At 64.8% G+C, this 54,584-nt stretch carries 55 protein-coding genes, 1 other RNA gene and 1 riboswitch (1 of these 57 running past the window's edge); of the genes, 30 read left to right on the top strand and 26 right to left on the bottom strand.

Features of this window, described 5'->3' with window-relative positions; genetic code table 11:
- Both JQ635_RS22640 and JQ635_RS22645 read right to left on the bottom strand, forming a co-directional pair.
- A protein-coding gene (locus JQ635_RS22640) for an RNA polymerase sigma factor (RefSeq protein ID WP_211411976.1) crosses the window boundary here: on the bottom strand, positions 1-1,213 show its 5' portion. The gene continues 20 nt to the left of window position 1, outside the view; the window shows 1,213 of its 1,233 coding nt (coding positions 1-1,213); it begins with the start codon at positions 1,211-1,213; its stop codon lies beyond the left edge, outside the window.
- Positions 1,214-1,235: 22 nt separating this feature from the next.
- The gene (locus JQ635_RS22645; RefSeq protein WP_211411977.1) at positions 1,236-1,589 is read right to left on the bottom strand and encodes a YciI family protein; all 354 of its coding nucleotides are present in this window, start codon (positions 1,587-1,589) and stop codon (positions 1,236-1,238) included.
- Positions 1,590-1,739: 150 nt separating this feature from the next.
- Between JQ635_RS22645 and rnpB the strand changes: the two genes are divergently transcribed.
- Positions 1,740-2,165, top strand: an RNA gene (gene rnpB, locus JQ635_RS22650) — RNase P RNA component class A.
- 188 nt (positions 2,166-2,353) lie between these two features.
- Here rnpB and JQ635_RS22655 read toward each other — a convergent pair.
- Positions 2,354-3,067, bottom strand: coding sequence for an alpha/beta fold hydrolase (locus tag JQ635_RS22655; RefSeq protein WP_211411978.1), 714 nt, complete (start codon positions 3,065-3,067; stop codon positions 2,354-2,356).
- Positions 3,068-3,140: 73 nt separating this feature from the next.
- A complete protein-coding gene (locus JQ635_RS22660) occupies positions 3,141-3,569 on the bottom strand; it encodes a DUF983 domain-containing protein (protein ID WP_246583693.1) in 429 nt (142 codons plus the stop codon).
- Between the two features lie 78 nt (positions 3,570-3,647).
- Here JQ635_RS22660 and JQ635_RS22665 point away from each other — a divergent pair, with 78 nt between their 5' ends.
- Complete coding sequence (locus JQ635_RS22665) at positions 3,648-5,018, top strand: PLP-dependent aminotransferase family protein (RefSeq protein ID WP_211411980.1); 1,371 nt, start codon at positions 3,648-3,650, stop codon at positions 5,016-5,018.
- A gap of 10 nt (positions 5,019-5,028) precedes the next feature.
- On the opposite strand, the gene JQ635_RS22670 is transcribed toward JQ635_RS22665, so the two are convergent.
- Complete coding sequence (locus tag JQ635_RS22670) at positions 5,029-5,289, bottom strand: hypothetical protein (RefSeq protein WP_211412082.1); 261 nt, start codon at positions 5,287-5,289, stop codon at positions 5,029-5,031.
- A gap of 231 nt (positions 5,290-5,520) precedes the next feature.
- Between JQ635_RS22670 and JQ635_RS22675 the strand changes: the two genes are divergently transcribed.
- A complete protein-coding gene (locus JQ635_RS22675; RefSeq protein ID WP_211411981.1) occupies positions 5,521-6,264 on the top strand; it encodes a sulfite exporter TauE/SafE family protein in 744 nt (247 codons plus the stop codon).
- Between the two features lie 30 nt (positions 6,265-6,294).
- Here the strand turns inward: JQ635_RS22675 and JQ635_RS22680 are convergent, their stop codons facing one another.
- From JQ635_RS22680 to JQ635_RS22695, 4 genes are all read right to left on the bottom strand, one after another.
- Positions 6,295-7,701, bottom strand: coding sequence for an MATE family efflux transporter (locus JQ635_RS22680; RefSeq protein ID WP_211411982.1), 1,407 nt, complete (start codon positions 7,699-7,701; stop codon positions 6,295-6,297).
- Positions 7,702-7,767: 66 nt separating this feature from the next.
- A complete protein-coding gene (locus tag JQ635_RS22685) occupies positions 7,768-9,567 on the bottom strand; it encodes an ABC transporter ATP-binding protein (protein WP_211411983.1) in 1,800 nt (599 codons plus the stop codon).
- A gap of 486 nt (positions 9,568-10,053) precedes the next feature.
- A complete protein-coding gene (locus JQ635_RS22690) occupies positions 10,054-11,637 on the bottom strand; it encodes a DHA2 family efflux MFS transporter permease subunit (RefSeq protein ID WP_211411984.1) in 1,584 nt (527 codons plus the stop codon).
- A 30-nt stretch (positions 11,638-11,667) separates the two neighbouring features.
- Positions 11,668-12,978 (bottom strand): HlyD family secretion protein, encoded by a 1,311-nt coding sequence (locus JQ635_RS22695; protein WP_211411985.1) that lies wholly within the window; start codon positions 12,976-12,978, stop codon positions 11,668-11,670.
- A 196-nt stretch (positions 12,979-13,174) separates the two neighbouring features.
- Here JQ635_RS22695 and JQ635_RS22700 point away from each other — a divergent pair, with 196 nt between their 5' ends.
- Entirely contained in the window at positions 13,175-13,810 is a 636-nt protein-coding gene (locus tag JQ635_RS22700) for a TetR/AcrR family transcriptional regulator (protein ID WP_211411986.1), read from the top strand.
- A 54-nt stretch (positions 13,811-13,864) separates the two neighbouring features.
- Entirely contained in the window at positions 13,865-14,218 is a 354-nt protein-coding gene (locus tag JQ635_RS22705) for a DUF6665 family protein (protein ID WP_211411987.1), read from the top strand.
- Between the two features lie 143 nt (positions 14,219-14,361).
- Here the strand turns inward: JQ635_RS22705 and JQ635_RS22710 are convergent, their stop codons facing one another.
- Positions 14,362-15,570, bottom strand: coding sequence for an extensin family protein (locus JQ635_RS22710; protein ID WP_211411988.1), 1,209 nt, complete (start codon positions 15,568-15,570; stop codon positions 14,362-14,364).
- A 334-nt stretch (positions 15,571-15,904) separates the two neighbouring features.
- Positions 15,905-16,792 carry a DUF2147 domain-containing protein gene (locus JQ635_RS22715; RefSeq protein WP_211411989.1) on the bottom strand — a complete coding sequence of 296 codons (888 nt, stop codon included), beginning with the start codon at positions 16,790-16,792 and terminating at the stop codon, positions 15,905-15,907.
- Between the two features lie 195 nt (positions 16,793-16,987).
- On the opposite strand from JQ635_RS22715, the gene JQ635_RS22720 reads away from it, so the two are divergent.
- Positions 16,988-17,767, top strand: a complete 780-nt coding sequence (locus JQ635_RS22720) for a DUF2147 domain-containing protein (RefSeq protein WP_211411990.1) — start codon at positions 16,988-16,990, stop codon at positions 17,765-17,767.
- Positions 17,768-18,041: 274 nt separating this feature from the next.
- Entirely contained in the window at positions 18,042-19,433 is a 1,392-nt protein-coding gene (locus JQ635_RS22725; RefSeq protein ID WP_211412083.1) for a FecR domain-containing protein, read from the top strand.
- 198 nt (positions 19,434-19,631) lie between these two features.
- Here JQ635_RS22725 and JQ635_RS22730 read toward each other — a convergent pair whose 3' ends face one another.
- Positions 19,632-20,195: an NUDIX hydrolase gene (locus JQ635_RS22730; protein WP_211411991.1), complete on the bottom strand. Its 564-nt coding sequence runs from the start codon at positions 20,193-20,195 to the stop codon at positions 19,632-19,634.
- Positions 20,196-20,259: 64 nt separating this feature from the next.
- A complete protein-coding gene (asd, locus tag JQ635_RS22735) occupies positions 20,260-21,123 on the bottom strand; it encodes an archaetidylserine decarboxylase (protein WP_211411992.1) in 864 nt (287 codons plus the stop codon).
- A gap of 35 nt (positions 21,124-21,158) precedes the next feature.
- Between asd and JQ635_RS22740 the strand changes: the two genes are divergently transcribed.
- Positions 21,159-22,823 carry an aminotransferase class III-fold pyridoxal phosphate-dependent enzyme gene (locus JQ635_RS22740; RefSeq protein ID WP_211411993.1) on the top strand — a complete coding sequence of 555 codons (1,665 nt, stop codon included), beginning with the start codon at positions 21,159-21,161 and terminating at the stop codon, positions 22,821-22,823.
- Positions 22,824-23,146: 323 nt separating this feature from the next.
- On the opposite strand, the gene JQ635_RS22745 is transcribed toward JQ635_RS22740, so the two are convergent.
- The 3 genes from JQ635_RS22745 to JQ635_RS22755 form a co-directional block, all read right to left on the bottom strand.
- Positions 23,147-23,806, bottom strand: coding sequence for a hypothetical protein (locus JQ635_RS22745; protein ID WP_211411994.1), 660 nt, complete (start codon positions 23,804-23,806; stop codon positions 23,147-23,149).
- A 152-nt stretch (positions 23,807-23,958) separates the two neighbouring features.
- Positions 23,959-24,648: a class I SAM-dependent methyltransferase gene (locus JQ635_RS22750; RefSeq protein ID WP_211411995.1), complete on the bottom strand. Its 690-nt coding sequence runs from the start codon at positions 24,646-24,648 to the stop codon at positions 23,959-23,961.
- A 33-nt stretch (positions 24,649-24,681) separates the two neighbouring features.
- Positions 24,682-25,734, bottom strand: a complete 1,053-nt coding sequence (locus JQ635_RS22755) for a glycosyltransferase family 4 protein (RefSeq protein ID WP_211411996.1) — start codon at positions 25,732-25,734, stop codon at positions 24,682-24,684.
- Between the two features lie 274 nt (positions 25,735-26,008).
- Between JQ635_RS22755 and JQ635_RS22760 the strand changes: the two genes are divergently transcribed.
- Both JQ635_RS22760 and JQ635_RS22765 read left to right on the top strand, forming a co-directional pair.
- Positions 26,009-26,716, top strand: a complete 708-nt coding sequence (locus tag JQ635_RS22760) for a L,D-transpeptidase (protein WP_211411997.1) — start codon at positions 26,009-26,011, stop codon at positions 26,714-26,716.
- 112 nt (positions 26,717-26,828) lie between these two features.
- Complete coding sequence (locus JQ635_RS22765) at positions 26,829-27,242, top strand: c-type cytochrome (protein WP_246583694.1); 414 nt, start codon at positions 26,829-26,831, stop codon at positions 27,240-27,242.
- A gap of 12 nt (positions 27,243-27,254) precedes the next feature.
- Here JQ635_RS22765 and JQ635_RS22770 read toward each other — a convergent pair whose 3' ends face one another.
- Positions 27,255-27,650, bottom strand: coding sequence for a nuclear transport factor 2 family protein (locus JQ635_RS22770; protein WP_211411999.1), 396 nt, complete (start codon positions 27,648-27,650; stop codon positions 27,255-27,257).
- A 132-nt stretch (positions 27,651-27,782) separates the two neighbouring features.
- Between JQ635_RS22770 and JQ635_RS22775 the strand changes: the two genes are divergently transcribed.
- Entirely contained in the window at positions 27,783-28,268 is a 486-nt protein-coding gene (locus JQ635_RS22775) for an Lrp/AsnC family transcriptional regulator (protein WP_211412000.1), read from the top strand.
- Positions 28,265-28,774, top strand: coding sequence for a GNAT family N-acetyltransferase (locus JQ635_RS22780; RefSeq protein WP_211412001.1), 510 nt, complete (start codon positions 28,265-28,267; stop codon positions 28,772-28,774). Before JQ635_RS22775 ends, JQ635_RS22780 begins: the two co-directional genes overlap by 4 nt.
- Before the next feature lie 13 nt (positions 28,775-28,787).
- On the opposite strand, the gene JQ635_RS22785 is transcribed toward JQ635_RS22780, so the two are convergent.
- Complete coding sequence (locus tag JQ635_RS22785; RefSeq protein ID WP_211412002.1) at positions 28,788-29,066, bottom strand: hypothetical protein; 279 nt, start codon at positions 29,064-29,066, stop codon at positions 28,788-28,790.
- The gene (locus JQ635_RS22790) at positions 29,059-29,853 is read right to left on the bottom strand and encodes a DUF899 domain-containing protein (RefSeq protein WP_211412003.1); all 795 of its coding nucleotides are present in this window, start codon (positions 29,851-29,853) and stop codon (positions 29,059-29,061) included. Before JQ635_RS22790 ends, JQ635_RS22785 begins: the two co-directional genes overlap by 8 nt.
- Before the next feature lie 90 nt (positions 29,854-29,943).
- On the opposite strand from JQ635_RS22790, the gene JQ635_RS22795 reads away from it, so the two are divergent.
- The 8 genes from JQ635_RS22795 to JQ635_RS22830 all read left to right on the top strand — a co-directional run bounded on the left by JQ635_RS22795 (position 29,944) and on the right by JQ635_RS22830 (position 39,446).
- Positions 29,944-31,164 (top strand): helix-turn-helix domain-containing protein, encoded by a 1,221-nt coding sequence (locus JQ635_RS22795; RefSeq protein WP_211412004.1) that lies wholly within the window; start codon positions 29,944-29,946, stop codon positions 31,162-31,164.
- A gap of 28 nt (positions 31,165-31,192) precedes the next feature.
- Positions 31,193-31,831 carry a Vgb family protein gene (locus JQ635_RS22800; protein WP_211412005.1) on the top strand — a complete coding sequence of 213 codons (639 nt, stop codon included), beginning with the start codon at positions 31,193-31,195 and terminating at the stop codon, positions 31,829-31,831.
- A gap of 130 nt (positions 31,832-31,961) precedes the next feature.
- On the top strand, positions 31,962-33,530 hold the full coding sequence (locus JQ635_RS22805; protein ID WP_211412006.1) for a DUF4403 family protein: 1,569 nt from the start codon (positions 31,962-31,964) through the stop codon (positions 33,528-33,530).
- An 87-nt stretch (positions 33,531-33,617) separates the two neighbouring features.
- A complete protein-coding gene (locus JQ635_RS22810) occupies positions 33,618-34,727 on the top strand; it encodes an ABC transporter ATP-binding protein (RefSeq protein ID WP_211412007.1) in 1,110 nt (369 codons plus the stop codon).
- A 42-nt stretch (positions 34,728-34,769) separates the two neighbouring features.
- On the top strand, positions 34,770-35,828 hold the full coding sequence (locus JQ635_RS22815) for an ABC transporter substrate-binding protein (protein ID WP_211412008.1): 1,059 nt from the start codon (positions 34,770-34,772) through the stop codon (positions 35,826-35,828).
- Between the two features lie 22 nt (positions 35,829-35,850).
- Positions 35,851-37,113, top strand: coding sequence for an ABC transporter permease (locus JQ635_RS22820; RefSeq protein ID WP_211412009.1), 1,263 nt, complete (start codon positions 35,851-35,853; stop codon positions 37,111-37,113).
- Positions 37,110-37,940: an ABC transporter permease gene (locus JQ635_RS22825; protein ID WP_211412010.1), complete on the top strand. Its 831-nt coding sequence runs from the start codon at positions 37,110-37,112 to the stop codon at positions 37,938-37,940. The genes JQ635_RS22820 and JQ635_RS22825 overlap by 4 nt, the downstream gene beginning before the upstream one ends.
- 294 nt (positions 37,941-38,234) lie before the next feature.
- A complete protein-coding gene (locus JQ635_RS22830) occupies positions 38,235-39,446 on the top strand; it encodes an ABC transporter substrate-binding protein (RefSeq protein ID WP_211412011.1) in 1,212 nt (403 codons plus the stop codon).
- Positions 39,447-39,552: 106 nt separating this feature from the next.
- Here the strand turns inward: JQ635_RS22830 and JQ635_RS22835 are convergent, their stop codons facing one another.
- Both JQ635_RS22835 and JQ635_RS22840 read right to left on the bottom strand, forming a co-directional pair.
- Positions 39,553-40,083 carry a PRC-barrel domain-containing protein gene (locus JQ635_RS22835; protein WP_211412012.1) on the bottom strand — a complete coding sequence of 177 codons (531 nt, stop codon included), beginning with the start codon at positions 40,081-40,083 and terminating at the stop codon, positions 39,553-39,555.
- Positions 40,084-40,321: 238 nt separating this feature from the next.
- Positions 40,322-40,885 (bottom strand): hypothetical protein, encoded by a 564-nt coding sequence (locus JQ635_RS22840; RefSeq protein ID WP_211412013.1) that lies wholly within the window; start codon positions 40,883-40,885, stop codon positions 40,322-40,324.
- Positions 40,886-41,065: 180 nt separating this feature from the next.
- Between JQ635_RS22840 and JQ635_RS22845 the strand changes: the two genes are divergently transcribed.
- Complete coding sequence (locus tag JQ635_RS22845; RefSeq protein WP_211412014.1) at positions 41,066-41,806, top strand: response regulator; 741 nt, start codon at positions 41,066-41,068, stop codon at positions 41,804-41,806.
- A gap of 13 nt (positions 41,807-41,819) precedes the next feature.
- Entirely contained in the window at positions 41,820-43,148 is a 1,329-nt protein-coding gene (locus JQ635_RS22850; RefSeq protein WP_211412015.1) for an ATP-binding protein, read from the top strand.
- A gap of 89 nt (positions 43,149-43,237) precedes the next feature.
- Here JQ635_RS22850 and JQ635_RS22855 read toward each other — a convergent pair whose 3' ends face one another.
- Entirely contained in the window at positions 43,238-43,438 is a 201-nt protein-coding gene (locus tag JQ635_RS22855) for a hypothetical protein (RefSeq protein ID WP_211412016.1), read from the bottom strand.
- Between the two features lie 230 nt (positions 43,439-43,668).
- On the opposite strand from JQ635_RS22855, the gene JQ635_RS22860 reads away from it, so the two are divergent.
- From JQ635_RS22860 to thiC, 6 genes are all read left to right on the top strand, one after another.
- Positions 43,669-44,199: a lytic transglycosylase domain-containing protein gene (locus JQ635_RS22860; protein ID WP_211412017.1), complete on the top strand. Its 531-nt coding sequence runs from the start codon at positions 43,669-43,671 to the stop codon at positions 44,197-44,199.
- A 199-nt stretch (positions 44,200-44,398) separates the two neighbouring features.
- Positions 44,399-44,527, top strand: a riboswitch (TPP riboswitch).
- On the top strand, positions 44,515-45,540 hold the full coding sequence (locus JQ635_RS22865) for an FAD-dependent oxidoreductase (protein WP_211412019.1): 1,026 nt from the start codon (positions 44,515-44,517) through the stop codon (positions 45,538-45,540). (Overlaps the previous riboswitch by 13 nt.)
- On the top strand, positions 45,531-45,728 hold the full coding sequence (gene thiS / locus JQ635_RS22870; protein WP_211412020.1) for a sulfur carrier protein ThiS: 198 nt from the start codon (positions 45,531-45,533) through the stop codon (positions 45,726-45,728). The genes JQ635_RS22865 and thiS overlap by 10 nt, the downstream gene beginning before the upstream one ends.
- A gap of 166 nt (positions 45,729-45,894) precedes the next feature.
- Positions 45,895-46,677, top strand: coding sequence for a thiazole synthase (locus JQ635_RS22875; protein WP_211412022.1), 783 nt, complete (start codon positions 45,895-45,897; stop codon positions 46,675-46,677).
- Entirely contained in the window at positions 46,664-47,272 is a 609-nt protein-coding gene (locus JQ635_RS22880) for a thiamine phosphate synthase (RefSeq protein ID WP_211412024.1), read from the top strand. Before JQ635_RS22875 ends, JQ635_RS22880 begins: the two co-directional genes overlap by 14 nt.
- Before the next feature lie 234 nt (positions 47,273-47,506).
- Positions 47,507-49,405, top strand: coding sequence for a phosphomethylpyrimidine synthase ThiC (gene thiC, locus JQ635_RS22885; protein WP_211412026.1), 1,899 nt, complete (start codon positions 47,507-47,509; stop codon positions 49,403-49,405).
- Positions 49,406-49,469: 64 nt separating this feature from the next.
- Here thiC and JQ635_RS22890 read toward each other — a convergent pair whose 3' ends face one another.
- Both JQ635_RS22890 and JQ635_RS22895 read right to left on the bottom strand, forming a co-directional pair.
- Positions 49,470-49,994 carry a hypothetical protein gene (locus JQ635_RS22890; protein WP_211412028.1) on the bottom strand — a complete coding sequence of 175 codons (525 nt, stop codon included), beginning with the start codon at positions 49,992-49,994 and terminating at the stop codon, positions 49,470-49,472.
- 35 nt (positions 49,995-50,029) lie between these two features.
- Positions 50,030-51,901 carry an SIR2 family protein gene (locus JQ635_RS22895; RefSeq protein ID WP_211412029.1) on the bottom strand — a complete coding sequence of 624 codons (1,872 nt, stop codon included), beginning with the start codon at positions 51,899-51,901 and terminating at the stop codon, positions 50,030-50,032.
- 206 nt (positions 51,902-52,107) lie between these two features.
- Here JQ635_RS22895 and JQ635_RS22900 point away from each other — a divergent pair, with 206 nt between their 5' ends.
- A complete protein-coding gene (locus tag JQ635_RS22900; protein WP_211412031.1) occupies positions 52,108-52,620 on the top strand; it encodes a mismatch-specific DNA-glycosylase in 513 nt (170 codons plus the stop codon).
- Positions 52,621-52,804: 184 nt separating this feature from the next.
- Here the strand turns inward: JQ635_RS22900 and JQ635_RS22905 are convergent, their stop codons facing one another.
- Positions 52,805-53,242, bottom strand: coding sequence for a VOC family protein (locus JQ635_RS22905; protein ID WP_211412032.1), 438 nt, complete (start codon positions 53,240-53,242; stop codon positions 52,805-52,807).
- A 261-nt stretch (positions 53,243-53,503) separates the two neighbouring features.
- On the opposite strand from JQ635_RS22905, the gene JQ635_RS22910 reads away from it, so the two are divergent.
- A complete protein-coding gene (locus JQ635_RS22910; RefSeq protein ID WP_211412033.1) occupies positions 53,504-54,154 on the top strand; it encodes a glutathione S-transferase family protein in 651 nt (216 codons plus the stop codon).
- A gap of 145 nt (positions 54,155-54,299) precedes the next feature.
- Here the strand turns inward: JQ635_RS22910 and JQ635_RS22915 are convergent, their stop codons facing one another.
- Positions 54,300-54,524 carry a DUF6429 family protein gene (locus JQ635_RS22915; RefSeq protein WP_211412035.1) on the bottom strand — a complete coding sequence of 75 codons (225 nt, stop codon included), beginning with the start codon at positions 54,522-54,524 and terminating at the stop codon, positions 54,300-54,302.
- Between the last annotated feature and the right edge of the window lie 60 nt (positions 54,525-54,584).

Consider the following 54,584-nt stretch of genomic DNA (forward strand, 5'->3'; position numbering starts at 1 on the left):
TTCGCGCGTAGAGCCGTCGCAACGGCTCGAGCTGCGTCGCGTCCGTTGCCGCGCGATACGCCTCGCGCGCCTCGTCCTTCCGCCCCAATCGACGCAACAGATCTGCGCGTACCGCGGGCAGCAGCTCATAGCCATCGAGTCCACCGCGCGCTGCGGTCGCATCGACGAGATCGAGCGCACGCGCCGGACCGTCGACCATCGACACCGCCGCGGCGTGATTGAGCTCGATCACCGGCGACGGGCTGATGCGCAGCAGCACCTCGTACAGCCCGGCAATCTGCGGCCAATCGGTCGCCTCGAAGCTCTGAGCGCGTGCATGCAGCGCAGCGATCGCGGCCTGCACCGCATAGGCTTGCGGCCGGCCGGGTATGAGCAGCGCCTCGTCAACCAGACGCAAGCCCTCCTCGATCTGCGCGCGATCCCACAGCGTGCGGTCCTGCTCTTCCAGCAGCACGATGTCGCCGGCCGATGTCTCGCGCCCGGCGCGACGCGCATCGTGCAGCAGCATCAGGGCCAGGAGGCCCTTGACGCCACTGCGATCAGGCATCAGCCGGTCGAGCAAGCGGCCGAGCCGGATGGCCTCGGTCGCGAGATCCGGCCGCATCAGATCCGCGCCTGAGGTCGCGACATAGCCTTCGGTGAAGACGAGATAGATCACGGCGAGCACGCCATCGAGGCGCGGCGCCAGCGCCTCGCGCTCCGGCACCTCGTAGGGAATGCCGGCAAGCCTGATCTTCTGCTTGGCGCGGACCAGCCGCTGCGCCATCGCCTCCTCGCTGACGAGGAAAGCGCGTGCGACCTGCGCCGTCGACAGCCCACACACGGTGCGCAGCGTCAGCGCGACCTGGACCTCGGGTGCGAAGGCGGGATGGCAGCAGGTGAAGATCAGCCGCAGCATGTCGTCGTCAAGCGTTGCCGGCGGCTCGTCGGGACGCATCGCGTTCAGCTCGAGCTCATGCACCAGCGCCTGCTGCTTGCCGCGAAAGACGGCCTGGCGGCGGATGCGGTCGATCACCTTGTGCTTGGCGACATTGACCAGCCAGGCGCGCGGATTGTCGGGCACCTCGCACACCGCCCAGCGATCCAGCGCGATCGCAAACGCGTCCTGCAGCGCGTCCTCGGCAAGATCGAAATCGCCGACGAGGCGGATCAGCGTGGCCAGCGCCCGCCCCGCCTCGTCGCGGAAGATGGTTTCGATCTCGCTCGGGGTCATGCGCCGACGCGCAGCTTCGCCGTCACTTGTCGTACACCCAGATCGGCCGCACCTCGATCGATCCAATGCGTGCGCTGGGAATCCGCGCCGCGATCTCGATCGCCGCATCGAGGTCCTTCGCCTCGATCAGGTAATAGCCGCCGAGTTGCTCGCGCGTCTCCGCGAACGGGCCGTCGGTCGTCAGCGTCTTACCTTCGCGCACGCGGACGGTCGTGGCGGTGGTTGTCGGCCGAAGCCGGTCGCCGGCCTTGAAATTGCCGTTCCGGATGATGGATTGCGTAAAGGCCTCATACTCCGCCGACATCTTCTGGGTGGTTCCCGTGTCAACCTTCGCGTACTCGACCTCGTTCTGGTAGATCATCAGCAGATACTGCATCGCTTCACTCCTGTTGTTCGGCTGTGTCGCCGACATCCAGTCGAACGGGGCACGCTCCAAACGACATCTTCAGGATAAATTATTTGCAGGTCGCGTGCGCGGCGATCTCGGCTTGACGGAACCGTCACAAATGCCCCATGCGTAATCCCGTCAGTCGGCCGGACGGCCGCTCCGGCAGGGGCCGAAAGGCCGCCGGGGAGGAAAGTCCGGGCTCCCTTGACATGCGGTGCCGGATAACATCCGGCGGGGGCAACCCCAGGGAAAGTGCCACAGAGAACGAACCGCCCCGCCTCGCCTTCGGCTTTGCGGGGTAAGGGTGAAAAGGTGCGGTAAGAGCGCACCGCGGCGCCGGCAACGGGGCCGGCATGGTAAACCCCACCGGGAGCAAAACCGAATAGGGACGGCGTAGCGGGCTGTTCGCGAAAGCGATAACGCCGCGGGGCGATGTCAGGCCCGCCGTCCGGGTAGGTTGCTCGAGGCCATGTGCAAACATGGTCCCAGAGGAATGGCCGTCACGCATCGTTCGCGCAAGCGGGCGGTGCCCTACAGAACCCGGCTTACAGGCCGGCTGATATCTTGCAACGAGGGGTTCGATGCTGACCGCATCGGACCCCTCACCAATTTGGCCCGGCTGTCATTCCGGGGCTCGCGAAGCGAGAACCCGGAATCCATCGGGCGGCAGAGACGGAGGAGAAATGGATTCTCAGATGCGCAATTGCGCATCGTAGTTCGTGCTGCGCACGCCCCGGAATGACGGCTGTGGGTCAGGCCACGATCTCGTTCAACACCTCCATCAACGCCTCCGGCGCCGTTACATTCGGCGCGTGACTCGCATCGAGCTCGAAACAGCGCCAGCCCTCCTCGTTCTTCGTGCGCTGCGCAAACTGCCCGAACACGTCACCCGGCGGAATGCGCGTGCAATAGATGTAGCTGCGCGGCATCGCCGGCTCGCCATGTTCGAGCTTCAACTTCGTCTCGAAGCATTTGACCGGCATGTTGATGCGGCGCGCGTTCAGCCAGTCGAGGTCGGCCTGCGGCGTATCCGGCGGCGGCGGGTTTGGCGGGATGCGGTAGCCGTCGCCGGAGGCGGCCGCCTTGCGCATCGGCTCTCGGCCGGCCTCGTTGAGGTCGAACAGCGACTGTCCGTCGCGCGGCACGAAGGCATCGAGATAGATCAGCTGCGTCACGCGCTCGCGCGCGCGGTCGGCGACGCCGGTTGCGACCATGCCGCCATAGCTGTGGCCGAGCAGAACGATGTCGTTGAGGTCCTCGAACCTGATGACGCTGAGGATGTCCTGGATATGCGTATCGAGGTCGATCGCGGGATTGGCAAGATGTGCGCGCTCACCGAGACCGGTGTAGGTCGGCGCCACCAGGCGGTGGCCCGCCTGCGCCATCAGCGGATGCATCTTCCTCCAGGCCCATCCGCCGGACCACGCGCCATGACAAAGCAGGAAGGTCTTCGCGCGTACGGCCATCGGCGTTTCCATCGTTCTTGTTTGTCCGATGGAGTGTAGCGGCCGCGCGCGCGATGTAAACGCTGCGGCGGCTTCAGGCCGCGCGCGTATTCACTTTTGCGAGGACGAGCGCACCGGCCTCGCGACGGAGCTTGCTCGCCTCAAAGCCATGCATGCCGAGCTGCCATTGCAGGCCCACGATGGCGCCCTTGGTCGGTTGCAGCAACGCCAGCGAAGCGAACAGCGTCACCGGCAGCCACACGGCCAATTGCAGCCAGATCGGCGGCGCGTAGGCGGTCTCGATTGCGAGGATCGCCGGCACGACGAGATGACCGACCACGACCATCACCAGATAGGCCGGAAAATCATCGGCGCGCTGGTGAAACAGCTCCTCGCCGCAATGATCGCAGCTGTCGGCCACTTTCAGGAAACGGCCGAACAGATGGCCCTCGCCGCAGTTCGGGCACTTACCCAAGAAGCCGCGCCACATTGCCTTCGTGAGAGAAACTGAACCGGTTGCCATGACGACACCTCTTCCGTTCTGATGATCCATACAATAATATCCTGCATCCATACATTCAAAGAATATGGCCTAAATTGCATGGATTGGACCCCTACAATCTCGGAGCTGAGCGGGCCGCGCTACCAGCGCATCGTCGAGGCCATGGAGGCCGACATCGCCGCAGGGAGGCTGGTTCGCGGCCAGCAGTTGCCGACGCAGCGCGCATTGGCAAAAGCGCTCGGCATCGACCTCACCACGGTGACGCGTGCCTACACCGAGGCGCGGCGCCGCGGCATCATGGAAGCCCGCGTCGGACAGGGATCGTTCGTGTCGGAGACCAGCACGCGCCGCGCGGTCGATCTGCCGCATCCGGTCGCAATCGACCTCTCGATGAACGTGCCGCCGCATCCGCTCGAGGCGCAGCTCGACGAGCGGATCATCGCCGGGATGGAGGCCCTGCGCGCGCAATCGGGCCTGACCGCGTTCCTGAATTACCAGCCACCCGGCGGCAGCGTGCATGAGCGCGAGGTCGCTGCGCGCTGGATGCGGTCGCGCGTCCCGCATGCGCATGCCGACAGGCTCGTGATCTTTCCCGGCACGCAGACCATCCTGTTCAACCTGCTCGCCCATCTCACGCGGCCCGGCGACATCGTGTTGACGGAAGCGCTCACCTTCCCCGGCACCAAGGCCGCCGCAGCGCGGCTCGGCGTCAAGCTCGTCGGCGTCGCCATGGATGACGGCGGCATCCTGCCCGAGGCGCTGGCAAAAGCCTGCCGCACGCACAAGCCGAAGGCCGTCTACCTCATTCCGACGCTGCACAATCCGACCACCGCGACGCTTCTTCCCGAGCGGCGCAGCGCCATCGCGAAGATCATCCGCGATGCCGATGCGATCCTGATCGAGGACGACGCCTACGGGCTGCTCGATCGCTCGGCGTCACCGATCGCGAACCTCGTTCCAGAGCGGACTTATCTCGCAACCACATTGTCAAAATGCATCGCGCCGGCGCTGCGCGTCGCCTATCTGGTGACGCCCGACGGTGACGCGCAGCTTCAGATGCGCGGCCATTTGCAAGCCACTGTCCAGATGCCGGCGCCACTGATGGTCGCGCTGGTGACGCACTGGATCGAGACCGGCATCGCCGACCGCATCATCGCTGCCATCCGCAACGAGGCAGTCGGGCGCCAGCAACTCGCGCAACGGGCACTGAAGGGATTTCAGTTCCTGGCCAAACCCGCCGCCCATCATCTCTGGCTGCGGCTGCCCGAGAGCCGCCCCGACGTCGCGGCGCATCTGTTGCGGAATGGACTCGCGATCGTGGCCGGCGATGCGTTTGCGGTCGACGGGACACCGCCGCATGCCGCGCGCGTCTCGTTGGGCGCAGCGCGTAACAGGGCCGAGTTGACGGAAGCGCTTCGCATCCTGGTCGGCGCGCTGCACAAGCCCGCCGACGTCAGGCAGATCGTCTAGACTCTTCTTGTTATTGATGATGGCGACGGTGGCGTGGGCGAACGACCGGCGCAACGGCTGACGGATAAGCCGCATAGGCATCGCTCGGGGCCACTGCCTCGCCACGAGCCGCGCGTCCCGCGGGCGTAAGCTGGCCGCCGTTCAGCACATCCCGATCCGGATGCGCGGCCTGATAGGCTGCAGGCTCGGAAAACTGCGCCTGCGCCAATGTCGGGGTCAGGGCGGCGGCCGATAACAGCGCGGCCGCAACGGCAATGTTCACGCGGGTCATGGTCATGCTCCATCATCTCATCAGGGACGGTGCGGCATGACGCCCGGCAGGCCCCCAGGATTAAAGTACAGGCGTCATGTAGGAGCCTCTTCGGCGAACGCTCGCCCCTGACCCGCCCTTGGGGATCACGCTTGCGTGCGGTTTTGAAATTGACCTTCCCGGCCGCATCTGTGCTATGCGCCAGATGACGATCAGCCGTTCGAGATCGTCGCTAACGACAGGAAATCACAGGTGGAAACGTCCACGTACGCGCTGCTGCTGTTCGGCGCGCTGGCCGGCGGCTTCGTTTCGGGGCTGGCCGGGTTCGGCACGGCGCTGATGGCGCTCGGGATCTGGCTCTACGTTCTGCCGCCCTCGCTCGCGGTTCCGCTGGTGCTGATCTGCTCGGTGATCGCGCAGACCTCGACACTGCCGTCGATGTGGAAGAGTTTTGATCTTTCGCTGGTCTGGCCGTTCCTGATCGGCGGACTGATCGGCGTGCCGCTCGGGACCATGATGGTCGCCTCCGCGGATCCAAAGGTGTTCAAGTTGAGCGTCGGCGTGCTGATCCTGATCTTTTCGAGCGCACTGTACCTCAACAAGAGGCCGCTCGCCGTCAAGTTCGGCGGCCGGATCGCCGACGGCGCGATCGGTTTTGCCGGCGGGATTCTGGGCGGACTTGCCGGACTGTCCGGCCCGCTGCCGATCCTGTGGGCCAACATCCGCGGCTGGAACAAGCATGAGCGGCGCGGCATCTTCCAGCTCTTCAATTTCACGGTGCTCGCGACCGCCCTGGCGTTGCAGACGGCGTCGGGCCTCGTCGCCTTCAAGGTGGTCTGGCTCGCAGCTGTCGCGTTTCCGGGCACGCTGATCGGCGCATGGGCCGGGGCGCGCGTCTATCACGCGCTGAACGACAAGCATTTTGGCGATGTCGTGCTCGGCCTGCTGTTTCTGTCGGGCCTCACCCTCGTCTGGAACAGTGTTGGCGCACACTGACGCGCACGCCAACACAACAATCAGTCGTCGCTACGCCGGTGCACGCGCGGGAGGCGCTTCAGGCTCAGCCGCCATCTGCGCCGGAACCTCGGCGTGCCGCAGTGGCGCCAGGCGCTTGCCGAACTCACGGTGTAGCAACCACACGCTCAGCGCGGCCTGAAGCGTCGTTGTCGCGATCGACAAATACCAGACATGCTCCATCCGAAAGCCCGGCCACGTCGAGAGCCAGATCGACGGCAGGGAATAGGTGAGGACTCGCATTGCGGAGGTCACCAGCACGGGCTTGGTGTTGCCGAGCCCCTGGAACATGCTGGAGGTGGTGAAAATCAGCCCCTGCGCCACCATGTTGAACGAGACGATGCGCAGGAAGAGCGACGCAACTGCCATCGTCTCCCGATCATTCGAGAAGCCGGCAAGCAACAGACCTGGCGCGAGCTGCGCGAGGATCAGGAAGACAGTCATCACAGCGGTCGCGACAAGCGCTGCCTTGACGAAGGTCTCCCGCACGCGCTTGCCGTTGCCCGCGCCGAAATTCTGGCCGGCGATGGGTCCGGCGGCCAGCGCAACGGCGAGCGCAGGCATCTGGATCAGGCCGAGGAGACGCGTGCCGATACCAAATCCGGCCTGCGCCGCCGGGCCGAAGACGCTCAGCACATAATAGCCGACGGCCATGATGATGAAGACCATCACGAATTCACCGCCGGCGGGCAGGCCGACATTGAGGATTCTCTTCCACTGCCGAAGCTGAGGCCGCCATTGCGCGGGATGAAAGGCGACGTAACGCTCCAGCTTCAGGAAATACGCGAGCAACATCAGCACGCCGATGAAGACGGCAATCGAGCTTGCGAGGCCGGCCCCGGCGACACCGAGCGGATGCCCGGTGCCCCAGCCCAAGATCAGGATCGGCGCCAGCGCAATGTTGATGCCCACCGCGAGCGCCTGCACCAGCATGCTCGGCCGCACGATGCCGGTCGCCCGCAACGCGGACGCCATCACCTGCGTCGCAAATTGCAGCGCCAGCGCCGGCATGAACCAGAGCAGATAGACGGTGCCGGCTTCGACCGTTGCCTCGTCGGCTGCGACCGCGCGCATATAGGGACGCGACAGCGCGAAACCCGCAACCAGTGTCAGCAGCCCGAACAGTACTGACAGGACGACCGATTGGTTGAACACCAAATTGGCATCGCCACGGTCCTTGCGGCCCACGGCATGCGCCACCAACGCAACCGTGCCGACGCCGAGCACCTGCATCAGGGCATTGACGAGAAAGCCGGCGTTGCCGGCCGCGGCGACGCCCGCGATCGCGGCCTCGCCCAGGCTCGAGACGAAGTAGAGGTCGACGAGCTGGCAGATCATGATCGTGATCATGCCGACCACGATCGGCGGCGCCATGCCCAGGATGTGGCCCACGATGGAGCCGCGCGTCAGGTCTTTCATGTCAGTCCATCCCTGCCCCAATCCTTCGCGGCCTGCGGACGTTCTTCTCCGTCCGCAGGCCGCGCCTCACTCCGCTGCTGCGATCTGTCCGAGCTCCACCACCTGACGCTCGAACAGGCCGCGATAGATGCCCCCTGGCTTGCCCGCGAGCAGAGCGTGCGTGCCCTGCTCGACGATCTCGCCGCGGTCGAACACCAGGATTCGATCGAGGCTCCTCACCGTCGACAGCCGGTGTGCGATCACGATCGAGGTGCGGCCCCTCATCAGCCGTTCCATCGCCTGCTGGATCAGCGCTTCCGATTCCGAATCGAGGCTCGACGTCGCCTCGTCCAGGATCAGCACCGGCGCATCCGCCAGGAACGCGCGCGCCAGCGCCACGCGCTGCCGCTCGCCGCCCGACAATTTCACGCCGCGCTCGCCGACCAGGGTGCCGTAACCCTTCGGCAGGCGCAGGATAAAGTCGTGCGCATTGGCCAGCCGCGCCGCCTGCTCGATCGCCTCGAGGCTGGCGCCGGGCCGGCCATAGGCGATGTTCTCGGCGAGCGAGCGGTGAAACAGGATCGGCTCCTGCTGCACGATCGCGATCTGGCTGCGCAGCGATTGCTGCGTCGCCAGCGCGATGTCCTGCCCGTCGATCAGCACGCGACCATCGGTGACGTCGTAGAGCCGCTGCACCAGCTTGACGAAGGTGGTCTTGCCGGAGCCGGAGCGACCGACCAGGCCGACGCGTTCGCCGGCGCGGATCCTGACCGACAGGCCGTCGTACAGTGGCGCGCGATGGCCGCCATAGTGGAACGTGACATCGTCGAACACGATCTCGCCGCTCTCGATCGCGATCGGCCGCGCATTGGCCGCATCCGCGATCCCGATCGGCTCGTCGTGGATCGCCACCAGCTCCTCCATGTCGTTGACCGAGCGCTGGAGGTTGTTGATGTGCATGCCGACGTCGCGCAAATAGGCGTGGATGACGTAATAGCTCGTCAGCACATAGGTGACGTCGCCCGGCGAAGCGTGCCCGTACATCCACAGCAGCACCGAGCCGCCGATCACGGACGCGCGGAGGCACAGCAGCAGCGACAGCTGCGCCATGGCCGTGTAGTTGTAGCGGAACCAAGTCCGCCGCACCCGCACGCGCCAGCGACTGATGACGCGGGCGAGCCGCGCATCTTCGCGCAACTCTGCGCCGAAGGATTTCACCACCGCATTGCAGGTCAGCGCGTCCGCCAGCGTGCCGCCGACCTTGGTGTCCCAGGCATTGGAGACGCGCGCGGCCGGCGCGATGTAGCGGGTCGAGAACAGCACCGTCATCGTGACATAGACAAGCGCGCCGAGCGCGATCACCAAACCGAGCGAGGCCCAGTGCACGCCGAGCAGGATCATCGACCCGATCAGCACGACCAGCGACGGCAGCAGCGCCAGCAGGATCGTATCGTTGAGCAGATCGAGCGCCCACATGCCGCGCGTGATCTTGCGCACGGTGGAGCCGGCGAAGGAATTGGCGTGCCAGTCGGTCGAGAAGCGCTGCACGCGCGTGAAGGCATCCTGCGCGATCTCGGACATGAGCTTCAGCGTGAACGGCACGATCGCCTGCAGCCCTGCGAGCCGCAGCACCATCGAGGCCGCACCGAGTGCCACGATCGCGCCGAATGCGACCAGCGCGGCGTGGCGCGCATCGGGATCGGACGGCCCGCGCGTCAGCGCATCAATCAGGTGCCCCGAGAAAACGGGCATGAACAAATCGGCGGCGGTCGCACCCAGGAGGCTGCCGGCCACGATGAGGCCGCGCCCCGGCTGCTTCAGCCAGTGCTTGAACACGAAGGGCAGCACCACGTATATCGCCGCGGGCTTTTTTGACAGAGCGGTCATGGCATCATCCGGCCGCTGCGCGCGGGCCGGCTCCATCGATGGACGCAAACCGGCCGCAATGGCCGAGACGGCGTCACGTAAGACTGATTTTGACTTGGGAAGCGGAGCGATCGGGGCCTGAAGCCCAATCGAAGCTGGCGGAAGAGGCCTCTAACAGGCCGCGTACATACCGAGCCAGAGCATCATCGAGCGCGGGCGTACGATCTGCGAAAGCGACGAAATCATGCAAATCTCCCCGGTTCGATTGAATGAGATGCGCTTTATAGATGTGTCGCGGGCGATTTGCAACGGGCGCCGTGCGAGATCACGGACGAGTGTTGCAATTTGGTGCGGGGAGCCGCCTCACACTCCGCCGTCATTCCCCGCGAAGGCGGGGAATCCAGTACGCCGCAGCGGCTGTGGTGAGACCGAGCTCTCCAGCGCAGGCCTCTGGAATACTGGATCGCCCGGTCGAGGCCGGGCGATGACACTGATTGTGTGGCTCGCTCAATGCGCGTCGCCGCCGCCCGCGAGCGAAGCCGGCTTGTTCAGCAGCGTGACCAGCAGGCTGAGGCCGAGATAGAACACCGTCAGCACGAAGAAGGCATCGCCAAAGCTCATCACCACCGCCTGGCGGTGCACGATCTGGCTGAGCTGCTTCATCGCCATCAGCGTGGAATCGCCGAGCCCCTGGAATTTCTGCTGGAGCAAGGTCAGGGTTTCGGTCGCGGTCGCATTGCCCCAGGTCACGCGCTCCTGGAGGCGCGTGATGTGCAGATCGGTGCGGTCGTTGAGCACGGTGTTGATGACGGCAAGGCCGACCGCACCGCCGAGGTTGCGCATCAAATTGAACAGGCCGCTCGCGTTCTTCACCCGGTCTGGCGCCAGCGTGCCGAGCGCGATGTTGTTGGTCGGCACCATCGCGAACATCATGCCGATGCCGCGCAGGATCTGCGGCACCAGCAGCTCGTAGAAATCGTAGTCGCGCGTGATCCAGGTCATCTGGTAGGAGCCGATCGCGAACACGATGAGGCCGAAGGCGATCATGTAGCGCATGTCGATCTTGACCATGAGCCGGCCAACCAGCGGAGCGACCAGGAACATGGTGATGCCCGAGACGAACATGGTCTCGCCGATCATCAGCGCGCTGTAGCCGCGCACCTCGGCGAGATAGCGCGGATAGATGTAGGTCAGGCCGTAGAGGCCGATGCCGATGCAGAACTGCAAGACGCAACCGATCGCGAAATTGCGGTTGGAGAAGGTGCGCAGGTTGACGATCGGCTCGGCCGCCGTGAACACGCGCCAGAAGAACGCGATCGCCGAGATCGCGCAGATCCAGGCGCAGATCGCGACCGAGGTGTCCTGCATCCATTCATATTGCGGACCTTCCTCCAGCACATATTCCAGCGTGCCGAGGAAGCCGGCCATGAACAACAGGCCCCACCAGTCGAAGCGGTCGAGCAATTCGAAATGCGGCTCGTCGAAGTCGACCAGCGCCAGCACGCCCAGCGTGATGCCGATGCCGGGCACGACGTTGATGAAGAACAGCCAGTTCCACGACATCAGGTCGGTGATGTAGCCGCCGACCGTCGGACCGATCGTGGGAGCCAGGGTCGCGACAAGCCCGATGATGGGACCGACGATGTGGAATTTCGTGCGCGGGAAGACGGTGTAGGCCGAGGCGAACACGGTCGGGATCATGCCGGCGCCCAGAAAACCCTGCAGCGCGCGCCAGAGGATCATCTCCTCGATGGTGGTGGCGAAGCCGCAGAGCAGGCTCGAAGCGGTGAAGCCGGCCGCCGAGATCGCGAACAAGAGCCGCGTGCCGAAGGCGCGCGACAAAAACCCTGACAGCGGGATCGCGATGACCTCGGCGATCAGATAGGCGGTCTGGACCCAGGAGACTTCGCTGGAGCTCGCCGACAGGCCGGCCTGGATTTCGCTCAAGGACGCCGAGACGATCTGGATGTCCAGGATCGACATGAACATCCCGAACACCATGATGATGAACGCGAATAGCCGCTTCGGCGCGATGCGCTCCGAAGCTGGGTTCGCCATCATGGCGGGTGAAGCGGTGGTGGCGGTGGCCATGGTCCGACCTCGCAGCGCTCGGGTTTGCGGCTACTGCGGGTGGATCATGGTGGGATCGTCGAGATCGACCTCTCTGTCGGCGTCGGCCGCACCCTTGTTGGTGTCGACCGTGGCGTAGACCGACATGCCGGCGCGGAGCAGGTTCTGCTTGGCCACCGACTTCGGCACGCGGATGCGGACCGGCACGCGCTGCACGATCTTGGTGAAATTGCCGGTGGCGTTGTCGGGCGGCAGCAGCGTGAACACCGAGCCTGCGCCCGCCGCGATGCTGTCGACGACGCCGGAGAACTTGCGCATGCCATAGGCATCGACCTTGATCGTCACCGGTTGGCCGGGGCGGATGCGCTTGAGCTGCGTCTCCTTGAAGTTGGCGTCGATATAGACCTCGTCGAGCGGCACGACATTGCCGAGCCGCTGGCCGACCGCGACGAAGTCGCCGGCATTGACCAGGCGGTTGGAGAACGTGCCGTCCACCGGTGCGCGCACCGCCGTGAAGGCGAGGTCGCGCTCGGCCTTGGCGAGCGAGGTCTTGAGCTCCGCGAGCTGCGCCTGCGCTTCGGCCTGCTGAGCCTTGGTGACATCGACATTGCTGACCGCGACATCATAGGCGGCCTGCGCAGCCTTGACGGCGGCAGCGCCCTGGTCGCGTCCGGCTTCCGAGCTCTCGAAGGTGGCGCGCGACGCAAAGCCCTTGCTGCTCAACGCCTGCTGGCGCTCATAATCGAGGTCGGCGCGCTTGAGGCCGGCTTCGGCCGAGACGAGCTGCGCCTTGGCCTGCGCGACCTGGCTCTCGAGGGCTGCGATCTGGCGGCCGATGCGATCGATGGTGGCCTGCTGGGTCGCGATCTTGGTCGCGGCGGCATCGACCGCGATCTTGTAGTCGCCGTCGTCGATACGGAAGATGATGTCGCCGGCGCGCACCGTCGTGTTGTCGCCGGCAAGGATCGAGGAGATGTGGCCGGCAACGCGCGCGCCCAGCATGGTGTTGTTGGCGCGGACATAGGCGTCGTCAGTGGAGATGTAGAAGCGGCCGACCAGCGTGTAATAGCCGGCATAGCTCGCAGCCGCGAGCGCCAGCACGAGACCGACGCCCATCAGGACGAATTTGCGCTTGCCGGATTTTGGCGCGCCGGCAGCGGGCGCATCCGGCGCGGCGGCCGGCTTGTCGGTCACGGGCTTCTCCGGCGCCTCGCTGCGGCGCTTGGTTTCCTCGGCCACATGGGAGCGCAGCTGCTCGGCGAGGGCTGCGGGCGCCTCGGCCGCAGCTTCATCGTTCGCCGACATCGTCTCCACCGTTTCCTGGCGAATGACGCGCGCAGCCTGGTCTCTCGATACGGCCATAAAGGCCTCCCCAAAAAAAGCGCGACCAAGGACAGCCGCCTCGCGGCCAGTTCCTCTCGCTCATCCCAAATATCATTGACCGAACCGTTCGGTCAATATAGATAATATGCCCGGGTCGGGACCGTACTGGCCCGAATCCTTTATTTGCGTTTCATAGGCGGCACCTCGTCCAGAAACCTTCCGAGACCCTGAACCAATGGTTGTAGCTGCCAGCGAACATCTGCACGTCATCCAGGAGGAGGACAGCTCCAAGCGCCGCCAGATTCTCGACGGGGCCCGCAAGGTGTTCATGGATCTGGGTTTTGACGGCGCCAGCATGGGCGAGATCGCGCGCGCCGCGCAGGTCTCCAAGGGCACGCTCTACGTCTACTTCGCCGACAAATGCGCGCTGTTCGAAGCCATCCTCGAGCAGGAGGCGCTCCAGCACGGCCAGGTGGTGTTCAATTTCGATCCGGTGCGCGATGCCGAGACCACGCTGAAGGATTTTGGCCGGGCCTATATCCACCTGCTCTGCCGCCCCGGCGGCGGATCAGCGATCCGGACCGTGATGGCGATCGCCGAGCGCATGCCCGATGTCGGCCGCCGCTATTATGCGCGGGTTCTGGACAAGACCATCAACCGCCTCTCCGATTATCTCAAAACCCACGTCGCTTCCGGCGATCTCAAGATCGACGATTGCGACCTTGCGGCGTCGCAGTTCATGGAGCTGTGCAAGGCCTCGCTGTTCCTGCCCTTCGTCTTCCAGGCCGCGCCTGCGCCATCGGAAGAGCGCATGACGGAAGTGGTCGACAGCGCGACGCGGATGTTCCTGGCGGCGTACCGGGCGAAGTAACAGCAAGCGCGCCGCGCGTTGCGCAGGCCGGCCTCACGGCATTATGTTTGGGCCATGTCCCGTGATCTTCGCCCGCCCGTCGATATCCTCCATTACGAGATCGTCCAGGAACAGGCCTCGGCGCTTGGACGGATGGGCCGCACGCTCGAACAAGCGCTCACGCGTTTGCGCGAGTTCGACGCCGCCCACGCCGCCACGGGAACTGCAGCCTCGACGCAGCCGGCGAGGCGCAAGCTGGTGATGGAAGCAGGTCACGCGCTCTGGATGTTCGTGGTGCAACGTGAGGCCACCGGCCTGCGCGACAGCCGCCACATCATGCGCACCTACAACGTCCCGACCGAGGTGCAGCAATGCATGGGGCTGGCCCCCGCACCGTCGAAGCGCGATCGGACTGATAGCGGACGATAGACATTTCAGCTGACGCAATCGTAGCCCGCATGAGCGAAGCGACATGCGGGAATCCTGTTCCCGGAAATCGCGGAGCCTGTCATCGGGCGGCGCTTCACGCCGACCCGTTGACTCATCCGGGCTACAAGAGAAGCTGCGCCCGCCTAATCGTCCGCGTAGTCGTCCTCTTCCTGCTTCCGCGTGCTCTTGCGCGTTCCGAGCGAGCCGGTGACATAGGGATCGCGCCTGCCCGCGTAGGGGTTGCGCTGCTGGGCGCGGCCCGCAACCTCTTCGCCCGACACCGCGGCGGGCTGGCAGATCAAACGGCGGCTGGCGCGGCGCATCAGATCCACGTGGATGTGATCGTAGTGATAGACGTTCGAGCCCGGCGCGAGCACCGTGGTGAAATGCGCGCACGCGCCCGACTGCACATCGCGCAAAAAGCCCTGCTCTTCCGGCATGCCGCGCCAGCCGTCCTTCACGCTGACGCGGCGGCCGTCGGCGAGCACGAAGGCGGAGATGTCGAGCGCGTTGCCGAAGGCGTGCTCGGAGATGTGGGCATGCGGGTTGCCGTTCATGCCGCGGCAGGAATAGGCGGAGATCTGCTTGATCTCGACCACGCGCGCGCCGAACCAGCGCGTCGCCGACGGCTGCACGGTGTCGGCGAGCCAGCGGTCGAGCTCGGACACGATCGGACAGGCGAGCGTCGCGGTCGGCTTGATCGCGACGGGACCGACGGCGGTGACGGGATTGCCCTGCGCGGGGCCAAGGCGCGGCAGCGGTTGCTGCGCGGGCGCCTGCGAATAAGGCGCGGGACCGGGCTGCCGCGCCGGATAGCTCGGCGCATTCATGTAGCGCGCCGCACCCGCGGCATCGGTGCCCTCGGGCGGCAGATCGATCTCGTCTTCCTGCGGCGCTACGCCGGGCGCGTTCAGTGACATCGGTCCGGACGAGGCGCCATAACCGGACGGCTGGCGCGCCGCGCTCTCGGGATAGTTCGACCGCTGCGGATAGGACGATGCCGGATAATTCTGGCTCTGCGGGTAGTTCGACTGCGGCTGCACCGGCCAGCGCGGCTGGTTGCCGATGCTGCCGGGCGGGCGCAACGACTCGTCGGCGAAACCATAGGTGCTCGAGGCTTCGCCGATGGCGGCGACCTTGAGCGGAAACTCCGCGCCGCAGCTGCCCGGCCCGGAGATCGGGTCGATGCGGACGATGTCCGCGCTCTCTTTCACCGCGCCGGATTTCAGGCACGCCGCTTCGGCCTCGGCCCGCCACGGTTCGCGTTCGGCCTGGAAGAAGCCGCGTCCGCAACCCGCTAGCGAAACAAGGACGATGGAGCCGACGAGATACAAACGAACTCCGCGCGTCATGCGCGCACGTTCGGTGAATTTACTTAAAGACTCTTCAACACGTTGATTTCAGTGTTCTTTAACCATAAGGGGCGCGGCAGCGCCGACCGCTGCGGATGATGAGCGACAGCGAGGCTGACTTTTTCGAAAAGAGACTTTCTGTTAACCATAAGGCTGCGCGCCAGGCAGCGCGCACGGGAGCGACCTCATGACGTTCGCCGGGAGACTGAGCGTAGTCACCGCGTACCTCGCCATGGCCTTTGTCGCCGCCATCGTGCTCGGCATGATCTAGGGGCGTCGGTCGACCATGGCCGCTTACCCTCCCCTGGAGGGCAGGGTGGCAAAACGCCCGCCGCTACGACCGTGTACCCCACTGCTGCGATGTCGTGACAATCTTCTCCTGCTGCTCCTCGACGCGCGTCCAGTCGTTGCCGGAGCACCAGAAGCGGCCGAGCGCGCAGGCCTCGACGTAGAGCCTGCCGGAGCTTTTCAGGGTCATCCTCGCATAATAAGTATTGCCGCTGGAGCGACTGTAGATGCTGCCGGTCCAGACGTCGTGCGATTTCGGCTTCATGTTGACGAGCACGCTCTCGCCCCGGCTCGACGTCTCGGTGAGCGCATAGCCGCACAGCGCGGGTCCGCAGCGCTCGATGCGAACCGTACCCTTGGCACCGTCGCTCTCCCATTGTCCGAGCGGCAAATAGGCCGGCTCATCATCGCTACGCATCGCGCTCGTTTTGGCTGGCTTGATCTCGAGGTCCGCAGTGACGGCCGGCGGCTCCGTCCGCGGCGGGTCGAGCGGAATAATCTTCGGCGGATCCAGGCGTGACAGCTCAACCCGTGGCGGATTGGGGCTCGGCACCTCACTCCTTGGCGCCTCGAGTTTTGGCGCCGACGGAGGCACGACAGGCTGTGACGTCGCGGCGGCAAGGACGGGGGCCGGCGGTGCCGGTGGCGGGGCGACGACCGTCGCCTGCGCAGGCCTCGTCGAACCAACCGGACAAACCGGCTGTGGCGCCTGGACCACCGGCACAGGCGGCGCGGCCGGTGCCGTGCTGGCATCGTCCGTCGTCCGCAGGCTGCGGCTGGACACCGAAACACAGGAGGCGGATCGGCAATTCCGCGGTGCCTCGACATGGAACCGATGACCACCGATCGAGAAGGAATAGGAGCCGGCCTGGGCCGCAGGCGCAATCGCCGTCAGTGCGATCAATAGGCCAAGCGAAGTCGCAAGCCGCTGCATCGGCGCCTCCTGTCGTGTCGCGACAAGGTTACGCGGCACGAACCGGGGCTGAATGTGCGCTGCCTCACCCAAACGGGCGCGAGCCGTTGTGACGTCCGTCACGGAAGGCGGGACCGGCCCGGCGTAGGGTCGAACCACGCTTCATTCACCAGCGACTTCAGTCCATCTCGGGACCGCGCAATTCTGGAGGTTGTCATGAACAAGCTCACCATCGCCGCCGCCGCGCTCTTCCTCGCTTCGACCGCCGCCGCGCATGCCGGCGGCAATTCGATCTCGTTCCAGATCGAGGGCCAGCACATCCGCATCGAGACGCCGCGCAACTGCGCCTCGCTCAACTGCGTGACCATCGTCGCCCCGGGCCTGTCGGACAAGCCGATCAAGCTGAACAACATCAACCTGAAGGGCCTCGGCGGCTCCAAGGACGATGACGTCGACACCACGCCGGCTCCGGCCACCGCCGCACAGCCCGCCCCGGCTCCGGTGCAGCAGCAGCCCGTGCAACAGGCGCCGGTTCAGGCGACCGCACCGGCAGCGCCCGTTGCTGCTCCCGCGCCGACCGTTGCCGCTGCACCGTCCGTCGATACGACGGCGCAGCCCGCGCCCGTTGCGGCTCCTGCTCCGGTCGCGGCCGCGCCCGCTCCTGCTTATGTGCCCGCCCCGGCTCCGGTGGCCGCCGCACCTGTGGCCGCCCCGAACTCGCCAATCGGCGTGTGGGCGACCGAAGAGAACAAGGGCAATGTCCGCGTCGAGCAATGTGGCGCCAATCTCTGCGGCTACGCCGCGAAGACCAATGAGCGCATCCTGATCAACATGAAGCCCGAGGGCTCGAAGTGGAGCGGCCGCATCCACGATCCCGACTCCGGCCGCAACTACGACTCCACGATCGCGATGAAGGGCCCGAATGCGATGCGCGTGCAGGGTTGCGCCTTCGGCGGCATGTTCTGCGGCGGCCAGACCTGGAAGCGCGTGAGCTGACGCGCGAAGCGCGTCATCCCGGGGCGATGCAAAGCATCGAACCCGGGATCTCGCGCCACAAACTCGCACCGCCATTTCGAGATTCCGGGTTCGCGACTTCGTCGCGCCCCGGAATGACGAGCAAGAAGGCAGCGCCACGTCTCGGACACCGCGACGTGGCGTTTGAACGTTCGCCGGCCGCATGCGATAGATGTTCATCCGCCATTCAGCCTGATGCGGCTGATATCGGCGGACCTCGCCTCGCGTTCTCACCGGGACTTCATTCGTGGCTTTGATGGTGGCTTGGCGCCGCTTCGTGTTTGCTTTCCCGCTGCTGGCCTTGCCGCTGGCCGGCGCAAACTCCGCGTATGCGTCCGACACGATCGAGCTTGCACAGGCACAGCCGCAGGCAGAGCCGACGCCCGCGCCTTCCCCGACGCCCTCGGCCTCACCGACACCGGCCGCGGATGCGCAAGCCACCGTCGAGCCGATCGGCAATGTCGCCACCGTGGCGGGGATCGCGACCGTGATCCGCGACAGGAACTCCTATCCGCTGCGGGTGCGCGACGACATCTATCTCAACGACATCCTGCAGACCTCGTCGAACTCCTCGCTCGGCATCACCTTCAACGACGCAACCACGTTCAATCTCTCCGCCAGCGCGAAGATCACCATCGACAATTACGTCTATGAGGACGGCGGCAAGCAGAATTCGGCGATCTTCGACATCGGCAAGGGCACCGTGGCCTTCGTTGCGGCGGCAGTGGCGAAGAGCGGCGACATGAAGATCGCGACGCCGACCGCGACGCTCGGCATCCGCGGCACCACCGGCGTCGTCGACGTGCCCGAGAACGCGACCGCGAACACTGCGAATAACGTCAACATCAAACTCTATCCCGACGCCGACGGCCGGGTTGGCCACATCGAGGTCAACGACCGCAGCAGCGGCACGCGGATTGGCGCGCTGACGCAAGCCTCCAGTGGCTTCGCGATCCGGCCTGGCGCAGCCGTTGCCGGCGTGATGCGCTTTGCCGCCGTGCCGATCACGATTCCCGCGCAGCAGATCGCCCGCGACCGCGGCTTCGTCAGCCAGGTGCATCTGGCGCAGACCACGGGCCGGCAGATCGTGACCGAGCAGCGCGACTTCCGCCGCGCCAATCCGGCCGCGATCAGCCGCCTTCCGCGGCCGGCGCAACCGCCGCAGCAGCAACAATTGCGGCCGACGACGGCGCCAAGCCAACAGCCGCAGCGGCCGAACGGCCAGCCTGGCCAGAACAACCGTCCGGGCCAGCAGCAGCCGGGCACGCCGGGCCGGCAAGGTGCGCAACCGCCGCAGCGGCAAGGACAGGGACAACAAGGCGGCGCGGTGCAGCCGGGTGGCCAGCGTGCGGGCCAGGGTCAGCAGCAGCGAAGCCAGCAGCAGCAAGGTCAGCCGCAGCCCGGTCAGCAGCAAGGCGCAGGACGTCCAGGCGCACCGCGCGATGGACAGGGCACCCAGCCCAACGGCGCGCAGCAAACGCGGCCGCAACGCGGCGGACAGATGCAGCCCGGCCAGCCGCCCGCGGCTCAACAGCCAGGCAGCATCCAGCGACCGGGCGGATTCCAGCAGCGCCTCCCCGCCGCGCAGCGACCCGCAGCGCCACGCAAACCGGCGCCTGCTCCGAAGGAGAAGAAAGAGCGGCGGTGATCCTTCTTCCTTCTCCCCTTGTGGGAGAAGGTGGCGCGAAGCGCCGGATGAGGGGTATCTGTCCGCGAACTCCAATCGAGAGAGTGACTCGCGGAGAGAGACCCCTCACCCGTCTCGCCGCTTCGCGGCGAGACACCCTCTCCCACAAGGGGAGAGGGTGCACCGTCAACGCGGCGCTATAATTCTCTCGCTAGAAACTCACGCCTCTCCGCGCAGCCAGGCCTTCACCTTCTGCAACAGCCCATGTCGCAATTCTTCAACCGAAGCGGCTTCGGCGGGTGTCAGCGTCTGCAAGGCGGCATCGATGTCGTCGCTCGACGGCACCGGCTCGGGCGCGGCCACAGGCGCCAGTCCTGCCGCTGCAAACGCGATCGGGCCGATCTGCGTCAGAAACGCGCGCTCATATTCGCGCGACAGGCGGGCGATCGCATCGTCCAGCGTCAGCCAGTCGACCGCCTTGATGTCGTTCATCAGCTTGCGGACCGGACCGCCGTCGGCCTCCATCCGCCAGAAATGCACGACTTTTGAGCGCCCGCCCGATTGATAGACCAGCGTGCCCAGGAATTCGTGCACGGCCACGTCGTGGCCGGTCTCCTCCAGCACTTCGCGGTGCGCGGCCTCTTTCGGCGTTTCACCGTCATCGAGCTTGCCCTTGGGCAAGACCCACTCATTCCGCTTGCGCTGACGCACGACCGCAACCAGCGGCACCGCTCCCCGCCGCAGCACAATACCACCCGCCGCCATCACCGGCGCCCGCGCCATCGCTCACATCCAGTATCATCGTCCCCGAAAGACGATATAGGCGGCGGGGACGGCGGATTGAAGGCTACTTTCTCCTGAGCAGCGCCTGGCCTGCGCGAATGCGTGTGCCCTCGGCGATGCCGTCGCAGAAGGTAAAATCGCCGGGCGCGAGGATGATGATGGTCGAGCCATGCTCGAACCAGCCGAGCTCCTCGCCCTTGCTCACCTTGACGTCGCAAGGAAAATTGACCGGCCCGCGGGTCTGCGCATTCAGCACCATGTCGAGGAAGTGCAGGCGGATGCTCGCAACCAGAATCGCGGCGACCGGCACCAGCGTCACGGCTTCGCCGGTCGACAGATGCGTGCGGATCACCGCGCGCTCGTTCTTGCAGAACAGACGCTCGACCCGCTTCAAGGCGATCGGGTTGACGTTCCAGACGTCGCCATGGATCAGCGCGACGCGCTCGATATGCGCGTCATAGGGCGCATGGAAGCGGTGATACATGCTCGAGGTCAGCCGCAACGTGACGAAGGACCCGTTGCGGTGCTGCTCGACCAGCGCCGAGTCACCAAGCAAGTCCAGCAGTGAATAGGGCGCGCCCTTGACCTGGAACAGTTCGGTGTCGGCGATCTTCCCATGAGCGCCGACGATGCCGTCCGAGGGGCTGGCGACAAGGGATGGGTCGGGATCGAACGGCCGCAGGCCCGGCTTCAGCTCCCGGGTGAAACAATCGTGCAGGCTCCTGAAGTGGGTCTTGCGTGCCTCCGACAGATCGAGGTCGGAGAACAGCTTCCACAGCGCGATCGAAAAATCCCGCACGAGGGGATTCTCGATCTTGGAGAACCAGCCCATGAAGCGGGTCAGGGCCGCGCGGGGGATGCGATTGGTCAACAGGAAGTTGAGGTCTTCCTGCTGGGTGAAAGAGGCGATGAGGGCTTTGACTGTCATGAATCTGTCAGCTCACAGTATTAGCGCTTGTTGTCATGGAAACGACACTCCCGATTCTCTCGATGTCCGTGGCCGCCGCAGCGTCTGCTGCCGCCGTCCTCCCGAAGATCAAGGCACGGGTCGAACTCTCCCGCGCCAAGCATCGCTCGCTCGCCGGGCACTCCAAGATGTCGCGCCGGGTGGCGCGGCTGCTTCCGTTCTACGAGTTCGAGGGTGATAAATATTTCGGCTGCGACGGCGCGCCCGCGAACGTGGTGGCCCAGCGCAAGGACGCCTTCTTCCGTCTCGCGCGCCTCTACGCCGAGCGCTACCCCAAGGGCCGCGCGATGACGAAGGAAGCGGCGGAGACGATCTCCGACCTCAACTTCACCGAGAGTTACCGCGTGCCGTTCCAGTTCTCGCGCCTGGTGCGCGAGAACCTGGGCACCTCGACCTTCATGGAATCGTCCAGCGGCGTCACCGTCACCGATGTCGACGGCAACACCTCCTACGACCTCACGGGGTCCTACGGCGTCAACATCTTCGGCAACGACTTCTACAAGGAGTGCATCGAGGGCTCCGAGAAGCGGGCGCATGCGCTGGGTCCCGTGCTCGGCCCCTACCATCCTGTTATCCTCGAGAACGTGCAGCGGCTCCGCCAGATTTCCGGCCTCGACGAGGTCTCGTTCCACATGTCCGGCACCGAGGCCGTGATGCAGGCGGTGCGGCTCGCGCGCTATCACACCAAACGCACGCACCTCGTCCGCTTCGCCGGCGCCTATCACGGCTGGTGGGGCGACGTGCAGCCCGGCGTTGGCAATCCCATCCCCGCGCATGAGACCTACACCCTCTCCGAGATGTCGGAGAAGACGCTGCATGTGCTGAAGACGCGCAAGGACATCGCCTGCGTGCTGGTCAATCCGCTCCAGGGCCTGCATCCGAACGTCAACGCGCCCGGCGATTCCTCGCTGGTCGATTCCTCCCGCGGCGGCAATTTCGATCGTGCCGCCTACACGGAGTGGCTGAAGAAGCTGCGCGAGGTCTGCGACCAGCGCGGCATCGTGCTGATCTTCGACGAGGTCTTCGTCGGCTTCCGTCTCGCCGCCGGCGGCGCCCAGGAATATTTCGGCGTGCGCGCCGACATGGTGACCTACGGCAAGAGCCTCGCCGGCGGCCTGCCGGTCGGCGTGGTCTGCGGCAAGCGCAAGCTGATGCGCCGCTTCCGCGACGACCGTCCCGCCGACATCTGCTTCGCCCGCGGCACCTTCAACTCGCATCCCTACGTCATGACCGCGATGGATGAGTTCTTGAGCCGGCTCGCCAGCCCGAATTTTCGCGCTGTCTATGACGGTCTGGATGCCACTTGGAACGGCCGCGTCCAGAAGCTCAACCAGATGATGACGGACGCCGACCTGCCGGTGCGGTTCGCCAACTTCTCGTCGATCTGGACGGTGAAATACACCACGCCGTCCCGCTACAACTGGATGCTGCAATATTACCTGCGCGCCGAAGGCCTGGCGCTGAGCTGGGTCGGCACCGGCCGGCTGATCTTCAGCCTCAACTACACCGACGCCGATTTCACCGAGGTCGCCGAACGCTTCGTCCGCGCTGCCGGGAAGATGAAGGCCGACGGCTTCTGGTGGCACGATGGCGTGCTCACCAACAAGCAGATCAAGCGGCAGATTTTGAAGGAAATGCTGGCCAAGCGCTTTGGGCGCTGAGGCCACACTGCGCGGGCTTGCTCCGCCTCTCCCGCTTGCGGGAGAGGCCGACGCGCTCGCAGAGCGCGGCGGGTGAGGGTTCTCACCGCGTAGGGACATCCTCAGTAACCCCCGACAATCCCGACGCGGAGACACCTCCACCCCAGCCCTCCCCCGCAAGCGGGAGAGGGAGCCCACCGCCGATGCCGCTGCATTGTGTGCACCATATGCGATTGTCCGACCGCACGCGGGGAGAGGCGAAGAGGTCCCCAAGACGTGGATGCCCGGGACAAGCCCGGGCATGACATAAACCATAGACATTCGCGATCTGGGCGACGGCCGGATCAGGCGTGTTGCTCTTCGAGCACGGGCTCGTCGATAAAGCCCAGCGTGTGCTCGGGGTTGAGATGCAGGCCGGGATCCATCAGCTCGCCGCGCATCAAAGCGAGCGGCGCGCAGCGATAGAGCATCAGGTCGTGGAAGGGATCGGTCAGGATCTTGGTCATCCAGACGAGACCGGTTTCGACGTCGCGGATGAAGAACAGGTGCACGGTGCGGAACAGAAGACCGCCGCCGCCGACCACGAGCCAGATCTTGGCGACCTGACGCATGAAGTCGGTCGCGCTCGCCCAGGGCGTGAACAGGCCGAACAGCGTGGGATCGACGACCAGCACCAGCGGCGACAGCGCCCAGATCGCCATCAGCACCACCTTGCGCTGCAGGTTGTAGCCGACCTTGATCTCTTCCTTGTACTCGTGCGTGGCCTGGTTGATGTGGTCGTAAGTGTGCGGCTCGAAGAAGAAGTGACCGGCCTGGCGCGAGGTCATCGACACCAACCAACCGACCAGCGCGGAGACCACGGGGTCGATGAACAGCCAGACATAAGCGAAGAGGAAGCTCAGCGCGCTGACGAAGTGCAGGCTCTGATTGATGCGGCTGTGGTGATAGTAGCGATGGTCGTCCCAGCGCTGGATCCGCAGCTGCTCGAGGTAGTTCTTGATCATGCTCTCCCCCAAAATGCTTTCGGGTACGGGATTACAGGGATTCGATGTAGGCCGTGTGACATCATCATTTTGTCATGTGACGATGTGCAACGGCGCGATGACGCACGTGAACGCGTGAGCGGCGGAGTGCCGCCGCTCTTACGCAGCCTTGCTTAGGCCGCCTTGGCGACGTCGACCTTGCGGAAGCGCACCAGCGAGAAGTGTCCCAGCGGCGGGATCAGGCGGCGCTCGGCGAGCTCGATGCCTTTGGCACCGGCCAGCCACTTCGCATAGCGCGACCAGGCGAACTCGGCGGTGCGGAAGCCGAGCGGACGCACCACCGGCTGCAGCTTCTGCTCGATGAAGCGGCGCATGCCGGCGTCGGCGCTGACGCGGGTCAGAATGATCAGCTCGCCGCCGGGACGCAGCACGCGGGCGAATTCGTCGAGCGCCTTCTCCGGATTCGGCACGGCGGTGACGACGTACTGCGCCATCACCACGTCGAAGGAATTGTCGGGGAATTCGAGCTTCTCGGCGTCCATCACCGCAAGCCCCTCGACGTTCTTCAGATTGCCCTCGGCGACGCGCTGGCGCGCCTTGTCGAGCATTGCTTCCGAGATGTCGGTGCCGAAGATGCGCAGGTGCGGCGCATAGAGCGGCAGCGAGATGCCGGTGCCGACGCCGACCTCGAGCACGCGGCCACCGATCTTGTTGGTGGCTGCGATCGCGGCCTGCCGGCCCTTGGCGAACACGCCGCCGAACACGAGATCGTAGACGGGCGCCCAGCGGTCGTAAGCCTGCTCGACAGTGCCACGGGTGAGGTCGAGCTGCTGGGTGCCGTCAAGGTTCATGATCTTAGCCATCGATGAGGTTCTCGCTGTGGATTCAATGAAAGGTCAACCGCGCACCGGCCGCCGCGCCATGCGAGGCGAGGCGCGCAGGACGCGACTGGGCTGAAGTGACGTGAGATTTCCGACGAACTGGCGCGCGCTGTTTTCCCAGGAGCGCTCCAGCGCAAAGTTGCGGCAGGTCTCGCGCGACATGGTGAGTGCGCGCAGGCACGCGGTACGCAAATCGTGGTCGATCGCGCCGATCGGATGATCGGCGATGACGTCCTTGGGGCCCGTCACCGGAAACGCCGCAACCGGTGTACCGCAGGCGAGCGCCTCGAGTTGCACCACGCCGAAGGTGTCGGTTAGGCTTGGAAAGACGAACACGTCGGCCGCGGCGAGATGGGCGGTGAGATCGGCGCCCTTCTTCTCGCCGAGGAAGACTGCGTCCGGATACTTCTTCTCCAGCGCCGCCTTCTGCGGGCCATCGCCGACGACGACCTTGGTCCCGGGCAGGTCGAGCGAGAGGAACGCTTCGAGATTCTTCTCCACCGCCACGCGGCCCATGGTCATGAAGATCGGACCCGGCAGGTCGAGCTTGGCCGGCGCGTCGGGATGGAACAGCTCGGTGTTGACGCCGCGCGTCCAGAAGCCGAGCCGCTTGAAGCCGCGCTCGGACAGCTCCTGCCGCAGCGAGGGCGTCGCCACCATGGTCATCGCGGCGGCATCGTGGAAATGGCGCAGCACGGCATAGCCGACCGCGGCCGGGATGCCGGTCCGCACCGAGACGTATTCCGGAAAGCGCGTCGTATAGGAGGTGGTGAAGGCGAGCCGGTTGCGCCGGCAATAGGCCCGCGCGGCCCAGCCGATCGGACCTTCGGTCGCGATGTGCAGCGCTTCGGGCGCACACCTCTCGATCCGGCGCGCGATCTCCCTTCCGCTCGGCAGCGCGATGCGCAGGCCCGGATAGGTCGGCAGCGGCCAGGACGGAAAGCCGTCCGGCGTCAGGAAGTCGATCTCGACATCGAGCGCCTTGGCCGCATTCGCCAGCGAGGTCAGGGTACGGACCACCCCGTTGACCTGCGGATGCCAGGCGTCAGTCGCGATTAATACCCGCATGGGAAAATCCCGAGAGTTTGATGATTCTCGGCTTAGGACCATCAACCACGGATATTTCAGGCGTGTGACGTCATCGAAGTGTCGGCCCGCTGTTTTGTTCGTTAACGGAGCCCTGCGGCCACGAAACTGTCATGAAACAATCCTTGCCGCGATGAAACCGTTTTCGGTTTTCCGCGCAAACGTCCCGAAACTTGTTTCCGTTAGGGATTTAAGCAACGGAGCACCGCAACGGTGCCGGGGTGACCAAAAACACCCGCGCAAACAGGGGCGACCAATGTTCAATCTGGACACGTTCAAGGCGTATTCGCGCGCCGTTGCTTTTGGCGCAGTCGCGATCTCCGCGATCGCATTCGCAGGCCCGGCCAAGGCCGCGCCGGTGCAGCTCTTCCCCTTCTTCCAGCCGCTGCCGCCGATGACCGCGCCGCAGCCGATCCAGCCCTACCAGGCGCCGACCTATCAGACCGCCCCGTCCGAGGATCAGGACACCGTCGAAATGCCGGCCCGCTTCCGCCGCCAGACGGTTTCCTATGCGACGCGTGAAGCGCCGGGCACCATCATCATCGATACGCCCAACACCTATCTCTATTACGTGCTCGGTAACGGCCAGGCGCTGCGCTACGGCATCGGCGTCGGCCGCGACGGCTTCACCTGGTCCGGCATCCAGTCGGTGAGCAAGAAGGCCGAGTGGCCGGATTGGACGCCGCCGCCGGAGATGATCGCCCGCCAGCCCTATCTGCCGCGCCACATGGCCGGCGGCCCGGGCAACCCGCTCGGCGCCCGCGCCATGTATCTCGGCGGCACCATCTACCGCATCCACGGCACCAACGCGCCCGAGACCATCGGCAAGCACGTCTCCTCCGGCTGCATCCGCATGACCAACGACGACGTCACCGACCTCTACTCCCGCGTCAACGTCGGCACCAAGGTGATCGTGCTGCCGATGTCGGAACGCAGAGCGGACCTCGGCGCTGCGACGCGCTGAAGCGACAGGACATTGTGACGCAAACGGCCCCGGAACCCACCGGGGCCGTTTTCGTTTGCCCTCGACATTCCGACGCGCGCTCGCTGCGGTGCGGTCCCCGATGGAGGCGCAGATGCAATCACGCCAGCAGACATCGCCATGGCTGCGCCTGATCACCGCTGCCGGAGCGTTGGCGCTGTTTCTCTCCGCCCCCTCCTCGCTCGCACAGCAGCCGGCGAGCGATGACGCGGCCCAGCAGGCCTTCAACAATGCCTGCCGCACCTGTCACTCCGTGAAGGAAGGCGACAACCGCCTCGGTCCCAACCTCAACAAGATCATCGGCCGCAAGGCCGGCGCACTGCCGGGCTACAACTACTCTCCGTCAATGAAGGACGCCGGCTTCGTCTGGGACCAGGACAAGCTCACCCGCTTCATGGTCAAGCCGGACGAAGTCGTGTCCGGCAACAAGATGCAGCCCTATGGCGGCATCTCGGCGGATGAAGCGGCGAAGGTGGTTGCGTATCTGCAGGCAGCAGGCGCGCAATAGGATTGCGGCGCTCTAGGTGCTGGCAGGCTCATACCGTCGCTCGACATGAAACGATTTCGCTGTGATCAGCCAGACATCGTGGATGCGGTGATATGCGAGATAATCAACGTACTGGAGCAGATCGATCCGAACGCGAACCTTCGCCAGGGCTTGCGCCGACGACGCCAGATCAATCAGCAATATCTCCTGAAGGCGCGGTGCATTCTTCGATTTGGGCGACAGCGCCGAGGCCAGCATCGTCCTGTAATCCCGGACCGGCAATATCCGCAATTCGCCATCGCGGAAGCCGTGGAGCTGCGCGGTCGGTGCGAAGACGCGGTCGAATTGCGAAACGTCGTTGTCGTACATCAGCGTGAAGTAGCGTTCGACGGCCTCCAGCAGAGGGGCGATATTCGGGCTTTCGGTCATGGGGCACTCCATCAGCAACAAGATCAGAGCAACCCATCCCACGGAAAGCCGAGGCATGTCCTTGCGAACTGGGCTAGTCTCGGCGGCTCGGGCGCAATATTGCGCCCTTCTCGATCCAACAGGATGCGGTTCATGCCAAAATGCGAGCTGGATGCGATCGACCGGCGCATCGTCACCGAACTCCAGACCAATGCACGACTGACCAACATCGAGCTGGCGGACAAGGTCGGATTGTCGCCGTCGCCCTGCCTGCGTCGGGTGAAGCGGCTGGAGCGGGACGGCTATATCGACGGCTACCGCGCCTCCCTGCGGCGCAGCCGCCTCGGGCTCGGCTTCTCGGCCTTCCTCGGCGTCAAGATCAACGGCCATGCCAACGACCAGGCGCTGGGCTTCGAAAGGACCGTTGTTGCCATGCCCGAGGTCGTAGCCTGTCACCTCGTCTCCGGCGATGCCGATTATCTTCTCGAAATCGTCGTGCCCGAGCTCGAGGATTACCAGCGCTTCCTCGTCGACAAGCTGCTCAATCTGCCGATCGTGCGAGAGGTTCGCAGCAGCATCGCGCTCCAGACGCTCAAGGCCGGCGCGCCTCTGCCGCTGGCGCACCTGGCATCAGCATGATCAGACTGCTCACGCCCGCCGATGCGGCTCTCTATCGCCCCGTCCGGCTGGAAGCGCTCGCGACCAATCCCGAGGCTTTCACCAGCACGCTCGAACGCGAGCAGGACAAGCCGCTCGCCTGGTTCGAGGAGCGCCTCGCAGCATCCGACGTGTTCGGCGCGTTCATCGCGGGCGAGCTCGTGGGCACTGCCGGCTTCCGCCGGGAGGACGGCGCGAAGACCGCGCACAAGGCGGTTCTCTGGGGCATGTACGTGCGGCCGCAGGCGCGGAAGTCCGGCACCGGGCGGCTGCTCGTCGACGCCGTCGCAGCGCACGCTGCAACGCGCGTCGAGCAGCTTCATCTCGTCGTCGTCAGCGACAATGAGGCCGCTTTACGGCTCTACACGGCCGCCGGCTTCGTCGAGTATGGGCGCGGGATGAAGGCGCTGAAGCAGGACGACAGGTATTACGACGAAATCCTGATGGTCTTGTTCTTCGACGGAAGCGATGCGCCGCAGTCCCGGTGATGCGGCGGCCGTCCTACCGGCCGACCGCCCTCCGCCGCTCCCCGATCAGCCTCAGCCACGCCGCCGAGTGAAACGCGCTCATCAGGAGATACATCGGCACCATGCCGCCGAGCAGAGACCCCTGCCCGGCGCCGCACAGCATGTCCGCCGGGCCATCGCCGAGCGCGGCGGTCAGCACGGCCATGACAGCGAAGGTGGGCGTCGCCGCCAAGGCCAGCCATCTGGTGAGGTGGCGCGCGGCCACGACACCATCGCGGCCGGCGGGCGCCGTTGCACTGACGGGACTAGTCACGGCCTTCCGCGGCCTCCTTGCGAAACGCCTTCTCGCCGGCATCCGTGACCTCGACCCATTTCTTGTCGGGCGCGGCGCCTTCCGTGTAGCTGTCGTGCCAGTTCCACCATTTGTAGGTCGGCGTCTGCGGATAGCCCTTCGGCGAATCCTCCCAGACCTCCTGGCGGCCGAGCGGGGTGATGTCGAGATAGTTCCAGGTGCCGCCCATCTGCTCGTCGCCGCGGCTCTTGATGAAATAGGTACGGAAGATGCGCGTCCCGTCGCGGTAGAACACGTTGGTGCCGTGCCACTCGTCCACGCCGAAATCGGCATCGAAGCTGTCGGTGATGGTGACCCAGGGCATGGTCCATCCCATCCGCTTCTTCAGCCGCGCGATGTCGGCCTGCGGCGCGCGCGAGGTGAACACCAGCGTGGTGTCGCGGGCGTTCAGGTGCGAGACATGGGCGACCTGGTCGGCCACCATGGAGCAGCCGCGGCAGGCATGATCGGGCCAGCCGAACACGCCGGGCTCGAAGAAGGCGCGGTAGACGATCAGTTGCCGCCGGCCCTGGAACAGATCAGCCAGACTGACCTTGCCGCCGGGCCCCTCGAACGCATAGGTTTTGGCAACTTCCATCCATGGCATGCGCCGACGCTCGGCGGCCAGGGCGTCGCGGGCACGGGTATGCGCCTTTTCCTTCACGAGCAGTTGCTGGCGGGCGGCCTCCCAGTCCTGCGCCGACACCACCGGCGGGGTCTGCATGGCGGTCTGTCCGTTGGTTCCGGCTCTTTCTGCTGATGTCATCATGACTCTCCAAAGCGTTTGCTTGACGTCCTGCCAACGATTTCTGGCACCAAGCGGTTGCGCGGTGGGAGTAACAAGTGTGGCGGGATTGACATGGAGTCGCTGATCACGGCCGCCGCGCGGGCGCTGGAGGCCGGTGATCCGCTCGGCGCGCTGAACCGCGTGGCGCTGCGCAACGATGCGCCGTCGCTGGCGCTGCGCGGCATCGCGATGGCGCAGCTCGGCGATCTCGCCAAGGCGAAGACGCTGCTGCGCAGCGCTGCGCGTGCCTTCGGCCCGCGCGAGGCGGTGGCGCGTGCAAGATGCGTGGTGGCCGAAGCCGAGATCGCGCTTGTCTCACGCGACCTGAGCTGGCCGGTGAAAACGCTCGCAGCAGCGCGCGCGACGCTCGAGAAGCACGGCGATCTCGCCAATGCGGCCCACGCGGGCCACATCGAGGCGCGCCGTCTTCTTCTGGTCGGGCGGATCGACGAGGCCGAACGCACGCTGGCCGCGCTCGGCAGCTCCCCGCTCCCGCCGGCATCGCAAGTCGTACGCGAGCTCGTGGTTGCCGGCATCGCGATCCGGCGGCTGAAAACAAGGGATGCCCGCACGGCGCTCGACCGCGCAGGCCATGCAGCGCGGCAAGCAAGAATCCCGGCGCTGATGGCCGAGGTCGACAGCGCAAACCTGATCCTCGACACCCCGGCGGCGCGCCTGATCGCGCGCGGAGAGGAACACCCGTTGCTGCTCGGCGAGGTCGAAAGGCTGGCGACCTCGACAGCGCTCGTGGTGGACACCTTCCATCACGTCGTGCGCAGGCAAGGCGTTGCCGTGCCGCTGGGAACGCGACCGGTGCTGTTCGCGCTCGCCCGCCTTCTGGCGCAGGCATGGCCGGCGGATGTCTCGCGGGAGAGGTTGATATCAGGTGCGTTTCAAGCAAGGCACGTCGATGAGTCGCACCGCGCGCGATTGCGCGTCGAGATCGGGCGGCTCCGCACGCAGCTCAAGCCGCTGGCCGACATCAGCGCGACCAGGCAGGGTTTCGTGCTGGCGCCGCGCAAGACACGCGATGTCCTCGTGCTGGCACGGCCCGTGGAGGAGAAGCACGCTGCCCTCCTCGCCTTTCTCACCGACGGCGAGCCGTGGTCGAGCTCCGCGCTCGCCCTTGCGCTGGGGATCAGTCCGCGCACCGTGCAGCGAGCCCTCGAGGAGCTGGCGCGGTCGAACAAGGTCCAGTCGTTCGGACACGGACGTGCGCGCCGCTGGATGACGCCGCCCGTCCCGGGTTTCCCGACAGGCTTGTTACTCCCCACGCCGCTCCTGAAGACGTAAGGTGCATCACCTCACAGGGATCAAGCACATGAAGCGTTCAGCCGCCGAGATCGTCAGGGAATACGGGCCCTTTGCGGGCGTCGAGCACGTGCATGGCGTCACCTATGACGGCACCCATGTCTGGTTCGCATCCGGCGACAAGTTGAATGCAGTCGATCCGTCCAGTGGCAAGATCGACCGCTCGATCGACGTCGCCGCGCATGCGGGCACGGCGTTCGACGGCCGCCACCTGTTCCAGATCGCCGAGGATCGCATCCAGAAGATCGATGCGGCGACCGGCAAGGTGGTCTCCACCATCCCCGCGCCCGGCGGCGGTGGCGATTCCGGCCTGGCCTGGGCGGAGGGCTCACTCTGGGTCGGGCAATATCGCGAGCGCAAGATCCATCAGATCGACCCGGCCACAGGGAAGGTTCTCCGCACCATCGAGAGCAAGCGCTTCGTGACCGGGGTGACCTGGGTTGACGGCGAGCTCTGGCATGGCACCTGGGAAGGCGAGGACAGCGACATCAGGCGGGTCGATCCTGACACGGGCAAGGTGCTGGAGCAGCTCGATCTGCCCGCAGGCACCATGGTCTCGGGCCTGGAGTCCGACGGCGGCGACCGGTTTTACTGCGGTGGCGGAGATCGCGGCAATGTGAGAGCGGTCCGCCGTCCCCGGCGCGGCTAACCCTGCGATACGCGGCAACGGCGCGTTAGCGACCGTTAACCTGTTCGCCCCAATTCCACCCCCTTGGTGCGCTCTAGCGCCCTCCTCGCCCGCCCTGTAAAATCCCCGCCCGGGGCGGCTTGGGGGATTGATGCGACTGACGTTGAATCTGAAGACTATCCTGATCGCCGTCGTCGTGCTCGCGGCGTCGTTCTTCATCAGCCTGAAGGCGATGGACTTGCTGTCGCCGCGCGCGACGAATTCCGCGCCGCCGGTCGCACAACTGCCGCCGTTGCCGCCGGTCGCGAAGAGCTCCGTCGTGGTCGCGCCGGTCGCCATCGCGCTGTCGGCAATCCGCGAGCAGGCCGAGAAGGCCGCGCCGCGCAATTTCGCCGGCAAGGCCGACAATCCGATCTCGCAGATCCTGGAGAACGCCGATATCGGCTGGACCGCCGTGCGCGGCCCGATGGCCGCCGCCGGCGACAAGGACGTGCTGACGATCTCGACGCCGCTCACCGGCAAGCTCAACGTGACGGGCTCGCTGTCGGCAAAAGCCACCGGCGCGCTCGGTGACGCGCTCGGCAGCGTCCTCGGCGGTGACGCAGCGAAACGGATCGGCGCGGTCAACATCAAGAATTTGAACGCCAGCGCCGAGATCAAGGGCAACGTCATCGTCACCTCGCGGCCGAAGCTCGCAGCGAACTGGCATCTCGAGCCCAATCTCGGCGCCCAGGTCAATCTCGGCGACACCAACCTCAATGTCTCCGGCGCCAAGGTCAATGTGCCGGCGCAGGTGAAGCCGCTGATCGACAAGAATGTCGGCGAGCAGATCAACATCGTCTCCGAGCGCATCCGCAACGATCCCTCGCTGCGCGAGAACGCCAAGGTGCAATGGGCCAAGGCCTGCCGCTCGATCCCGCTGCAAGGCTCGGGCAACTCGGCCGCGCTGCCGCCGCTCTGGCTCGAGATGAAGCCGATCCGCGCCATCGCGGCGCAGCCGCGCGTCGATGCGCAGGCGGTGACGCTGCTGCTTGGCCTCGAGGCCGAGACACGCGTGACCTCGGCCCCGACCAAGCCGGACTGCCCGTTCCCCGACAAGATCTCGATCGTGCCGCCGACCGGCACCGGCGTGAACATCGGCGTGCCGATCGACGTGCCCTTCACCGAGATCAACAAGCTGATCGCTGCGCAGATGGTCGGCCACACCTATCCCGAGGACGGCTCGGGCCCGGTCGACGTCACCGTGAAGAGCGTCAACGTGATCCCGTCGGGCGACCGGCTGCTGATCTCGCTGTTGGTGCGCGCCAAGGAAAAGAAGAGCTGGCTCGGTCTCGGCGCGGAGGCGACCGTGCATGTCTGGGGCCGGCCGATGCTCGACCAGGCGCAGCAGACGCTGCGGCTCGCCGACATCCAGCTCGCGGTCGAGTCCGAGGCGGCCTTCGGCCTGCTGGGCGCGGCGGCGCGCGCGGTGGTTCCGCAGATGCAGCAGGCGCTGGTGCAGAAGGCGACGCTCGACCTGAAGCCGATCGCCGCCAACGCGCGCGAGAAGATCGCGGCCGCGATCGCCGACTACCAGAAGAGCGAGGACGGCCTCAAGGTCGACGCCAGGATCGACAGCCTGACGCTCGCCGACATCGCCTTCGACTCCAAGACGCTGCGCGTGGTCGCTGAAGCCGGCGGAACGCTCAACGTGTCCGTGACGAAGCTGTCGGGGATGTAGCGCGTCTCTTCACCGCTTGCGCCGCTGGCATTCTCGCCGCAGGATGCTAGTCTCACACGGCACTGTAGGGGACAACGCGAGGACAACATGGAAGCCGGCATGGTCACGCCTGCGCCGGCATTGGTGCGCTTTTCCGGCATTCAGAAGACCTATGATGGCGAGCACCTCGTGGTGAAGAACCTCGATCTCGACATCAGGAAGGGCGAGTTCATCACCCTGCTCGGCCCGTCGGGCTCGGGCAAGACGACCACGCTGATGATGCTGGCCGGCTTCGAGGTTCCGACCCAGGGCGAGATCTACCTCGCCGACCGGCCGATCAAGAACGTGCCGCCGCACAGGCGCGACATCGGCATGGTGTTCCAGAACTACGCCCTGTTTCCGCACCTGACGATCGCGGAAAATATCGCCTTCCCGCTTTCCGTTCGCAACACGAGCAAGGCGGACGTGCAGGAGCGCGTCAGCGCGGCGCTGCGCATGATCAAGATGGAAGCCATGGCGCAGCGGCGGCCCGGGCAGCTCTCCGGCGGTCAGCAGCAGCGCGTGGCGCTCGCCCGTGCGCTGGTCTTCAATCCGCAACTCGTGCTGATGGACGAGCCCCTGGGCGCCCTCGACAAGCGCCTGCGGGAGCAGATGCAGCTGGAGATCAAGCAGCTGCACGAGACGATGGGCATCACCATCGTCTACGTCACCCACGATCAGAGCGAAGCGCTCACCATGTCGGACCGCATCGCCGTGTTCAACGACGGCATCGTGCAGCAGATCGACAGGCCGGACGCGCTGTACGAGCATCCGGTCAACAGCTTTGTCGCCCATTTCATCGGCGAGAACAATGTGCTGGCCGGCACCGTCGAGACGATCGACAAGGACTTTTGCCGCGTCGCGCTGGCCAATGGCGGCGCCGTGACCGCACGGGCGGTCAATGTCTCAGGCGCGGGCGCATCGACCTCGCTGTCGGTGCGGCCCGAGCGTGTCGCGATTGTTCCGGATGGCACTTCCAGCGAAGGACCGAACCGGCTGCCGGCAAAAGTGCAGAACACCATCTATCTCGGCGACCACGCGCTGGCCGTGCTCGAGGTCGCCGGCAACGGGGAGTTCATGGTCAAGCTTCAACCGGGAGCGCATCACAGCCTCACACATGGCGAAGGCGTGACCATCACCTTCCGGCCCGAGGATTGCTTGGCCCTCGATCCCGTATGATGCAACGATCAACAGAACGCAGATGAAGAAGGAACAAGGACCATGCTGAAGCGCAAGATTGGCAAGATCGCTCTGGGTTTCGCCGCAGCACTGGGCGCCAGCGCTGCGCTGGCCACGGTCGCAGAGGCGCGTGACCTCACCGTCGTGTCGTGGGGCGGCGCGTATCAGGATGCCCAGAAGAAGGTTTATTTCGAGCCGTTCAAGAAGGCGTCCGGCGCTGCCATGAACGATGAATCCTGGGACGGCGGCGTCGGCGTGTTGCGCGCCAAGGTGCAGGGAGGTGCCGCCACCTGGGACGTCGTCCAGGTCGAGAGCGACGAACTGGCGGTCGGCTGCGAGGAAGGCCTGTTCGAGAAGCTGGATTATTCCAAGATCGGCGGCGAGGCCGCCTATATCGCGCCGTCGGTCAATCCTTGCGGCGTCGGCGCCATCCTCTACGATTTCGTGCTCGGCTACGACAAGGACAAGCTGAAAGAGGCCCCGAGCGGCTGGGCCGACTTCTTCGATACCAAGAAGATTCCCGGCAAGCGCGCCTTGCGTCAGGGCCCCAAGACCACGCTGGAGATTGCGCTGATGGCCGACGGCGTCGCGCCGAAGGACGTCTACAAGGTGCTGGCAACCGACGAGGGTGTCGACCGCGCGTTCAAGAAGTTGGACACCATCAAGGGCGACATCGTGTGGTGGAAGGCCGGCGCCCAGCCGCCGCAATTGCTCGCTTCCGGCGAGGTCACGATGACCTCGGTCTACAACGGCCGCATCGACACCGCGAACAAGAACGAGAAGAAGAACTTTGGCATGGTGTGGGACGGCGCGCTCTTCACGCTCGACAGCTGGGTGATCCTGAAGGGCAGCCCGAACAAGGACGCGGCCTACAAGTTCCTCGACTTCGCAGGCAAGGCGGAGAACCAGTCAAAGCTGTCGGAGAACATTGCCTATGGCACGTCGAACAAGGACGCAGCCGGCCGGCTCGCGCCCGCGGTCCTGAAGGACCTGCCGACGGCGCCTGACAACATCAAGAACGCGGTCGAGATCAACGTCGCCTTCTGGCTCGAGAACATCGACCGCCTGACCGAGCGCTTCAACAAATGGGCCGCGAAATAACGCGCCCCGCAAGGCTCGACCCATGACGGATGCGCTCTTACCCGGCGCCAATGCGCAGACCGAGGTGCCGCTCAAGCGCCGATTGAGGCGTGCGGAGCGGGCACGCCAGGTCAAGGCATTGGCGCTGGTAGCACCGCTTCTCGTCTTCCTGCTCTTCACCTTCGCCGGTCCCATCGCCGGCATGCTGTGGCGCGCGGTCGATGACAGGGAGGTGCGCCAGGTTCTGCCGCAAACCATCGCGGCTCTCGCCGATTGGGACGGCAAGGACCTGCCGGACGAAAAGGCCTATGCGGCGCTGGCAAGCGACATCCTGGCGGCGCGCGCCTCCGGCACCGTTGCGATTGCGGCCAAGCGGCTCAACTACGCACTGAACGGTTTTCGCACGATCCTGACCAGCACGGCACGCAATCTGAAGGCGGTGCCGGAGCCCGGCACGGCAAAGGAGACGCTGGGCAAGATCAATCCGGCCTGGCGCGAGCGCGCCACCTGGACGACCATCAAGGACGCCAGCGGCCCGGTGACCGGCTTCTACCTGTTGGCGGCGCTCGACCTGACGCGGAACGCGGACGGCGCGATCGTCGCGGCACCGTCGGATCAAGCCATCTACCGCGACATTTTCGCCCGCACCTTCCTCATCAGCCTCGGTGTCACGGCCCTCTGCCTGATCCTCGGTTTTCCGGTCGCGTATTTGCTGGCGACGCTGCCGCCGGGCCGGTCGAACCTGCTGATGATCTTCGTCCTGCTGCCGTTCTGGACGTCGCTTCTGGTCCGCACCTGCGCCTGGATCGTGCTGTTGCAGAGCAAGGGCGTCGTCAATGACAGCCTACACTGGCTTGGCATCATCGACGAGCCGTTGCGCCTGATCTACAACCGCTTCGGTGTCTGCGTGGCCATGACCCACGTGCTGCTGCCGTTCATGATTCTGCCGCTGTACAGCAGCATGAAGGCGATCTCGCCTGCTTACATGCGTGCCGCCGCTTCGCTCGGTGCGCCACCCCTCACCGCCTTCCTGCGGATCTACCTGCCGCAGACCCTGCCCGGTATCGGCGCCGGAAGCCTGCTCGTCTTCATCCTGGCACTCGGCTACTACATCACCCCCGCACTCGTCGGCGGCGCCGCCGACCAGATGATCAGCTACTTCATCGCGCTCTACACGACCGAGACGGCCAATTGGGGCCTTGCTTCGGCGCTGGGTGCGGTGCTGCTGCTGGCCACCGTTCTGCTCGCCCTCGTCTACGGCAAGCTGGTGCAGGGCCAGCAGGTCACGGGAGGGATGAAGAATTGAGCGACAATTCCTCCCTCCGCACACCCAGCCAGCGCATCGCGTGGACCGCGACCATCGTCATCTCCACGCTGGTGTTCATCTTCCTAATCGCGCCAATCCTTGCGATCATGCCGCTGTCCTTCAGCTCGGGCTCGTACCTGACCTATCCGCTGCCGGGGCTCTCCTTGCGCTGGTATGACGACTTCATCAATTCGCCGCGCTGGATGAATTCGCTGAAGAACAGCATGATCATCGGCGTCGCCTCGACACTGCTGTCGATGGTGCTTGGCACGCTGGCCGCGCTGGGGCTGGCGCAGTGGAAGAGCCGGTTCAAACCGCTCGTGCTGGCTTTCGTGCTGTCGCCGGTCGTCGTACCCGGTGTCATCACCGCGGTGGGCCTGTATTTCTTCTTCGCGCCGATCGGCCTGACCGGCAGCTATCTCGGCCTGATCCTGGCCCACACCGCGCTGGCGACGCCCTTCGTGGTGATCACGGTCGGCGCGACGCTGCAGAGCTTCGACACTAATCTGGCACGCGCCGCCGCCTCGCTCGGCGCCTCGCCGCTGCAAGCGTTCCGCCGCGTGATCCTGCCGCTGATCCTGCCGGGCCTCGCCTCAGGTGCGCTGTTCGCCTTCGCGACCAGCTTCGATGAGGTGGTGATCGTGCTGTTCATGGCAGGTCCCGAGCAGCGCACCCTGCCGCGCGAGATGTTCAGCGGCATCCGCGAGAACATCAGCCCGACCATCACGGCAGCGGCGGTCATCCTGACGACGGTGTCGGTCATCCTCCTCGCGACGCTGGAGGGCCTGCGCCGGCGCAACGAACGGCTCAAGGCCGGCGGCGGCTGACCGGCCCTCTTTTTCTTCCTTCTCCCCTTGTGGGAGAAGGTGGCGCGAAGCGCCGGATGAGGGGTTGCCTCCGCGAATTCAGAAGTAAGAGAAGCGAGCGCGGAGAGAAACCCCTCACCCGTCTCGCCGCTATCGCGGCGAGCCACCCTCTCCCACAAGGGGAGAGGGGAACACCGCTCGCCCCTTCTGATTTTGCATTCCGCTATGGCGCGCTCCGCTTAGCTGCCGCGACCGATTGCCGCTACAACAGTCCCTGCAACAACGCCCGAACAACAACACACAGGGAGAAACAAGATGCAAAAACTCATTGCCGCCGTCGCGGCCGGTCTCGCGCTCGCCGTCACGTCCGGCACCGCGCAGGCGCAGATCTCGGACGATGTCGTCAAGATCGGCGTGCTCACGGACATGTCGAGCCTCTATGCGGATGCGACCGGCAAGGGCTCGCTCGCCGCCGTCGAGATGGCGGTTGCCGATTACGGCGCCAAGGTCGCCGGCAAGCCTGTGCAGGTGGTCGCCGCCGATCACCAGAACAAGCCCGACGTCGGCGTCAACATTGCCCGCAACTGGTACGACAACGACAAGGTCGACGCGATCTTCGACGTGCCGACGTCGTCGGTGGCGTTGCCGATCTCGGCGCTGACGCGCGAGAAGAACAGGATCAACATCAATTCCGGCGGCGGCTCCTCCGACATCACGGGCCCCGCCTGCTCACCCAACACGGTGCACTGGACCTACGATACCTATGCGCTGTCGAACGTCGCCGGCAAGGCAATGGTCAAACGCGGCGAGGATACCTGGTTCTTCGTCACCGCCGACTACGCCTTCGGCATGGCGCTGCAGCGCGACGCCGCCAACGTCGTCAAGGAGAGCGGCGGCAAGGTGCTCGGCGAGGTCCGTCATCCCCTCAACTCGTCGGACTTCTCCTCGTTCCTGCTGCAGGCCCAGGCCTCCAAGGCCAAGGTGGTCGCGCTGGCCAACGCCGGCGGCGACACCACCAACGCTCTGAAGCAGGCCGCCGAGTTCGGCCTGACGCAGGGCGGCCAGAAGATGATCGCGCTGCTGCAGGAGATCACCGACACGCACTCGCTCGGCATCAAGGCGACGCAGGGCCTGATCGTCACCGACGCGTTCTACTGGGACATGAACGAGGAGACGCGCGCCTTCTCCAAGCGCTTCAACGAGAAGGTCGGGCACATGCCGACCATGATCCAGGCCGGCCTCTATTCGGCGACCATGCACTATCTGAAGGCGATCGAGGCCATCAAGACCGACGAGGCCCCGAAGGTGATGGCACAGATGCGCGCGACGCCGGTCAACGACTTCTTTGCAAAGAACGGCAAGATCCGCATCGACGGCCGTATGGTCCACGACATGTATCTGTTCGAGGTGAAGAAGCCCGAGGAGTCCAAGGGCGAGTGGGACCTCTACAAGCTGATCGCCACCGTGCCCGGCGACGAAGCGTTCCGTCCGCTCGACAAGGGCGGCTGCCCGCTGGTGACGCACTAGAAAGTCTTCTCCCTCTCCCCGCAAGCGGGGCGAGGTGAAAGAAGCAAGACACGACAGCGCGCCCGGTGAAAACCAGGCGCGCTTCGTTCAGCCGATCAGAAGCCCATTACTCCGAATACTTGAACTCGGGCATGTTCTTGAGCTCGTCCTTGCTGGCATTGAACACGGCGTGGTCCGGATACCACTTCGACGCGGACGACATCGTGGTCGCCGCAGGCTTGTCGGTGCCGGTCGCAGCGCCCGTCGTCGTGGTCGCGCCGGGCTTGGCACCCGGGCTCGTGCCGGCGCCGCTATAGGCCACGGCCTCGTTGACGAACTTCAACTTCTCGTAGGGCACGGCGACCAGATGCTCGCCCATGCCGAGGAAGCCGCCGACGCCGATCACGGCGATCTTGATGGCTCCGCTCTTATCCATCAGCAGATCGTTGATCGAGCCGATGTTCTCGTTGGCTTCGTTGTAGATCTTCAGGCCCGACATCTTCGAGGCGCGCCACTCACCCGACGCCGCGGTGGTCGTCGTTGTCGCGGTGGCTGCAGGCGCTGCCTTGTCGGTGGTGGCCGTCGGGTTTTGCGCGAACGCAACGGTTGCAAGCAGTGCGGTGCCGGCGAGGCCGGCAGCGATCGATTTCATCAGCATGTTGTCCTCTCCTTCAGCAGCAAACTCGTGAGGAGAGAACAGCGCTGAACACACGCGGTTCCTAAAGATGCGGCAATTTCGCCGCGCAATGATGGCGCTGCATTGCGAGGAAAGTTCCGGCGTCACGCAGGAAACGTCCCCGATGCGCGGTTCCCCGCCGACGATCATGCGCCCTGGGTGAAGCTTGATCGCGGCGGGGAACGCGCCGACCCGCGTCGCGCGAGGTCAGCTCTTGAAGTCAGCTCTTGAAGTCGATCAGGAGCGCGGAGAAATTCGAGCTGCTCGATGAGCTGCCGCTCGCGCCGTAGGACGAGCTCGACGATTGCGACTGCTGCAGCGCCTGCAGGAACTGCTGGAGGATCTCGGCCGTGGTCTGGTCCGTCGAGCTGCTGCTGCTCGTCGAGTCCGTCGACGATGAATCCGAAGAGCTGTCGTCCGGTGGCGGGCCGGGCGGCGGCCCGCCGGCACCGCCCGCACCGCCGGGACCGTTCGCGAAGGCGGACTGAAACACGCCCTTGAGCTCTTCGGCCTGGTCCGAGGTCAGCGTCCCGTTCGACACTTCGCTGGAAATGAGATCGTCGATCTTCGACTGCATGTCCTCCTTGGAGGGACGCGTGCCGCTCGACTGGTCGCTCGACCGGCTCTGCTGGAGCGCGGTGTCGATGTCGGTCAGCGCCGTCGAGAGCGCGGACTGGTCCGACGACGAGATCGTGCCGGCGGAAACTTCCGATTGCAATTCCTGCTGCAGCCGCTGCAAGGGCGACTGGTAGCTACCGGCGGATGCCGCCGAAATCGAGGTCATGATGGCTCCGTGGATTTTGCGGGGTTTCTTGTGTGATCCCGCCACGGTATGGTTAACGGCCTTAACGAGACCTTGCCGCTTCCCTGCCCGGGCGTGTCCCCATGTTGCGTACAGGCCTGCGGAAACAATCTGAAACAAAAATCTTCGCCATTTGGCCCGAATCTTGGACAAACAAAGCGCATGGCCATTCCCAATCCCAACATCCTGGTCGTCGAGGACGACCGCGAAACCCGGACGTTGATTGCGAAGTACCTGCGCAACAACGCCTGCAACGTCACCGCCGTGAGCGACGGCCGCGAGATGTCGCGCGCCATGGCCGATCACCGCATCGACCTCATCATCCTCGACGTCATGCTGCCGGGCGAGGACGGCCTCAGCCTCTGCCGCAAGGTGCGTTCGGAGGCGCAGACGCCGATCATCATGCTGACCGCACGCGGCGAGGACGTCGACCGCATCGTCGGCCTCGAGATGGGCGCGGACGACTACCTGCCGAAACCGTTCAACCCGCGCGAGCTGCTCGCCCGCATCAACGCGGTGCTGCGCCGCCAGGCGGCCGCGCAGGCGGCAAGCTCGATCGAAGGCGCGAGCACGCTCGCCTTCGAGGGCTGGCGCATCGATCTGCGCCTGCGCGAGCTGCGCAATCCGGAAGGCGCGCGCGTCGCGGTGACCAGCGCCGAATTCGACCTGCTCCGCACGTTCTGCGAGCGGCCCGGCCGCGTGCTGTCGCGCGACAGCCTGCTCGACCTCACGCAGGGCCGTAACACCGGCTCGTTCGAGCGCTCCATCGACGTGCTGGTCAGCCGCATCCGCCGCAAGATCGAGCCCAATCCGGCCGATCCCACCATCATCAAGACGGTGCGTTCCGGCGGCTATCTGTTCACGCCACGAACCGAGGCGGTTGCGGCTCCCCTGAGCAGCTGAGGGAACGGCTGTCATGACGCCGTTCCGCTTCTTCCACCTCAAGAGCATCGGCGGACAGATCGCCGCGCTGGTGGTGGCCTCGATCGTCGCGCTGCATCTGATCCTCACCGTGAGCTTCCTGGTGAGCCGGCCGGATCGCGCCGATCCGCCGCCCGACAGCGCGCATCAGCTCGCGGACGCAGCCCTGCTGCTCAACGGGGCCGAGGCGAGCGAGCGGCCGCGGATCCTCGCCGATCTCGCCCGCGCGTTTCCGAAGGCCGGGATCGAGCTGCTCGCGCCCGGCACCGTTGCCGCCGGCGGCGACAGCGAGGGCCAGCACCTGCACAATGTGCGCCGGCATCTCGGCCATCATTACAAGGTGCTCGCGCTTGCGCCGCAGGGCGGCCAACATCGGATCGCGGTCGAACTGCCCGACGGCACCATGGTTGCCGGCCGCGTCGAGCCGTCGCCGCACGGATCGCGGTTCTGGGGCGGGCCTTGGATGATGACGCTGCTGTTCGTGCTGATCAGCGTCACCACGCTCGGTCTCTGGGCCGCCTACGCGCTGGCCGCGCCGCTGTCGTCCTTCGCCAAGGCCGCCGAGAATTTCAGCCTGGACGGCGGGGCGGAGCCGCTGCCCGAGCGCGGGCCGGAAGAGATCCGCTCGGTGGCGCGCGCGCTCAACCGCATGCACGAGCGGATCGCGCGGCTGATGTCGGATCGCACGCGGATGCTGGCCGCGATCAGCCACGATCTGCGCACGCCGATCACGCGGCTGCGCCTGCGCGCCGAGTTCATCGAGGACGAGGGCAACCGCAAGCGCATGCTGATCGATCTCGACCAGATGCGCTCGATGCTGGAAAGCGTGCTCTCGCTTTTGCGCAACGACCGCAAGATCGAGGCGGTGACCCTGGTCGATATCGCCAGCACGCTGCAGCTTGTCGCCGACCAGTTCGGCGACATGGGCCACGTCGTGCACTATGAGGGGCCGGTATCGGCGACCGCCGCAGCGCGGCCCGACGATCTGCATCGCGGCGTCACCAATCTCGTCGAGAACGCGGTGCGCTTCGGCGCCGAGGTCACGATCCGCCTCGACATAGCGGGCACCAAGCTCGTCATCGACGTCGAGGATGACGGCCCCGGCATTTCGGATGCGCGCAAGCAGGAGATGCTGGAGCCGTTCGTGCGCGGCGACGACGCGCGCACCATGGACGAGTCCACCGGCTTCGGCCTCGGCCTGTCGATCGCGCGCGCGATCGCGGTCGCCCATGGCGGCGAGCTGTCGCTGCACGACCGCGAGCCGCACGGGCTGATCGTGCGGATGCAATTGCCGGTGTGGCAGGCTCCGCGGCTCGCGGCCTAGCGCATGATCCGGAAAAGTGTGCAGCGGTTTCCCTCGCGACAAACGCAGAACGCGTTTGCGCGGAGATCATGCGCCCTTAAGCCAGCAAGTCAGGCAGCGAGCGGCGGATGCTGGATCGCGTGCTCATCGAAGATCGCGACCGCCTCGAAGCGGTAGCCGCAGGCCTGGCACTTCCAGAGATAGGAAACGCGGCCTTCGCCCGGCTCGATCCAGTCCGGGAACGGGATCGGTGTGCCACATTGTGCACAAGGGTTCTGCTTGGGAATGTCGTCGATGTCTGCTGGGGTCATGGACGTCCTCCCGAGTGCTGGTTTTGAATCGCACTTTTTGGGCGAATGCGCGAATGGACAGACCCGCTGTCGCGTAAGGCACTCCGCCAGCTCTGAACTTAACCTAGGTTTAAGTCGTAAAAGCGACGGGCCGGCGAAAATCGCCGCGGGTGGCATTTCGCCACATCATCGCCGTGTTCCCACGGCCTAAACCGCAAGGGTGCAGGTCCGTTCTGCCGAGGAATATTTCGATGAAAATTTTGCGTATTGCCGTGCTCGCTGCGGCAGGGCTGATGATGACGCAGGCCGCATTCGCGGGCGAAGCCGAATATGCCGAGATGGTTGCGATGCATGCGCGCGCCAACGGCGTGCCGGAGGCGCTGGTGCATCGCGTCATCATGCGCGAAAGCCGCTACCAGCCCCGCCTCATCGGCCACGGCGGCACCATCGGGCTGATGCAGATCAAGCTCGCGACCGCGCGCGGCGTCGGCTACACCGGCGATGCCGCCGGTCTGCGCGATCCCAACACCAATCTCACCTATGCGGTGAAGTACCTCGCCGGCGCCTATCGCGCCGCCAACGGCGACCACGCACGAGCTGTGCGTTATTTCGCGGGCGGCTATTACTACGTTGCAAAGCGGCAGCGTCAGGAGGCCACGCAGGTCGCCAATGCGAGCGAGACCTGGCTCGAGCCGAACGGCAACCCGCAGCCGATGTTCGGCGCGCCGCATAAGAAGCTCGCCCAGCACGTGCGCAATGCGCGGGCGCAGGCGCTGAAATAGCAACTCTCGTGTCCCGGGCGCACTGCGGCGCGTAGTGCCGCAGTGCCGAACCGGGACCCATGCCAGCCACGCAAAAATGGGCCCCGGCTCTGCGACGCATCACGCCGCGAAGGGCGGCGCGATGCGTCGCGTCCGGGGCACGGACCGTGGGGTTCCCGGCAACACGCGTTGACCACCCCGCCTCCCTGGCATACATTAGACCCGTTCCGAGGGGTGCTCCGAGGAGGAGCTGAGATACCGCTAAATGGGCAATACCGCCCAGGACCGCGGTGACCCTTTGAACCTGATCCGGGTCATGCCGGCGAAGGGACAGGGATGTTGCAGACCACCAAGCGACCGGACTCACCGGTAAATATCATCGGCGCAGGCATTGCCGGCGCCTGGCAGGCGCTGTTGTTCGCGCAGGCCGGCCACACCGTGACGCTACACGAGCGCGGTGACGCCGGAATGACCGATTCCACCAGCCATTGGGCCGGCGGCATGCTGGCGCCCTATTGCGAGGCGGAGGTCGCCGAACCCATCATCTCAAGGCTGGGCTTGCGCTCCCTCGACATCTGGCGGCGCGAGCTGCCCGACACCCCCTTCAACGGCTCGCTCGTCGTCGCCCATCCGCGCGAGCGCAACGATTTCGAGCGCTTTGCCCGCATGACCGAAGGCCACCGCCGGCTCGATGCCGCCGCTCTCGCCGAGCTCGAGCCGTCGCTGGAGGGACGTTTTCGCGATGCGCTGTTCTTCCCGACCGAGGGCCATGTCGAGCCGCGCCGCGTGCTGCCGAAGCTGCATGAGCGCATCCTTGCCGCCGGCGGCACCATCAAGTTCGACAGCGACGTCACCGCAAAGGATCTCGCAAACCTTGATCCCAGGGGCATCGTGATCGACTGCCGCGGCCTTTCCGCGCGCGAGGAGCAGCCTGACTTGCGCGGCGTCAAGGGCGAGATGATCCTGATCGAGACCAGCGAGGTGCAGCTGTCGCGCCCGGTGCGGCTGATCCATCCGCGCTGGCCGCTCTACGTGATTCCGCGCGAGCAGAACCTGTTCATGCTGGGCGCGACCTCGATCGAGGCCGAGGACACCGGCGTCAGCGTGCGCTCGGCGCTGGAGCTCTTGGGCGCGGCCTACACGGTGCACCCCGCCTTCGGCGAAGCCCGCATCCTCGAGTTCGGCTCGGGCCTGCGCCCCGCTTACCCCGACAATCTGCCGCGCATCGGCATCCGCGGCGAGACCATCGCCGTCAACGGCCTCTACCGCCACGGCTTCCTGATCGCGCCGGCACTCGCCGAGCTGACGCTTGCCTATGTCCAGCGCGGCCAGATCGACAACGAGGTGATGCAATGCTTGTGACCGTCAACGGCGAGCAGCGCGAGATCAATTCGGCCAGCGTCGATGCGCTGCTCACCGAGCTCGACTACGAAGGCACGCATTTCGCGATCGCGCTCAACTACGACGTCGTGCCGAAAAGCCGCTGGGCCGAGACGAGCCTGAAGGCCGGCGACGAGATCGAGATCATCACGCCGCGGCAGGGAGGGTGATGGAATGGCACGCTCTCTCCACGTCGTCCCGGCGAAGGCCGGGACCCATAACCACTACCCTTCGTTGGGACTGACGATCTCTCCCTGCGTGCCCCACGCGAAATCACGCGGTATGGGTCCCGGCCTTCGCCGGGACGACAGTTGTGTTTAAGGAGACACCTCCCACATGGTGACCTTCTACGGCAAGTCCTTCGCCTCGCGCCTCCTCATCGGCAGCGCGCTCTATCCTTCGCCCGCGATCATGCAGGAGGCGATCCGCGCCTCCGGCTCGAACATTGTCACGGTGTCGCTGCGCCGCGAATCCGCCGGCGGCAAGACCGGGGACGCGTTCTGGAAGCTGATCCGCGAGCTCGACGTGACCGTGCTACCGAACACCGCCGGCTGCCGCACCGTGCGCGAAGCGGTGACCACGGCAAAGCTCGCGCGCGAGCTGTTCAACACAAGCTGGATCAAGCTGGAAGTCATCGCCGACAACGACACGCTGCAGCCCGACGTCGTCGGCCTCGTCGAAGCCGCCACCATCCTGATCAAGGACGGCTTTGAGGTGTTCCCCTATTGCACCGAGGATCTCTCGGTCGCGAACCGCCTGGTCGATGCCGGCTGCAAGGTGGTGATGCCGTGGGCCGCTCCCATCGGCAGCGCGAAAGGCATCACCAACCGCGATGCGCTCAAACTGCTGCGCGAGCGCCTGCCCGACATCACGCTGGTGGTCGACGCCGGCATCGGTGCGCCCTCGCACGCCGCGCAGGCGCTCGAGCTCGGCTATGACGCCGTGCTGCTCAACACCGCCATTGCCAAGGCCGCCGATCCCGTCGCCATGGCGAACGCCTTCCGTCTCGGCTGTGATGCCGGCCGCACCGCTTACGAGGCCGGGCTGATGAACGCCCGCGACTTCGCCTCCCCCTCCACCCCTGTCGTTGGGACCCCGTTCTGGCATGCCGTATCCTGATCGTTTCTATCCCGTCGTCGACAGCCTCAAATGGGTCGAGCGACTGACCAAGCTCGGCGTCGGCACCGTCCAGCTGCGCACGAAAGACCTCGACGACGCGCAGGCCCTGCAGATCGTCACCGACGCGCTGGCGATCACCGAGGGCACGCAGGCCAAGCTCGTCGTGAACGACTATTGGCGCGCGGCGATCGTCGCCGGCGCAAAGTACCTGCATCTCGGCCAGGAGGATCTGGCGGATGCCGACCTCAAAGCCATCCGCGAGGCCGGCCTTCTGTTCGGCATCTCCACCCATGACGACGCCGAGCTTGCCACCGCGCTTGCGGCAAAGCCCGATTACGTCGCGCTCGGCCCGATCTTCTTCACCACGCTCAAATCGATGCGCTTCGAACCGCAGGGCATCCCGAAGATCACGGAATGGAAGAAGCGCATCGGCACCATCCCGCTGGTCGCGATCGGCGGCATCAAGTTCGAGCACGCCGCGGAGATCTTTGCCGCCGGCGCGGATTCCATCGCCGTCGTCAGCGACGTCACCCAGAACGCCGACCCGGATGCACGGGTGCGGCAGTGGCTCGGCGAGTCAAAGGAGGCGGCATGATGCATGTCCATCCCTGTTCATTCCGTCACCCCCGCGCAACGGCGCAGCCGTTGTCGCTAGAGGTGGCCGCTTCTTCAGCGGCCCTCGAAGGGCGACGGCCCGGCTCTTTCATCCTTCGAGGCTCGCCCTGCGGTGCACTGCACCGCACGGCGCGCACCTTCAGCGACGAGCGCTTCGCGCTCGCGCGGAGATGACGAGAGCAACAGCACACATACGAATTTAACGGAGGATCCCATGAACATCCGCTCCAACCCCGACAAGACCGTCCCTGCCGTCACCACCGGCCCGCTGCCCTCCTCGCGCAAGATCTTTGCATCGCCCGACGCCGCACCGGACCTGCGCGTGCCCTTGCGCGAGATCATCCTCTCCGAAGGCGCCGGCGAGCCGAACCTGCCGGTCTACGACACCTCGGGCCCCTACACCGATCCGTCCGTCACCATCGACGTCAACGCCGGCCTTGCCCGCAACCGCAAGCAATGGGTGCTGGAGCGCGGCGGCGTCGAGGAGTATGAGGGCCGGCAGATCAAGCCGGAGGACAATGGCAGCGTCTCCACCGACAAGGCCGCGCGCGCCTTCTCCGCCTATCACAAGCCGCTGCGCGGCCTCGACGGCCACAAGATCACACAGCTCGAATTCGCCCGCGCCGGCATCGTCACCAAGGAGATGATCTACGTCGCCGCGCGCGAAAATCTCGGCCGCAAGCAGCAGCTCGAGCGCGCTGAAGCCGCCCTCGCCGACGGCGAAAGCTTCGGCGCGTCCGTCCCCGCCTTCATCACACCGGAATTCGTGCGCGACGAGATCGCGCGCGGCCGCGCCATCATCCCCTCCAACATCAACCACAGCGAGCTCGAGCCGATGATCATCGGCCGCAACTTCCTGACCAAGATCAACGCCAATATCGGCAACTCGGCGGTGACGTCGTCGGTCGAGGAAGAGGTCGAGAAGATGGTGTGGGCGATCCGCTGGGGCGCCGACACCGTGATGGACCTCTCGACGGGCCGCAACATCCATACCACCCGCGAATGGATTCTGCGCAACTCGCCGGTGCCGATCGGCACCGTGCCAATCTACCAGGCGCTGGAGAAGTGCAACGGCGATCCGGTGGCGCTCACCTGGGAGCTCTACAAGGACACGCTGATCGAGCAGTGCGAGCAGGGCGTCGACTATTTCACCATTCACGCCGGCGTGCGCCTGCAATACATCCACCTCACCGCCAACCGCGTCACCGGCATCGTCTCGCGCGGCGGCTCGATCATGGCGAAGTGGTGCCTGGCGCACCACAAGGAGAGCTTCCTCTACACGCATTTCGACGAGATCTGCGACCTCATGCGCAAGTATGACGTCTCGTTCTCGCTCGGCGACGGCCTGCGTCCCGGCTCGATTGCGGATGCCAACGACCGCGCGCAGTTTGCCGAGCTCGAAACGCTCGGCGAGCTCACGAAGATCGCGTGGGACAAGGGCTGCCAGGTCATGATCGAGGGCCCCGGTCATGTGCCGATGCACAAGATCAAGATCAACATGGACAAGCAGCTCAAGGAGTGCGGCGAGGCGCCGTTCTACACGCTTGGACCGCTGACCACCGACATCGCGCCGGGCTATGACCACATCACCTCAGGCATTGGCGCTGCCATGATCGGCTGGTTCGGCTGCGCCATGCTCTGCTACGTCACGCCGAAGGAGCATCTCGGCCTGCCCGATCGCAACGACGTCAAGACCGGCGTCATCACCTACAAGATCGCCGCCCACGCGTCCGATCTCGCCAAGGGCCACCCCGCAGCCCAGCTGCGCGACGACGCCCTCTCCCGCGCGCGGTTCGAATTCCGCTGGACCGACCAGTTCAACCTCGGCCTCGATCCGGATACGGCAAAGAGCTTCCACGACGAGACCCTGCCGAAGGAAGCCCACAAGGTCGCCCATTTCTGCTCGATGTGCGGCCCAAAGTTCTGCTCGATGAAGATCACGCAGGACGTGCGGGATTATGCGGCGACGCTGAACGATCCGAACAGCGTGGGGATGTCGATCAGCGGTACCGCCGAGGACGGCATGGCCAGGATGAGCGCGAAGTTCAAGGAGATGGGGAGCAGCGTTTATCTTGATGCGGAGAAGGTGAAGGAGAGTAATCGGGTGTTGTGAGCATCATCCGAAACCCAACGCACTTCAGAGCCGAGAGGACGGCTCGGCTCTGAAGCAATCGCGCCTACCCCGTAAGTTTTCGGGTCCCGTTGATCAAAATTAGAAAGCCAGAATCGTAATAGAATTGCTTCTCAGCAAATTCTTGGTGGACCTTGAGACGCTCGATTTGCCGACCGGTTAGATTCCCGCCCCGCTGAACGTATGCCATCACACCATTGAACATCGTCGTATATGGGTGGATTGTGATCCGGTTTCGATTCCCCTCTAATTTGATCGCTTCATCAAGAAAATCGAATGCCTCTGCAAACGGCCGCTCGAACTTAGCCTCCTGCTTCATTTGCTCAAGTAGAATTCTCCCAAGCGTGGTGAGGCCGAGTGGATGCCGCTCAATACTGATCGCATGTCTGGCGTGAGAAACAGCCTGATTCAGATCAGCCACTTTTGAATAGGTCAGATATCGATCCAATTTCAGTAGAGCCAGCTGCTCCCAGTAGCGTGAATTCCAATCCCAAAATCTTTTCATTCTGAGATAGAATTCCTCGGAACGACTCGGGATGAACTCGCGAACGACGTCGTCATAGTCAAACAAGCGGCCTGCGATTCGAGCCTCAGGCGTACGCTTCCTTAGCGCTTCACGATTACATAAGAAGACAAGTACGAGCCAACAGCGCAATAGACATCAAAGACAAGCGAGGGATCCAACTCTTGCACCCTCCGCAGCACCTGCTCGCCCAATATAGGATTTAGCGGCACGACATAGTCCCGCTGCCCCTCATTAGAGTATGCTAACGGCAGCATATCGCGCGAACTGAATTGTCGCTGCAGATCGACAGGATCGAAAGCACTCGACAGAATATCATAACGGAGGCCAGCTCGATAACAATAGCTCGCCACTGCACTCGCGAGATAGCGCTGTATCCGGGCCGAATCGGCATCCTTCAACAGCGATCTAATGATATCTTCCGCGGACCTAAAGTTGTTTAATATTCGGCAAACGGCGAGCGCTATTGGATCGTGGGAAACGTCCTGAGCGTGCATGTCGATATACTTGGCCGGTATGCTTGCCAACCCAACGTCGTCCAATTTTTGCGCGAGTAGCTTTGCTTCTTCAACATTAAACGCAGAAAGCGTAAACGTGGCCCGCGCATTTCCCGCTAACGTCTGGAGAACATAATTCATTCGATAGGCACGCTCGCACCCCAGAATGAGAAAGTCGTTTCGATTTATGTTTTTGTACAGCTCGACGATCGCCGGAACATGGTCAGCAAAGTCGTCACAAGATATAATGAAAGGTCCCTTGAGCAAATTGAATATCTTCGCGCATAGATCGATGTCGGGCGTAGAAATTGACCGATAGTCAAAGATCGAGAAACCTTCGGCTGCAAGATCGAACAGGGCACGTCGGAGGACTGTGCTTTTTCCGGTGCCAGCATTCTCATCGATCAGCAGGAAGTTGACGTCCCAACTCTTGCCGGACATCCGCCTCCGAATTTCGCTCTTAAGAGCAAGTGTCGACTTGCGCGGTATGTCACGACCAAGCGCGATATCTTCTAAAGATGGTGCTCGTCCAACCAAGAAACCCAGGTCGGCATTTTCCTGGACTTGGTGAGCGACAACAAATGAGAAATCGCGAGAAAAGAGTGCGAGGTCTTTTGTTTTTGGATTTGTTGCAAAATGATCCTTTGACAATCCAGAAGGTGCACTAATTGGAAGAGGCCGATCCGGAAAATTGGTCAATAGCTCAGATAAGAATTCGTCGAACGTCCCGCTGTAAAGTACAAGCCCGTGGCGCGCACATTCCTTCTCAGTTGCCGCATCTGGAAAGGGCTCTATCAGGAACGAAGGCCCGCGATCCGTGCGAACAGAATGGACGGACCTTCCCGATAGGAAGTATTCCAAGTCTGGCTCTTCGAGGCTCGTTCCGGCAATAACGAAAGGTTCAGTTGCTAAGGTGTGTGCTAAGACATTGACCCACGGATTGCCTGGCCCCATCGATCCAGCATATTCCGCTAAGGAGAAGATATAGCCATCTTCGGGGCGTTGCGACCACCCATGTATGTGCGCAATTTGCAAGCACGTGATATCGCTCGCCTCGACGTATGGAGCCAAACGACCTCTTGGATCCGCAGTTTGCAACGAGGATTTCACCTTATAGGAAGCTTCTAGCGCATCATCGATGTTCAAGGTATAAACGCGATGCCAAAAGAAGTGAGGCAGCTTTAAAAGAGCGGGGCTCGGAGTACAATTCGAGAATGCGTCGGTGAGATATTGATCCTTTTCTGGCTGCGTAAGCTGACCATATGCTCGAGCCAGAGACGAATTTGACTTCAACCCTTTCAATGCGACTAACTGTTGCCGCAGTTGATCCCCTAGGGGTAGATCCTTTCCTGAGCTCAGTTTCCCACCGACGTTTACGCCGGCACCTAGGAAAAGCGAGTAGCGCCCCGCCAATAGGGTCTCGCGCAAATCGCCTAGCAAGTTCGCTGGAATCGCCACGATAAGCACCTTCCGGGTTGCTGGTAGCCTTCGGTACAAGCGCAGAGTACACATATTCAACGGAAGGTATACTGGCGTAGCAACAGAAGCGCTGCAATCCTTCATCCTAAGCGCTCGCCCTCGACTGAACATGCGCGCATCTTGCGATGCAAACGATCTAGGGTGGCCCATACGATCTAGGGTGGCCCATTAATCTGAGGAATGAATTGCCTACCCCCGCCCTCCACCGCCTCCCCGACCAGCTCCGCCCCAACCTCGGTCTCGTCTTCGTCGGCACCGCCGCCTCGACGCGCTCGGCGGAGCTCGGACACTACTACGCCCATCCCGGCAACCGCTTCTGGCGCGCGATCCATGAGGCCGGGATCACGCCGCGGCGTTATCAGCCGGGCGAGTTCGCAGCGCTGATCGAGCTCGGGATCGGCTTCACCGATCTCTCCAAGACGGGCGCCGGGATGGATCACCAGATCGCGGCGGAGACGATCGACGTGCCCGGGTTCAGGGCGAAGATGGAAAAGTACCGGCCGCGGACGATTGCGTTCACGAGCAAGAAGGCGGCGAGCTTGTTTTACGGCAGACCGTCGAGTGCGATTTCGCTGGGGCGGCAGGCGCGCGATGGAAGCTGGCCGGAGATTTTTGTGCTGCCCTCGCCGTCCGGTGCGGCGTCGGGGAGTTGGACGCTGGAGCCTTGGCGGGAGTTGGCTAGGTGGATTAATTCATAGGGGTCAGCCGACAATAGCGCCTCACGCTCCGCTGTCGTCCCGGCGAAGGCCGGGACCCATACCGCGTGATTTATCGGTTGCGGGCGGCCGCAGTACCGAACGACGAGTCATCGCCAAACTTCTCCCTGGGGGTATGGGTCCCGGCCTTCGCCGGGACGACACCGTGGGTGGGGCACCGTCCCCCTCACCCCGCATACGCCTTGTCCAGCTCCGCGATCACGATCTTCCGCATCCCCATCATCGCCTGCATCACGCGGTTCGCTTTGGTGCGGTCGGGGTCCCCGAGATAGCGGCCGAGCACCGTCGGGATCACCTGCCAGGAGAGGCCAAACTTGTCCTTGAGCCAGCCGCACCTCGATTCCTCGCCGCCGTCGGCGGTGAGCGCTTTCCAGAAATAGTCGACCTCGCCTTGCGTCTCGACGCTGATGAAGAACGACACCGCCTCGTTGAAACGGTATTGCGGGCCGCCATTGAGCGCATGGAAGCGCTGGCCCTCGAGCTCGAACACCGCCATGAAGTCGCTGACGGTCTCGACTTTTGCGTCGGGAAACACCGATTTGTAGAACGCGACGGCCTCGGGGACGTTGTTGTCGAACCAGAGAAACGGCGTGATCGAGGTCATGAATGGGGCTCCTTTCGGCTCGGGCGCGGCGCACAGCCGCGCGCCGGTGTCCCAAGGACGTGGCGAGAAGCGGCGTTCCGACAGTGAGGATCGGATTTTCTTGTAGCCCGGATGAGCGACAGCGACATCCGGGACCGGCAGCTGCCCCGCATATCGCTATCGCTCATGCGGGCTACGGGCCCGAAAACGCGTTAGCCTGTCGGAAACAGCCCCTGCGACTCGTCCTCTGGACACAGCACACAATCACCCCGGAGCCCCCCAATGCCTCCCACCATCACCGCCTTCGAAAACTCCCCCGACCGCGGCCGCGGGCAGGCGCGTGACATGCGTGTCCGCTGGGCGCTTGAAGAGGTCGGCCAGCCCTATGACGTCCGCCTCGTGTCGTTCGCGGCGATGAAGCAGCCGGCGCATCTGGCGCTGCATCCGTTCGGGCAGATTCCGACCTATGAGGACGGCGATCTCGCCCTGTTCGAGTCCGGCGCGATCGTGCTCCACATCGCCGAGCGTCACGCCGGGCTGCTGCCCACCGATGCCAACGCGCGGAGCCGCGCGATCGCGTGGATGTTCGCCGCGCTGAACACGCTGGAGCCGCCGATCGTCGAGCTCGGCATGGCGATGCTGTTCGAGCGCGACAGGAGCTGGTACGCGGAGCGGCAACCGGTCCTGCAGGATCGCGTCCGTATCAGGCTCGGCGAACTGTCGCGCCACATCAGTGGTGCCGACTGGCTCGACGGCGCGTTCAGCGCCGGCGATCTCATGATGGTGACGGTGCTGCGCCGGCTGAACACGTCGGGTCTGCTGGACGAATACCCTGCCCTCGCCGCCTATGTCGCCCGCGGCGAAGCGCGGCCGGCGTTCCGGCGCGCGTTCGATGCGCAACTGGCGGTGTTCAACGCGGCATCGCGTTCGTAGGGTGGGTTAGACGTGCGGATGCGCGAAGCGCAGTCCGCTCGTCGTAACCCACCGCTTCTGTCGCCGCGGCGGCAGACGTGGTGGGTTACGCCAAGGGACTGCGCTTCGCACAGTCCGGGGCTAACCCACCCTACGAGGTACGACGTCATTCCTCGAACAATTCCTTGAACAGCATCTTTGCGCGCTCGAGCCCTTCGGGGGTGAACATCACCGATTTCACCTTGCCGACGGGATCGTAAATCATCTCCTTGTCATGCAGCCGGCCAAGCACGTCCCAGTCGAAGCCCTTCCATGCCCGATCGCCGTCGTGCAGGGTCAGATAGAGCAGGGCCAGCGCCGCATCGTCGATCTTGTCCTTGTTGATGGCCATCCTGGTCTCCTACAAAGCGATGCTGAGGCCATCCTATTGGGCAATCAGCAATCTGCAATG

Source organism: Bradyrhizobium iriomotense (assembly GCF_018130765.1).
GTDB classification, from domain to species: Bacteria; Pseudomonadota; Alphaproteobacteria; order Rhizobiales; family Xanthobacteraceae; genus Bradyrhizobium; species Bradyrhizobium iriomotense_A.

What these genes read in the sequence shown, in the direction of transcription:
- JQ635_RS22705 (WP_211411987.1), top strand. Translation starts at nt 13,865, where the DNA reads ATGTCCCGTGATCTTCGCCCGCCCGTCGATATCCTCCATTACGAGATC.
- JQ635_RS22865 (WP_211412019.1), top strand. Translation starts at nt 44,515, where the DNA reads ATGTTGCAGACCACCAAGCGACCGGACTCACCGGTAAATATCATCGGC.
- JQ635_RS22805 (WP_211412006.1), top strand. Translation starts at nt 31,962, where the DNA reads ATGCGACTGACGTTGAATCTGAAGACTATCCTGATCGCCGTCGTCGTG.
- JQ635_RS22830 (WP_211412011.1), top strand. Translation starts at nt 38,235, where the DNA reads ATGCAAAAACTCATTGCCGCCGTCGCGGCCGGTCTCGCGCTCGCCGTC.
- JQ635_RS22795 (WP_211412004.1), top strand. Translation starts at nt 29,944, where the DNA reads ATGGAGTCGCTGATCACGGCCGCCGCGCGGGCGCTGGAGGCCGGTGAT.
- JQ635_RS22875 (WP_211412022.1), top strand. Translation starts at nt 45,895, where the DNA reads ATGGTGACCTTCTACGGCAAGTCCTTCGCCTCGCGCCTCCTCATCGGC.
- JQ635_RS22665 (WP_211411980.1), top strand. Translation starts at nt 3,648, where the DNA reads ATGGATTGGACCCCTACAATCTCGGAGCTGAGCGGGCCGCGCTACCAG.
- JQ635_RS22725 (WP_211412083.1), top strand. Translation starts at nt 18,042, where the DNA reads ATGGTGGCTTGGCGCCGCTTCGTGTTTGCTTTCCCGCTGCTGGCCTTG.
- JQ635_RS22660 (WP_246583693.1), bottom strand. Translation starts at nt 3,569, where the DNA reads ATGGCAACCGGTTCAGTTTCTCTCACGAAGGCAATGTGGCGCGGCTTC.
- JQ635_RS22855 (WP_211412016.1), bottom strand. Translation starts at nt 43,438, where the DNA reads ATGACCCCAGCAGACATCGACGACATTCCCAAGCAGAACCCTTGTGCA.
- JQ635_RS22685 (WP_211411983.1), bottom strand. Translation starts at nt 9,567, where the DNA reads ATGACCGCTCTGTCAAAAAAGCCCGCGGCGATATACGTGGTGCTGCCC.
- thiS (WP_211412020.1), top strand. Translation starts at nt 45,531, where the DNA reads ATGCTTGTGACCGTCAACGGCGAGCAGCGCGAGATCAATTCGGCCAGC.
- JQ635_RS22720 (WP_211411990.1), top strand. Translation starts at nt 16,988, where the DNA reads ATGAACAAGCTCACCATCGCCGCCGCCGCGCTCTTCCTCGCTTCGACC.
- JQ635_RS22670 (WP_211412082.1), bottom strand. Translation starts at nt 5,289, where the DNA reads ATGACCCGCGTGAACATTGCCGTTGCGGCCGCGCTGTTATCGGCCGCC.
- JQ635_RS22810 (WP_211412007.1), top strand. Translation starts at nt 33,618, where the DNA reads ATGGAAGCCGGCATGGTCACGCCTGCGCCGGCATTGGTGCGCTTTTCC.
- JQ635_RS22860 (WP_211412017.1), top strand. Translation starts at nt 43,669, where the DNA reads ATGAAAATTTTGCGTATTGCCGTGCTCGCTGCGGCAGGGCTGATGATG.
- JQ635_RS22745 (WP_211411994.1), bottom strand. Translation starts at nt 23,806, where the DNA reads ATGATCAAGAACTACCTCGAGCAGCTGCGGATCCAGCGCTGGGACGAC.
- JQ635_RS22835 (WP_211412012.1), bottom strand. Translation starts at nt 40,083, where the DNA reads ATGCTGATGAAATCGATCGCTGCCGGCCTCGCCGGCACCGCACTGCTT.
- JQ635_RS22740 (WP_211411993.1), top strand. Translation starts at nt 21,159, where the DNA reads ATGGAAACGACACTCCCGATTCTCTCGATGTCCGTGGCCGCCGCAGCG.
- JQ635_RS22845 (WP_211412014.1), top strand. Translation starts at nt 41,066, where the DNA reads ATGGCCATTCCCAATCCCAACATCCTGGTCGTCGAGGACGACCGCGAA.
- JQ635_RS22695 (WP_211411985.1), bottom strand. Translation starts at nt 12,978, where the DNA reads ATGGCCGTATCGAGAGACCAGGCTGCGCGCGTCATTCGCCAGGAAACG.
- JQ635_RS22880 (WP_211412024.1), top strand. Translation starts at nt 46,664, where the DNA reads ATGCCGTATCCTGATCGTTTCTATCCCGTCGTCGACAGCCTCAAATGG.
- JQ635_RS22775 (WP_211412000.1), top strand. Translation starts at nt 27,783, where the DNA reads ATGCCAAAATGCGAGCTGGATGCGATCGACCGGCGCATCGTCACCGAA.
- JQ635_RS22710 (WP_211411988.1), bottom strand. Translation starts at nt 15,570, where the DNA reads ATGACGCGCGGAGTTCGTTTGTATCTCGTCGGCTCCATCGTCCTTGTT.
- JQ635_RS22765 (WP_246583694.1), top strand. Translation starts at nt 26,829, where the DNA reads ATGCAATCACGCCAGCAGACATCGCCATGGCTGCGCCTGATCACCGCT.
- asd (WP_211411992.1), bottom strand. Translation starts at nt 21,123, where the DNA reads ATGACAGTCAAAGCCCTCATCGCCTCTTTCACCCAGCAGGAAGACCTC.
- JQ635_RS22655 (WP_211411978.1), bottom strand. Translation starts at nt 3,067, where the DNA reads ATGGCCGTACGCGCGAAGACCTTCCTGCTTTGTCATGGCGCGTGGTCC.
- JQ635_RS22780 (WP_211412001.1), top strand. Translation starts at nt 28,265, where the DNA reads ATGATCAGACTGCTCACGCCCGCCGATGCGGCTCTCTATCGCCCCGTC.
- JQ635_RS22730 (WP_211411991.1), bottom strand. Translation starts at nt 20,195, where the DNA reads ATGGCGCGGGCGCCGGTGATGGCGGCGGGTGGTATTGTGCTGCGGCGG.
- JQ635_RS22645 (WP_211411977.1), bottom strand. Translation starts at nt 1,589, where the DNA reads ATGCAGTATCTGCTGATGATCTACCAGAACGAGGTCGAGTACGCGAAG.
- JQ635_RS22800 (WP_211412005.1), top strand. Translation starts at nt 31,193, where the DNA reads ATGAAGCGTTCAGCCGCCGAGATCGTCAGGGAATACGGGCCCTTTGCG.
- JQ635_RS22905 (WP_211412032.1), bottom strand. Translation starts at nt 53,242, where the DNA reads ATGACCTCGATCACGCCGTTTCTCTGGTTCGACAACAACGTCCCCGAG.
- JQ635_RS22700 (WP_211411986.1), top strand. Translation starts at nt 13,175, where the DNA reads ATGGTTGTAGCTGCCAGCGAACATCTGCACGTCATCCAGGAGGAGGAC.
- JQ635_RS22790 (WP_211412003.1), bottom strand. Translation starts at nt 29,853, where the DNA reads ATGATGACATCAGCAGAAAGAGCCGGAACCAACGGACAGACCGCCATG.
- JQ635_RS22915 (WP_211412035.1), bottom strand. Translation starts at nt 54,524, where the DNA reads ATGGCCATCAACAAGGACAAGATCGACGATGCGGCGCTGGCCCTGCTC.
- JQ635_RS22840 (WP_211412013.1), bottom strand. Translation starts at nt 40,885, where the DNA reads ATGACCTCGATTTCGGCGGCATCCGCCGGTAGCTACCAGTCGCCCTTG.
- JQ635_RS22910 (WP_211412033.1), top strand. Translation starts at nt 53,504, where the DNA reads ATGCCTCCCACCATCACCGCCTTCGAAAACTCCCCCGACCGCGGCCGC.
- JQ635_RS22770 (WP_211411999.1), bottom strand. Translation starts at nt 27,650, where the DNA reads ATGACCGAAAGCCCGAATATCGCCCCTCTGCTGGAGGCCGTCGAACGC.
- JQ635_RS22690 (WP_211411984.1), bottom strand. Translation starts at nt 11,637, where the DNA reads ATGGCCACCGCCACCACCGCTTCACCCGCCATGATGGCGAACCCAGCT.
- JQ635_RS22850 (WP_211412015.1), top strand. Translation starts at nt 41,820, where the DNA reads ATGACGCCGTTCCGCTTCTTCCACCTCAAGAGCATCGGCGGACAGATC.
- thiC (WP_211412026.1), top strand. Translation starts at nt 47,507, where the DNA reads ATGAACATCCGCTCCAACCCCGACAAGACCGTCCCTGCCGTCACCACC.
- JQ635_RS22750 (WP_211411995.1), bottom strand. Translation starts at nt 24,648, where the DNA reads ATGGCTAAGATCATGAACCTTGACGGCACCCAGCAGCTCGACCTCACC.
- JQ635_RS22760 (WP_211411997.1), top strand. Translation starts at nt 26,009, where the DNA reads ATGTTCAATCTGGACACGTTCAAGGCGTATTCGCGCGCCGTTGCTTTT.
- JQ635_RS22820 (WP_211412009.1), top strand. Translation starts at nt 35,851, where the DNA reads ATGACGGATGCGCTCTTACCCGGCGCCAATGCGCAGACCGAGGTGCCG.
- JQ635_RS22680 (WP_211411982.1), bottom strand. Translation starts at nt 7,701, where the DNA reads ATGAAAGACCTGACGCGCGGCTCCATCGTGGGCCACATCCTGGGCATG.
- JQ635_RS22715 (WP_211411989.1), bottom strand. Translation starts at nt 16,792, where the DNA reads ATGCAGCGGCTTGCGACTTCGCTTGGCCTATTGATCGCACTGACGGCG.
- JQ635_RS22815 (WP_211412008.1), top strand. Translation starts at nt 34,770, where the DNA reads ATGCTGAAGCGCAAGATTGGCAAGATCGCTCTGGGTTTCGCCGCAGCA.
- JQ635_RS22755 (WP_211411996.1), bottom strand. Translation starts at nt 25,734, where the DNA reads ATGCGGGTATTAATCGCGACTGACGCCTGGCATCCGCAGGTCAACGGG.